This is a genomic window from Peribacillus sp. P4_D6 (assembly GCF_056401795.1).
Genome location: NZ_JBFUIQ010000003.1, coordinates 1 through 57,671, shown reverse-complemented (window position 1 = coordinate 57,671; position 57,671 = coordinate 1). Strand labels below are relative to the sequence as shown.

Sequence of the window (57,671 nt, the reverse complement as noted above, 5' to 3'; positions counted from 1 at the left end):
ATTCTTTGCAGTCTTTTCATATTTTCTGAGCCTCTAGTCGTGACAGTCGATAAATATCCAGCTTATCCAATTGTAGTTGAAGAATTGAGAAAAAAAAGATGCCATTAGGCATCCAAATAAGGCAAGTGAAATATCTCATGAAAAAGCAGGTTCGTTCAATGTAAGGATTCAAATCCTTTCGCACAGCTACATCCATTATTTCCGGATCCTAAGTATTTGTACCGGAACCTATATGATTATTTGAACAAAATTGGATATACCTTTCCTCTGGTTGCACCGACGCTGGTATTACCAGGGTACCACCAGCAAAAAGGAAAAACACGCTAAGACAATTTTAATGGAAATAAGCTTTTTCTCCTATGCTAAAGGGAAATCAGCTTTTTTTGAACTCTTGATTACCATAACTCATGACAGAAAGAGCAGCTGTACCTAAGGATATCAAGACAAGCACACCACCAACTGTAGGGTTGAACTCGACAGAGGTTTGCTCAATGACAATTCCACCAATAAATGAACCAAAAGCAATACCCACATGGACTGCCGAATTATTTAAGGTTTGCTGGATATCCGAGGTTTCCGGTGACAGCTCAATCAGATAGCTTTGCATCGCTGGTGTGATCGCCCAGCTTAGCATACTCCATACTACCATCAAGATTAGGAAAACCGGTAAAGAGAAAGTTGTATAAGGGATTGAAAACATAGAAACCGCAAAAAAGATAATGACAGAGGTTATAGTACGCTTTGAGCCGAAACGGTCAGCTAGAAAGCCTCCAATTCCCCCGCCAACTACAGCTGCAATTCCAAAAATTAAATAGACTATACTAACCCATGTTCCATCAAGGCCTAGTTTCATTTTTAAAAATGGAGTTAGGTATCCATATAGTGTTAAATGACCCGTCAACATGAAAAAGGAAGTTGCCTGGGCAAATAAAATTTTTCGATTTTTCAATGTACGTAATTGTCTTCCAATTGGAATAGAGGGCTTTGGTGCCATCCTTTCCAGAAAGAAAAACACCCCCGCCATCGAAACTAAGGTTAGGATGGAGATCATGATAAAGGGGGCCCGCCAGCCAAAAGCATTTCCAAGCATCAATCCAATTGGTACCCCCAGTACAAGGGAGGCACTGACTCCCATAAAAACAATTCCGATCGCCCTTGCACGGTATTGTTCAGTTACAATATTTGGAACCATCGTTAAACATAAAGCAATAAGCAATGAACCACTAGAAGCTGCAATGATACGGCCAACAAGTAAAATACTATAATTGTGACTTAAAATCGTAATGACATTTCCTAATAAAAAAATAAACAAAGTAATTAAAGTTAGCCGTTTGCGTTCCACTCTTTGTGTTACTGTTAACAATATGGGCGCTGCCAACGCGAATGCAAGGGAAAAAACAGTCATAAGGAAACCCGCTTGCCCAAGACTCACATCTAAATCATTCGCGACAATATCTAGTAAACCGCCAATGATTAATTCAACCATCCCGACAACAAACGAGACAATCGCCAATAAATACACGCGTTTATCCAAATTTAACTCCTCTCTAAAAAGCAAGATAAATACCCGATAAATTCACTTCCATACTACTTCTAATTTTTCTCTAAAGAGTTGGCTTTCTTTAACATATAAATTTTACGAGGTCTTCCCCGAGGTGATTGAAGTTCTTCTCCTTTATACTCCACTAAACCGATTTCACTCAAACCACTCATGATTCTCTGGGCATTTCGAACGGTCATGGATAAATGGGAAGCTAAATCCGAGGAAGTGAAGCCATCCCAGCCCATACGATCGATCAATGCTTCTATCTTTTTATACGTTTTCACACTAATGTTAGCCTGATTCAATTTATCCAGCAGTTCTTTATCATTGGAACGGAAGGTGTATGCCAATTGTTCTTCTTGACCTACGGATTCGATCATTACACCATCTTCCTGGATAACAACAATTCCAGAACTTTCTTTCTTTTTTGAATGACGGATCGCCTTGCGGGCATTGATTTCTGCCGATGCTGCCGTTTCACCAAAACCAATGCCGACTGCAACAGAAACATCCATCTCAAGGGCCAGTTGTTGAACAGTACTTCGCAAGCTGCCAATTTCCCGTTCAATGGCCTTTCGTGAACTAAATATTTGATAGCGTCCGTTTCCATTTTCGATGAGGGATCCATCTAATTTTTCGCAAAATGTAAGCAATGTTTGTTTAATCTTAAGCTCCAAATGCTGGAGATGGTAACGAATATTAACCTCGTCAACAAATTGATCAAACTGATCAATTTCAATGATTTCGACACCAATCTGGCTATCCTTGAAATAAGTACTTTTTGCCTTTTCAATTAAAATTTTGACCGCTTGCCGAATTTCCATTTTGGTCATATTAATTTTGTAGACAGGAACACTTTCCTTCTTCAAGGCCTCATAAACAGATTGTAAAACGGTAAGGACACCATGTACCTCCCCTTCCCTCCACAACTGAAGATGAAATTGGACAATTTCTTGATAATCATATTGTTCATCAAATGTTTTTACATAAATATGTTCAGTGGAAATCCCCAGCTCTTGCAGCGACTCATGAAGAAAAAAGTCTTCCAATCGAATCATATCGATGGACAACTTATCGAAAAAATGTTTTTGATCTGCAGACATTTGTAATAAACATCGATATAAACTAGATCCTACAGGGGGACAATATGTAAAATTAGCCTCTGAATCCAACATTCCTTTTGCTATTCTATAAGGTACCGGTCCAGAGAAAAACCAACCATTTACTGTACTTTGATGTTTTTTTATAATGTCCGTCACCTCACGTGCATCTTCATATGGAAAATCAATAAAATCTATTTCATGTTCAAATTCATTAGTGACATCCCGAATTTTCTTTAAAGATGAAAGTGGACCAACAACCCCAATTTTATACAAGTTTATTTCACCCCTACATCATACTATTCGTTTTATTATATCAAAATAACCAACCCTAACAGGGAATAAAAATGATATCCAAATATACAAGCATGGTAAAGAACCGTTTGACATGAATAAACGGTGCTGCTTAATATGGTTTACTTATCTATCGTAAGTTCAAGAATGGCAGGATTTAATCATTCAATGATTTCGCATTCCATTGTTTACTTTACAACAATTACCAGAAAATAATTTCCTTTTATTCAGAAAATTTTATTGAAATAGATTATTCTTAATTATATAATACATTTAACGAAAATAGCGTTAAGTATTCGTTAAATAAAATCAGTATACTTGGAAGAGATTAATGAAGTTCACAAAGGATGATAGACGCTAATTTGAGTTTAAGGCAGGTTTAGAGAAAAAGTTTATAAAGGGAATGCTACAAAACGCAAAACTACAAATGGAAGAAGGTTTAGGAGGAGAATGTAATGGAACAAAAAGTAATCAAAGATACAACTAATCTTCAAAATCAGAAAACGGGTGGTTTTTTCAATAGAGTAGAGCGAATAGGAAACAAAATCCCCCACCCCTTTATCTTATTTATTTATATGATTGCCTTTTTATTTGTTGTAACCGCTCTCTTATCCGTTTTCCATGTTTCGGCATCGGACCCTATTAGTGGAGAGAAAGTGGAAGTTCAAAACCTTTTAAGCCGTGAAGGCATCCAATGGATTTTGCCGAATATGATTAAAAACTTTTCAGGGTTTTTACCATTGGGATCTATTTTAGCCCTAATGCTGGGAGTGGGACTCGCTGAAAAGGTCGGATTGTTAGAAGTTTTGATTCGAAAAATGTCGTTAAAGGTCTCAGGGAAATACGCAAGTTATTTAGTTGTATTTGTTGCCTTCTTCAGTCATGTTTCTTCTGATGCTGCGCTTGTCATCATGCCTCCCCTTGGAGCTTTGATTTTCCTTGCTGTGGGACGGCACCCTGTTGCAGGCTTGCTCGCTGCCATTGCTGGGGTTGGTTCAGGTTTCACTGCCAACTTATTAATCGTCACAACAGATGTCTTGCTTTCAGGAATCAGTTCGGAAGTAGCGAAAGGCATGAATGCAAATTTGACCGTTAATGTTACGGATAACTGGTTCTTTATGGCGACTTCCGTTCTCGTACTCACGGTAGTTATATCCTTGATTACAGATAAATTTGTTGAGCCGCGTTTAGGAAAGTATGAAGGTGGCGGTAAACATAAAAAATTGGAGCAATTAACGAAGCAACAAAACAAAGCACTCCTGGCTACAGGTATTTCAGCATTGATTTTTATAGCTGTTATGGCCATTCTAGTCGTTCCAGAAGGAGCCCTATTGCGAAATCCAGAAACCGGAGCCATCCTCCCTTCTCCATTCATGTCCGGAATTGTCGCAATCATCTTACTCTTCTTTTTTACAGTTTCCATTACTTATGGAGTTAAGGTGGGAGCAATCAAGAAACAAAATGACATTCCGGAATTATTGGTAGACCCAATTAAAGGCATGGCCGGATTCATTATTATGGTTTTCCCGCTTTCCCAGTTTGTCGCTTGCTTTAACTGGAGTAATATGGGTAAGTTTTTGGCTTTATCCATCACAGATCTGTTGGAACAGCTAAACATAGAAGGTGCACCTGTCCTAATAGGGCTAATGTTCTTATCTGGACTTCTTTCCATGTTCATTGCCAGCGGATCGGCAATATGGTCTATATTGGCACCCGTTTTTGTCCCAATGTTCATGGTATTAGGCTATCATCCTGCCTTCGCCCAAATGTTGTTCAGGGTAGCAGATTCATCTGTACTGCCATTGGCACCTGTATCTCCATTTGTCCCACTATTCTTAAGTTTCTTACAAGAGTATCGAAAAGATGCAAAACTAGGAACTTATTATTCTCTTATTTTGCCTTATCCGATTATCATCTTCATCATTTGGACATTATTGGTTGTGGTTTGGTATTTCCTTGGCCTCCCAATTGGTCCCGGAGTATATCCGAAATTACCGTAATTTGAAAAGTCCCAAGCGCCCCGTATGTCCCTTAAGCGACTTGAGGGGCTGGGCCGCTTGATATAGACACTAAATCGTATGATACGAATTATCATCAAATAAAATTAGGAGTGAAACGAATTGGATATTATTTCTTTAAGACGTGATCTTCATCAACACCCGGAAGTTGGCTTTACGGAATTTCGTACTGCTTCAAAGGTAGTGGAAGCACTAACTTCCCTGAAGTATAACGTGATATTTGGAAAAGACGCTTTAGATGGTGATTCTCGCCGTGGAGTCCCCCCTATCGAAGTATTAGAGGAAACATTTAATAGAGCATTACAAGATGGTGCCAATCCAAAGATCCTCCAAGAAATGGAGGGTGGATATACTGCCGTCATTGGTGTATTAAAAGGAAAAATGGCTGGCCCAACCGTTGCTTTCCGCTTTGATATGGATGCATTGCCTGTTACGGAAAGTACTGATTCTGACCACTTCCCGCAAATAAACGGTTTTCGTTCAAAATATGAAGGCAATATGCATGCCTGTGCACACGATGGCCATACAGCCATTGGCTTAGGACTTGCTGAAAAATTAGCGGATGGCAATTTCGCAGGAACCGTAAAGCTAATTTTTCAACCAGCTGAAGAGGGCGTACGCGGTGCCTATTCAATTGTACAAAAAGGAATTTTGGATGATGTGGATCATATATATTGTCTGCACCTTGGCACAGATGTCCCTCTAGGAGAATTTCACGGTGGGTCTTCCGGATTTTTAGCAAGTACGAAAATGGCTGCACATTTTCATGGGGTATCTTCTCATGCAGGTGCTTCTCCTGAAAAAGGTAAAAATGCATTATTGGGAGCAGCCACCGCATTGTTAAATATTCATGCCATTCCTAGATTCAGTTCAGGCTCGACCCGTGTGAACGTAGGTGTTCTTAATGGAGGAACAGCCGCTAATATTATTCCAGCGCATGCAAAAATGATCATTGAAACCCGATCTGTAACCGAAGAAGCAAATGCTGAAATGGAGAAACGTGTTCGAAATATCGTGGCTCATAGTGCAGGTATGCATGAGCTTGAACATGAAATTGAAATTATAGGACAAGCAATTACGATTCGCTGTGATCAAGAACTTGTCGAACTGGCCATGGAAGAAGCCAGGAATGTAGATGGTTTTTCAACAATCGAAGCATGCAGGAAATCCGGTTCTGCTGGAAGCGAAGATGCAAGTTTCATGATTCGAAGAGTACAGGATAATGGCGGGAAAGGGACATATATGATTATTGGGACTGATATTCCTGCACCACATCACCACCCTAAATTTGATATTCAAGAAGAGGTTTTACCAAGGAGTGTAGAACTTTTGAATCTTATTGCTAGACGGCTTTTAAAATAATTTTTCAGTATATATATAGGAAGGAAAGAGTGAAAAATGACATATGTAAATAGACTATCGGAAATCATTGAACAAAAAAAAGAAAAATTCATTGAAGTCAGTGACTGTATATGGAATTTTGCAGAAACACGTTTTGAAGAATATCAATCTGCTGAATTGCTATGCAAAACATTAGAAAGCGAAGGATTTTCTGTTGAAAAAGGTGTCGGAAACATAGAAACGGCATTCATCGGCAGCTTTGGAACCGGTAAACCTATTGTGGCAATCATGGGAGAGTTCGATGCATTGTCAGGTATGAGTCAAAAAGCGGCTACGGCTAAACAGGAGCCACTAGTACAAGGTGAAAATGGCCATGGCTGCGGTCACAATTTACTTGGTACGGGATCTTTAGCTGCAGCTGTTGCAGTGAAGGATTATATGGAAGAGAATCATATAAATGGGACAGTTCGTTATTATGGATGTCCTGGAGAAGAAGGCGGATCAGGCAAAACATTCATGGTCAGAGAAGGTTTGTTCGATGACGTTGATTTTGCATTTTGTTGGCATCCACTGGATGTTAACGGCGTCATGTCGATGGATTCACTTTCCAATTTCCAAGTGTATTATAAGTTTAAAGGCAAAAGCTCCCATGCAGCAGCATCACCACATTTGGGACGGAGTGCTTTAGATGCCGTAGAACTTATGAATGTTGGCGTGAACTATTTAAGAGAGCATATTATCCAGGAAGCAAGAGTCCATTATGCAATAACGAATTCAGGTGGATTATCTCCTAATGTTGTCCAACAAGATGCTGAAGTTCTTTATTTATTACGAGCTCCAGAAGTTTCACAAGTTCAAGATATTTACTTAAGAGTTTGTAATATTGCTAAAGGTGCTGCCCTGATGACAGGAACTGAATTGGAAATCGTTTTTGACAAAGCCTGTTCCAATGTTATCCAAAACACTGTGTTAGATTCCGTCATGCATAAAAATTTTCAAGAATTAGGCATTCCACAACACGATGATGATGAAAAACAGCTTGCCAAAGAAATCCGCGCCACCTTAACCGAACAAGAAAGGAACAGTACAATCAATCCATTTAAAGATAATCAAGATGATGCACTGGCAAATTGGTTAGAACCCATTGATGGCCTCCAAGCGCCATTAACAGGTTCATCGGATGTGGGAGATGTTAGCTGGATTGTTCCTACTGCCCAATGCACAACGGCTTGTTTTGTTCTTGGGTCACCTTTGCATAGCTGGCAGTGGGTTACACTGGGATCAACAACCATTGCCCATAAAGGAATGCTTCATGCCGGCAAGGTTATTGCGGCAACTGCAGTAGAAGTACTTCAAAATCCGGAATTAATCGAAAAGGCAAAAACGGAACTAAAAGAACGATTACAAGGAAAAAGCTATATCTCCCCTATCCCGCAAAATGTAAAACCTTTAGTAAAAAGATGAAGACTAGATTACTGAGTTGCCGTAATCGTAAATTGTTCGCAGCCAAACTCGGTTTCTTCGATTTTGTCTAAAGTCTCAGGGATCTTCGATTGGAAGATCCCTTTTCCATTTGTGCTTATGAGCTCGTTGTTAAGATCAGGAAAGACCCAGTTTTGAAAATCTCTAAGATTCATAAAGATTAATGGTAAGAAGCTTATCCCTTCATATTCAACAAATATCCTTCAATATCGGGCTTACTTTTTAACATAACTATCACCTTTTCAGGGTCACTCTTTTGAAGATCTGCCAATTTGATTTTCATTTCTTTCTTGCGAGGAAAGTAAGTGGATATGATAAATTTGATAAACTCCCAGTCTAGTTTTTCATGGCAGCCTTTAGCCATATCGGTCCTTGTTTTACCTAGATTAGACAACCAGCGTTTTATCACACGGTAAAGGCAAACACGGAGAGGAAGTTCTAAATAAATAATCGTATCGGCTAGCTCCGAACGCAGGTTAAAAGAATGACTATAGTTGCCTTCCATGATCCACTTGTCATGACTCACTACTTCCTTTTGAGCAGAAATAAAATCCTCTAAAGGAGCCTCCACCCAGCCAGGCCTCCAGTAGAATGTATCCAAATGATATACCTCGATATTCAAATGATCTCCAAGCCTTCTTGCAAAAGTAGATTTCCCGACACCCGCGGACACTCCGATAACCATGATACGTTCCATCGATATACCATCCACTCTCCCCTTTTATGTTCATAAGAAAAGGCGACCCTTCTTGAAGAAGAATCGCATCAGTTTTAGAAAATGAAGTATGGTTGCTGCGGTGTCCTGTCAAAGAACAAGCCAGCCTTACATTTTATCCCTATTAAATCAGATGCCCTAAATGTTTCTTTACCTCGTAATCAACAAGTTTTTCATCTTTCTTAATTCGTGCCAGATAATCCGGGTTGGCTATAAGCGGACGGCCAATCGCCGCAACGTCAATGATTCCTTTTTCCAGTGCTGCTTCCGCTGTTTCAGGATCAAGCCCGCCCACACCGACTATGATTCCATCCCAGTGGCTGCGTACCAATTCATGCATGGTCAATCCTCTTGCAATCGGTTTGGTAAATTCCATCGTGGATGGGTGAATCATTTTGACTCCTGTTTCATTGAACGCTTCAATAAATGTTTGGATCGCTTTTTCAGGGTCTTCCCACATATAAGACGGCTGGTCAATTTTCAAAGCCGAGAAACGAATAAGGGTACGTTCCGCTCCTACCGCATCAATAACTGCTTTTAGCACTTCCTTCATAAATGTCAGACGCTGTTTTAAATCACCACCGTACCGATCGGTCCTTTTATTGGAGGTGTCAGAATTGAACTGGTCTATTAAGTAGCCATGTGCACCATGAATTTCAACGCCGTCAAAACCAGCAATCATTGCATTCTTTGCAGCTTGTTTATATTGGTTCACAACTTCTGCAATATCCGTCTCTGTCATTTCTTCAGGAGTATCAAAAGGTTTGCCGAATCGTGAAACCTTACCTTCTGCAGCGATAGGTGACGGAGCCTGCGGAGGAAGTCCTCCTGCAATTTCATGGTGGCTTGCACGGCCCACATGCCAGATTTGCGCAATAATCGTTCCGCCTTCAGCATGTACTGCTTCCGTTACTTTTTTCCATCCGTCGATTTGCTCTTGAGTATATATACCGGGAACTCCAGGATTGCCCTTTGCTCTTGGTGAAATCACTACACCTTCAGTAATGATAAGTCCGATTCCATCTTGAGCCCGTTTTCGGTAATATTCTACGGTCAGGTCATTCACAACACCAGTTTCGTTATCGGCAAACGACCGAGTCATAGGAGCCATTGCCGTTCTTGTTTTTAAGTTCCATGCACCTATTGTTACAGGTTCAAACATTTTGGTTTTTATTGTTTTCATTTGAGTTCCTCCTGTTAACCGCTTTACCTGAGCTGAATTTTAGTAACTTTCATTGTGTAAGATTATCCGATAAGTGGTTAGTTTTCAAATAATTCACTCTGATTTTTTCGTTTTTGATGAAATATGGTAATAAATACCAGTAAAAAAAACCAGACAGAGAAACTCCATTCCCTGCTGGCTAATTTATCTTATTGGTCTCGTGCTGTTCTGATAAAAAACGATACGATCAAACCAATGATTGCAAGGACAAGGCCGAAAATAAAGGCATCTTGAACGCCTGCAGTCAATGAACCGCTAATGGCAGACGGATCGAACGGATCTTCTGCATTTGCCATATAATTTTTTTGGGATGCTGACATGATCGTAATGGCAACGGTTGTACCGATGGCCCCCGATACTTGTTGCAATGTATTCATTAGAGCCGTTCCATCCGGATAAAGATTTTTTGGCAGTTGATTCAGGCCATTTGTCTGGGCCGGCATCATGACCATCGAAACACCAATCATAAGGAGGGAGTGCATGACGATTACCATTATGATCGTCGTTTCAGTCGTTACGTTCGTCAAAGACCATAACATGACAATCATGATAATGAAGCCTGGAACCACTAACCCTCTTGGACCGAACTTATCAAAAATGCGCCCCGTAACCGGAGACATGATACCATTAAGCACTCCCCCCGGCAATAGTACCAGCCCAGCAGAAAACGCAGCTAATGCAAGCCCGGTTTGCAGGTATAGCGGTAAGAGAATCATGGATGACATGATGATCATGAAGGTGATGAAGACGGTTATTAACCCTAACGTGAACATCGGGTATTTAAAAACGCGCAAGTCAATCATTGGTTTATCCATATTGAATTGCCTCACAGCAAACAGGAATAACGCTATAAGTCCAACAATGATCGAGGATAAAACGATCGCATTGCTCCATCCTTGCTCTCCAACAATACTAAAGCCATAAACAATTCCCCCAAAACCAATGGTCGATAAAATAATGGATGGTACATCGATTTTAGGTTTGGTGATTATTGAAACGTTTTGCATATACTTCAGACCGAATAGTAAAGCGATCACAAAGAACGGCAAAGACACCCAGAAAATGTAGTTCCATTTTAGATTTTCAATAATCAAGCCTGAAACTGTCGGTCCGATGGCCGGGGCAAACATAATCACCAGCCCCATCAATCCCATCGTCGCTCCCCTTTTATGAATAGGGAAAATCAATAAAATGGTATTGAACATGAGAGGCAATAAAAGACCCGTTCCGATTGCCTGGATGACACGAGCTAGCATCAAGATGCCGAACCCGGGTGCAATTGCTGCAATGAGCGTCCCAATGATGGAGAACACCATTGAGGCAATGAATAATTGACGAGTATTGAACCACTGAATCAAGAGTCCCGAAACGGGAACCAATATCCCCAATGTCAATAGGTAACCCGTTGTTAGCCATTGCACGGTTGAAGGACTGACATTGAATTCTTGAATTAGATCCCCCAGCGCCATGTTTAATGCCGTCTCGCTGAATAACCCGATGAACCCTGCTATTAAAAATGCAATTAATATAGGGGTCGTCCTAATCACAGGGTTTTGTTGCTGTGTTGCATCTGCTGACATAAAATAATTCCTCCAATTACTAACTGTTCGACCTAAGCTTAAGATAATTTTTCCGCATGACTTATTTATTTATCAGCAATAATGGTATCTGTTCCGCAATGGCTTGGAGAGGTTCCCCGTTTTTCGCCGTTAAGGATAAAAGGATACCCCCTTCAATCAAAGCATTGATTACGATACTCAATTCTTTTGCCCGTTTCTCACTGAAGTCCGCTTCGAGTAATTTCTTCACATAAATGGATTGCCAATCTTCCATCGCTTCTTGACAGGCCATTCTTATCTGCTCACTCGTCGTATATGTTTCCGCTGCAATCGTCCCGATTGGCAGTCCTAATAGATTTTCACTATGACCAAAAACCTCGGATAAATGAAAAATATGAGACTGAATGGCTTTAATAGGGTCTTCAATTTCATCAAACCCCCGTTTAATTTCATCTATCACGAATTCTTTTGTATGAATAATCGCCTCGATCGCCAATTCTTCTTTACCTTTCGGAAAATAATGATACAGCGAACCTTTTGGGATACCACTTTCCTCAATAATGTCCTTAAGCCCCACACCGTAATATCCACGTATACGAAAAAGTCTGGAAGCAGCTTCAATAAGAATGTCTTTCGAGTTTCGTTTCTCTGCCATAGCTGGATCACTCCTTGAAATTATATCAACCGGTCTATTAGAGACTATACTTGTATATCATTGTTTTGTCAAAGATGATACCTATGTATGCATGGAATATCGATTAAAACTCATTGGAAACAAAACAAAAAAGAACACCTCATAATGGTGTTCTCTGCAAGTTTAAAAAATCGACAAAATCAATACCTCTTTAAATAACCCAGAATTTTTTAAAACGCTTCCATTATTAATCAAACACATCGGCCTGCCTCAATATCTTCAAGGATTCTTGTCATGATTTTTGAAATCAAGAATAGCAATTACAAACATGCCAAAGCTTAGCATCAGGGAAATAACTTCGAAAGTACCCATTCATACATCGCCTCCTTATATCCAGCTTTTCCTGATCAGAGATTGTCCTATACAAGAAAAAGATGAAGCAGCGGCTTTTAAACAAAAATAAGCAAACCCAATCAGGGTCTGCCCTTGTACTCCATTCGAATTTCTTTTCAAAAGACCGATCGCTGTTAATAACCAAGTTTTTTTTCTACAACGTTCATTAGGGGTTTACCGTCTGAAAAAAGCTTTAAATTTCTAAGGAATAATTCCATCACACGATCTAGGTGCTTGGAAGAGTTGTAAGCATTATGTGGGGATACCATGACGTTTTCCAGCTGCCAAAAAGGGTGGTCCTTAGGTAAAGGTTCTACTTCAAACACATCCAGAGCCGCTCCTGCTATGTGCCCATTGCTCAAGGAATGAATTAAATCTTCATCGACAATCGTATTACCTCGGCCGACATTAATTACATAACTGCCTTTTTTCATTTTATTTAAGCGTTCTTTATTAAAAAAGTATGAAGTATCTTTTGTAAACGGAAGGGCCAAGACGACAAAGTCGGACATGGAAAGGACCTCATCCACTTTATCCATTCCCATTATCAAATCAGCAGGTTCATATTCGGTGTTCCTCTTGGTGGGATTCCGGCGGCACCCAATAACGGTCATACCCAGCGCTTTACATCTCTTGGCTATCTCATGGCCAATATCACCATACCCAATTATCCCCATTGTCGCATTTTCAAGATCTTTCACTGGAATTTCAACCCACGTTTTGTTTATTTGATTTCTGATCATTGTCGGTACGCCTCTTGCTAACGAAGATAGCATCGCAATTGTATGCTCGGCTATCGGGACAGATGTGCAGCCTTTGACATTGGTGATGATGACATCGCTGTTTTGTATATCTTCATTCAGCATGGCCTCCACTCCAGCACTGTCTGAATGGACCCATTTAATCTTTGGAGCTTTTTTTATAATGTTAAGATTATCATGAAGCCCCAGCGTATATAGGACATCAAACTTTGTTAAATCAACTGTTGGCTGTGGTTCGGGTTCGCCGAATTCCCATGGCTCGACAACAACTTCCGAACAAATCTCCTTAAACTGATTGATGTATTTTTCCGGTATATCGACCCTGATATAAAGTGAAGGTGCTGCTTTCTTAGAAGCGGACATTATAAAACCTCCTCAAGAACATACGATTCCTTTTTCCCTCTTTTACGGGAAGGCAATCCGTTGGGATTATACCATGCCATGCTTCATGGTCACTTCAAGAAATCTGGTTGCTCTTTTCTGATCCTTTCCCACAGAGGCTGGAAACTCAGCCATCCCTCATATTCCGTTCCCGTTTGTTCTGCAGTCAATTTGGCATACTCTTCTTCTATAAAAATCGGCTTACCTACAGATTCAGCCATTATCTGTGCTTGGCATGAACGTTCCATCGTTATGAACCACCAAGCAGCTGAATCTACAGATTGGCCGACCGTTAACAATCCAYGATTGCGGAGGATGACAGCTTTGTATTGACCTAAAGCCTTCGCAATGCGCCTACCTTCTTCGGATGCATAAACGACACCAGTAAAATCATCAAATAATGCATGATCATTGTAAAATTGGCAGGCATCTTGCGTAATCGGATCTAACAGTCTCCCTAAGGAAGACCATGTTTTTCCATAGACCGAATGAGCATGTGCCGCTGCAATCGCATCCGGCCGTGCTTTATGAATTTCAGAATGAATGGCAAAGGCAGCACCATTAATAGAATGTTCACCCTCTACAATATCACCTTTATGATTAACCAATATAAGATCCGAAACGGAAATTTGACTAAAATGCATCCCAAACGGATTGACCCAGAAATGGTCTGTATATTTAGGATCACGGACCGTAATATGGCCTGCTATCCCTTCATCGAAACCAAACTTTGAAAAAAGGCGGAATGAAGCTGCCAACCGTTCCTTCCTGTGAATGCGTTCTTCTTCCATTGTATTGAATGTTGCCGGTTGCAGGGAAATTGTCTTTGTCATATTTCGTTCCTCCTCGAATCTTTTTCCGTTTTTTTGCTGAAACATCAATTAGCCATGGTATCCATGTCAGCTTTGCCCTTTATATCTTGCTTTACTTCACTTTCATTTATATGATCATTATTGGAACTTAGGAGAGTGATCGTAGTAATGACGACAAAACTAGTAGCGAGCCCGTACAGAATTGGTTGAGTGGAGGAAGGTCCATTAATCACCAATCCGACAATGATAACGATCATGCTGGCGAGAATCGAGTAAAATGCCGCTGTAGCCGTGACCCTTTTCCAAAAGAAACCAAGGATGATCGGAAAGAACACAGCTCCGGATAAAATTGCGTAAGCTACATCCAATGCAACTAAAATATCTTGAATCCAAATCGAAACGATTATGGTCAATACACCAATCGTTAAAGTTGTAATTCGGGATGTTTTTAAAAATTGTCGTTCACTCATTTTTGGACCAATATATTTTTTAATGATGTCATTAACAACTAAAGTGGACGAAGCAAGCAAAGTTCCTGAAGCAGTGGACATTAGGGCTGATACCACACTCGCAATGACAACCCCTAACAGACCAGCAGGTAAAGTTACCATCGCTATACTGGTAAATGCATTTTGGGGATCGCCTAAATCAGGAAGGATAATAAAAGCGCACATTCCAATGATACTGATTGCAATCGCATAAAAAACACTATATAACCCCGCTCCAATCGTTCCCCCACGAGAAACAGCTTTCGTTCGTGCAGTGAATAGACGCTGCCAAATATCTTGGCCAACAACTACCCCGAGGGTAAATAATAGGAAATATTGAAAAATCGTCTCTCCGCCAATGTTCCCTAACTCGAAATGTGATGCTGGGAGATTTTCTTTTAGCGAGCCCCACCCTCCTGCCTTAGAGATGCTCATCGGAAGCATGATAAAGAAAATACCGATCGTCATGATGACGAATTGCACGACATCAGTCATGGTGACTGACCACATACCTCCTAATATTGTATAAAATAAAACGATCCCGCCCCCGACTATCATGGAAACCGTTAAATTCCAGCCAGCCAAAACATGTAATATTGTCCCCATCCCGATCACTTGCGTTACAGTCAGCATGAATGTATAGATAACAGAGACAAGGGCACTGATCAATCTTGTTTGAGAGTTGTAGCGTTTCTCAAGCATTTCACTGATCGTCAATACTTTTAAATTAAATATCTTATTTGTTAAAAACAGCCCAATAGCGATAATGCCGAGCCCGATCATCACCACTAGCCAAATACCGGATATCCCAAACTGATAACCTAACTTTGCTGTTCCTAGAGTGGAAGCCCCCCCTAATATCACAGCAGCTAAACAGGATAAATACATAAAATGACCAAGATTGCGTCCTGCCACAATGAAATCATCTGCTGTTTTTGCCCGTTTGGATCCGATAACTCCCACAATGATTAAAACAGAAAAATATAGAATCATGATCGATATATCCAAAATATGCATGTACACATCTCCTTTTGGGCTTGTATTGTTCTTATCGCTTTTAAAGAGGGAAGAAAGGACTTACCGCTTCCTTCCTTCTCTAACAGTTAAATGAGGAAACTAATTATTAAGCTGCGTTTCCAAATCTCCTACTCTCTCTTTCTTCTCCATTTTCCCTTTTTTTGCGAGTGCGATGAGTGTGATGAATTCATAGACAATATTAGCGGCTGCGGCAGCCGTGATTTGTCCGTGATCGTATGATGGTAAAACCTCGACAAGATCGAATCCAACAAAATCTATATTCGTCAATCCCCTCACCAAGGCTAAAGCATCATCAATGCTGGCACCGGAAACTTCTGGAGTCCCTGTACCCGGAGCATAAACCGGATCTAAAAAATCAATGTCGAAAGATAAAAACACCGGACCATTCGCAACTCGCTCATGAATGACCCTTAACATCTTCTCGACCCCGATACGCTTATAATCGTTTGTCGTGTAAACTCCCAAACCTAAATCCCGGGCATCCTGAAGATCTTCGGGTCCATACAGTCCGCCCCTCATACCAATTTGAAGAGATCGCGATACATCGATGAGCCCCTCTTCTATTGCGCGGCGAAAAACGGTTCCGTGATTATACTTTTGATCAAAGTAACTATCCCAAGTGTCAGAGTGGGCATCGAACTGAAGCAGTGCAACGGGTCCATGTTTTTTTACGATTGCACGTAACTCCCCGAGTGTAATGGAATGATCGCCTCCCAATGAAATGGGAATGATCCCTTTTTCAATGACGGGAGTAAGCTCTTCTTCGATTTTTTTATATGTTTCCGAAATATACCCCGGGATGATCGGAACATCGCCATAATCAATTCCTGATATATAGTCAAAAATATTAATATCTTGTTCGGGATTATAAGGACGTAAAAGGATTGAAAAATCGCGAATGGCTTCTGGTCCGAATCTCGCACCCGTCCTAAACGATTGCCCAGAATCAAATGGAATTCCCGTAATGACAAAATCCATATTTTCATCTATCTGTTCAACAAATGGGAGCCGCATAAACGTACGCACTCCACAAAAACGGGGTGATTTGAATGAGTCTTTCGGTTGATACTTCGTCATGTAACATCCTCCTAAATTCTAATTCTACTATTATTTTTTTCACTCCATTGCATTTGCAGATGTCATACAAACTTCCATCTTTTCTAATAGAATGGATATTCATAACACCCTTGTTTGGAAATTCTCTTCTTACCTTTTACATAAGCAAGATTCAGGCCAACTATTTCGCTGCGGTATATAAGGCTTTTCATTATTTTGTTTCATCAAATGATTAAAAACTTAATCATTTTCTTGTTTCTTGATTTAAATTTTGATTATTTAGACTTTTTGATTTATATTTTAATTAAGCAGCATCCCAAAACCCAAAGGAGCGTAACGTATGTACGATGATATGCTGGAGGAAGAACTAAATAAAATTATTGAAACATCGAATAATAACATTCTCATTACCGATCAAGATGGAATCATTTTATATTCCAACCCAAAGCTTTGGGAGATTTATGGTATGAAAAGTGACTCTTATATCGGTACCTCCGTCTATCAATTAGAAAGCGAGGGCCTTCTTGCACCTTCCATCAATGCGATTGTTTTAAAGGAAAAGAAAGCGAAACGCATAATGCAAGAAACAAAAACGGGTCATGTTGTCATGTCGACTGGCTATCCCATTTTTAATAAGGAAGGACACCTCGTTAGGGTAATCAGCTATGGTCAGGATCAAACCGAGATCCTGCAATTGCAGGATCAATTTGAACAATTACAACGAAAAGTTAAAGGCTATCAAACGGAAGTCGAGGATTTAAGAGAAAAAGAACTGGATAACCATTATCTGATTGCCAGAAGTAATGAAACGAAGCATATTTTAAAAACGATCCATAATGTTTCAAAAACCGATGCCACGATTCTCTTATTAGGACCTTCCGGCGTAGGGAAAAGCACTTTTGCCCGTGCTGTTCATGACCAAAGCAACCGAAAGAAAGAACCCTTTATCGAAGTGAATTGCAGCACGATACCTGAAAGTTTGTTTGAATCAGAAATATTCGGCTATGAGCCGGGATCATTTACAGGGGCAAATAAGCAAGGGAGGCAAGGCCTGATAGAGCAGGCTGACAGCGGTACTCTTTTCTTGGATGAAATTGGGGAACTCCCACTTGCCATGCAAGCTAAATTACTGAAAGTACTACAGGAGAAAAAGATAAAGCGCATCGGTGGAAAAAAAGAAAACCATATTAACTTCCGCCTAGTTGCAGCAACTAATCAAGATTTGAAGGAGATGGTAAGTCAAGGTAAGTTTAGATTGGACTTATTTTATCGTTTGAATGTGATTCCCATCCAAATTCCGGCATTACATGAACGTAAAGAAGATATCCCTCTCTTAATTCAGCATTACTTAGAAAAAACCAATGATAAATACCAGAAATACAAAAAAATCCATCCATCGACATATGAAGTTTTGACCCATTATCATTGGCCCGGAAATATACGGGAATTAGAAAACTTAATTGAACGGTTAATCCTGACCATCGAAGAACCAATTATATTTCCCGAACACCTTCCGCAATCCATCACAGGGCAAATTGAACAGCCTGAAGACTCCAACTTCCTTGCAATCGAACAGGATTGTGAAGAGAATTTCGATTTAAAAAAGACACTGGAAAAGGTTGAAAGGCAACTGATTGCAAAAGCATGGAAAAAATGTAAAACCACATACGAAATGGCAGAACATTTAGGCATCARCCAGCCAACAGTCATCTATAAATTAAAGAAATACAAACAGTATTTGTAAATTCATCTGGACTGAAATCCCCCGTAATCCATGAATGGTCCTTAGCCTTTAGCCATAGATGCTGTTCAAGCTAAGGGCGCTTTTTAATATTTGCCGGCAATTCGAAGTGAAACGTATGAAGATTAAAAGATTATTCCAATATAAAGGCCATCAAAAAAATCCACATTCAAGTTGAATGGGATTCATATTATATCCCCTGCTGATAAATGTATAATTTCATCATTGAAAAACCCTCTTAGTATGTTTGGCAAACTCCCCTAATGTGGTTTTTTCACATCTTTGGTCGAAATGTAAATAGGCTCCCATAAAAGGAAGCCATTCATTTACTTACCTAACAATCTTACCAAACATTTTTATGAATTCAAGCTTTTTTCCAATTTGGAACCGCAAGATTCGCGGATGATCAACTCATCTTCCAGAACGAATTTTTTCTTTTCAATGGTTCCACCTTTCATTAAGGTCAGCAATAAGTTCGTTGCCTTTTTCCCTATTTCGTACTTAGGCTGGTCAATGGTCGTCATATGCGGATTAAAAATCGATGCTATTTTCAAATTATCAAAACCTACGACAGCAATATCCTCGGGAACGCTCAACCCATGATCCTGGATTGCCTTTACAGCTCCCAGCGCCATTTCATCATTAAAAACGAACACTGCTTCAGGCTTGTTTTCAAGCGATAATAATTTCACCATCTGGTCATAACCTGAGTCAATGCCATAATCCCCTTCCTGGATGTATTCCGGGTTTACTTTCAAGTGATGCTTCTTCATCGCCTGCTGGAACCCCCCTAGGCGATCCCGGCTAAGAATGATGTTCATAGGCGCTGTTATATGGGCAATCCGTCTATAACCAAGCTTGATTAAATGCTCCGTTACTTTTCTGGCACTGCTTACATTGTCGATCGAAACAGTTGGAATGTCCAGTCCGTCCACGTATTCACATGCCAATACAATCGGAAATTGATTTGATAGTTTTTCCAGGCTTTCCCTATTCATTCTAGCAGTAAGGAGTAACGCTCCATCTGCCTGCTTTTTGTAAAGCAAATCGATATATTCCTTTTCCCGTTCAATATCGTTCTCCGTATCTCCCAATATAACCTGATAGCCATTTTCTACAGCTGTATGCTCAATGCCCCGAAGCACTTCGGAAAAAAAGGGCCTTGTGATATCCGGAACGACGACCAGAATGATCTTTGTCTCTTTAGTCCTGAACTGACTGGCAATCATGTGAGGCTTGTAATTCATCTCTTCAATCACCTGCAGCACCTTTTGTTTAGTTTCCTCGCTGACTAAATCCGGCTGTCTGAGCACTCTTGAAACGGTTGCAGGAGATACGTTGGCCATTTTCGCCACATCGCTCATTTTCATACTATTATCTCCACCTGCCTATTTCTTTTGTCATTTTCATTAAGTCCATTATAAAGTAATTTAGACTTCATGTTAAAACATCGAATTCTCTAGGCAATGTTTCTTTCAAAACATTCATGGATTTTTTCACGCCCGTTAGTGGTTCCATTGTCAAATCTTCCATTTCGAGAACGATGGGCCCTTCATAACCAATCATTTTAACAATAGTAAAAAACTCCTTCCACCAGCCACTGTCGTGCCCATACCCGAGTGCAACATAATTCCATGATCTACCTGCATATTGGTTCATTGGTTTCACATCAATCAACCCCTGGACGTCATATATCCCTCTTTCCAAGCGGACATCCTTTGCATGAATATGATAAACTGCGCTTCCTAAAGCCCTTAAAGCCGAAATGGGGTCGCCGCCCATCCAAAATAAATGACTCGGATCAAAATTCATGCCGATCGTATCACCGACTTCATGCCTCAATTTAAAGAGTGTTTCAGGATTGTAAACTAAATTGCAGCCTAGATTTTCGATGGCAACCTTTCTAACCCCGTTTTGTTTTGCCGTTGTCACAGCTTTTTCCCAATAAGGGAATGCCACTTCATTCCACTGCCAATCAAGCATCTCAAAGTGTGAGGGCAAAATGGGATGTGTCAGCCAATTTGGCGTCCTGTCACTTGGTCCGCCGCCAGGACACCCCGACATCATGACAACCGTTTCAACACCTAAAAGCCCAGCTAGCTGAAAGGTCTTATTAACAACGGCTTTATGCATGGCTCCTTCATCTGATGGATCAAGCTGATTGCCAGAACAATTCAACGCTGCAATGCTAATCCCCCTTACATTCAATTCATTTAAAAATTGCTTTCGTTTTGCCGCATTGCCAAGAAGTCCATCGAGATCGAGATGTGGAGCCTTCGACCAATTCCCGCATCCTAGCTCCAGTGTCTCTATTCCCTGATCCACACACGTATCCAGCATCTCTTCAAATGGCATGTAACCTAAAATATCAGTAACTAAACCAACCTTCATAAGTGCTCCTCCTCTATTAAACTAGCATCGCGTTCACATCGCTTAGTTCAATTTCAAATTATGTTTTGTTGCTTTCCTTTCAAGGTGACTCCATACAATCATAAAGAATAAAGCGGTTATACCTAATGACCCCGCGAAATAAAATCCTGAAGAAATACCTAAATGAGAGATCAATATTCCTGCAATGAAAGGTCCAGCGAACATACCAATCGCGTAGATTGCTTGATACGCCCCCATGGCCGTTGCCCTTTTTTCAAGGGAAATCGCCTCTACCGCCATTCCTAAAAACAAGGGAAAAAGAGTACCTAATGAGAATCCATTCAATCCTTGAATCAGAAAAAGCAGCCCTTTTGTTTCTGCTAATGGCGTACATGCTATAAAAATGGCCGTTAGAGCAAAAGCTAGTTTCAGTAACTTCCATTGTCCGAATAATGGTACGAATAATTTCCCGCTAAGCATGGTGGCAATAGCATGAGGAATCATGAATGAAAAGATGACCATGCTGATCTCATCAGTCTGGAGACCAAGCTTTAAAGCAAATGTCGGGGTGAACCCGAACATTGTCGAGAAGATGATGCCATGTGCGAGAATGGATAGAAATGATACTTTTAAAAGCCCTGGTTCAAGCATGACTGATAACAGTTCTTTCAATTGAATGGGCTCTTTCTGAAAATCCTCGTTTGATTCGTAAATAAAAAGCGAAAGGACGACACCAACGAAACCGATGATCCCGCCTCCCCAAAAAGGTGCGTGCCATCCCCATTGATCGACAATGTACCCGCTGACCACCATTCCAAGCAGCTGTGCCAGAACCACAGCTAACGAGATACTTCCCATCGCTCGGTGAAGATCACGTTCTGAAAAATAGCTGGAAAATAAAATGGTGAAGGCTACCCAGGTGGCGGCGGCAATTCCAGCTAACGAGCGGGCCAAAAGGATCCAGCCTAAACTATCGGCCCATGCAAATGTCACGCAGCTCAATGTACTTACGACCATTCCAAATATAATAAAAGGTTTTCTTACTTTTATTAGGTCGGATAGGATTCCGAACGGAAGCCTGAAGAGAAATTGCATTAGCCCATAACTGCCTAATACCATGCCGATAAATGTATAATCCCCTCCAATCGTCTCAAGGTAAGGAGACAAAATGGGAATATAAATGAAATTTGAAAACCAAAAAATAAATGAGAGCACTAAAAATAAAAATCTATTACGTGCGTTATGTAACAAAGTCATTGCAACACTTCCCCTAACCAGCGAACTATCTTTCAGCAATGGCATCTCATGAAAAAAAGTGAATGTACAAAAAGGTGCCCGCAGCGTAATCGGGAACACCTTTTCATTCTTAAGCCTTTCCACTTGTATTGAACTCTGCCATTTTTCTCTTCACGACGGAGGTGATAGCTTCTTTCGCTGGTGTGATAATGGCGCGCGGCTCATATACTTTTCCTTCAACTGCCAATACTTCCCGAATGGTTTTTGCCCACACTTGTATGCTTTCGGTATTAACATTTATTTTGGCGTGTCCAAGTTCAATTGCTTTTTTAATTTGGTGCAACGGAATACCTGAGCCTCCATGTAAGACAAGAGGTACATTAGTCATGTTCGAAATTAATTCCATTTCCTCAAAACCGAGTTTAGGTTCTCCTTGATACGGGCCATGAACGGAACCCAAAGCAGCAGCTAGTGCATCAATTTCTGTTTCTTTTACAATCCGCGTGCATTCATGGGGATCTGCATATTGAATACCGCCAACGAGTCCATCTTCCGTCCCACCGACTGTCCCCACTTCCGCCTCAACGGAAACGCCGTTCTTTTGGGCATAGTCGACAACCATTTTGGTGATTTCAATATTTACATCTATTGGATGATGGGAGCCATCGATCATGACCGATGTAAAACCCGCATCGATCGCTTTTCTGCATCGTTCCACATCCATTCCATGATCAAGATGAAGGGCAACCGGAACCGTAATGTCCATTTCTTCCATAAGGCTTTTTACAATGGCCGCAATCGTTTTAAATCCGCCAAGATAATCAACAAGCCTGTCCGATGCCGCAAGTATGATCGGCGCTCGTTCCTCATTGGCAGCTTGTAAAAACGACTGGGCGAATGCCAAACCATTAATATTATATTGACCCACAGCATACCTTTCTGCTTTTGCTTTTAAAAGCATCTCTCTCATTGATACTAAAGGCATTATTCCTTCACCACCTTATTCCCGAGATTACATGATCCACTTTATGAGTTCTGCAGTGCAAAATGTTTCGAAATAACTTGAATTGTCGTTTCTTTTGCTGTCTTAATGGCTTCTTCAGCATCGAGTTCATAATATTCCGGACGGAACAATTCCACAGAGGCGACGTCGGAATAACCAATTCCCTTCAAGATGGTTAATATGCTGTCTAAATCTATGGCACCATGTCCAGGCCATACCCGGTCTTCATCCGTCAAAAAGCCGATTGGAAAATCCTCTGTATCATCAATGTGTAAAATGAAGATTTTCGCCCCATCCGCTTTCTTCAAGTCTTCCAAACTTGAACCCATGGCATGGAAGTGAAAACAGTCCAGCACCAACCCAACATTATCACGGTTGACTGTTTCAACGATATCGTATGCCTGACCGAATGTATTCACAGTACATTGCGGATGCCCGACAAATTCCACTGCAATTTTGACGCCAAACGGTTCAGCGATCTCGGAAAGCTCAGCCAATACTTCCACACAGCTGTTTTTAATATCTTCTTTCAATATTTTCGCTTCCGTTACAAGCGGAACCGCCACCACATATTTCACACCCAATTTCTCCGCCATGTTCATCATATTCTTAAATTCGGCTATTATCGCCTTACGGCCGTCTTCATCGCGATTATTAAAGAATACGAGCGCGTTGAAGGCCAGTGGCTTAATATGATTTGCATTAAAAAATTCGGCCAGTTCTTCAATTGTGTGTGTTTCCAAATACTCAGGCAATTTATCCATGGTACGGATTTCGATATAATCGTAACCATGTTTTTCACAGTGTTTAAGATCTTTGACCAAGTTGGAATTTTCAAGTGTTGTCGCTTGATTGAAACAAAGTTTCATTTTGTCAGCCTCCAATTCTTTCTGCTAAACCCAATCCGTCTCTCATTTTTTCAAGCATAAGCTTACTTGACCAGTCTGCTTTGTCGATCCAAGCAAATACTGCATTTGTCGCGATGCCGTCAAAATTCATTTCTTTCAGTTTTTTGAAGATCGTATCAAAGTCAACTTCGGCTTCGCCGATGTTCAAATGCTGGTGGACGGTTGCCTCGACACCTGGAGGATTGACGATATAACGGAGTCCGTTGGATGCTTTATGATTGAATGTATCAGCAAACAAGACATGTTGCAGGCGATCCCCGGCAGAATCGAACATAGGTGCGATATCGCCTTTGCCATCATCATAAAAAAATGTATGGGCGGTTGAATAAACAAGGTTGATCCACGGACGGTCAAGGGCACGGATCATATCCATCGCCCCCTCATGCGTTTCGATGAAATCGAATGGGTGTGCCTGCAAATTCAGTTTAACGCTTTCCCTTTCAAATACCGGAAGGAGTTCATCCATCGATTTAATGAATTTCTCTTCACAGATAACTTCATTGAATTTAGATCCGTTAAATTCACTATTCATCAAGTCAACATCCAATTCCACTGCCACTTCAATGGCGCGTTTCCAATTACGGACTGCGGCCTGGCGCCGTTCCTCATCAGGACCGGCCCAGTAGTAAAGCGGAAGCAAGGAGGATATCTTCACACCTGCGTCGCTGCACCAGCGTTTCAAATTTTTAATCTGTTCCTTATCCACTTTAGGATATTTATAGAATGGACAAAAATCTTCCCTCGGTGACAGTTCGATATATTCATAGCCTAGTTCAGCTGTTTTATCGACCATTTCTTTTAATGATAAATTGGCATACATCGTAGGATCCAAAGCTAGTTTCATTGGTCTTTCCCCCTATAWTTTTTTTTTTCGTTTCAATGCATAATTACGTTCACTGTACAGTGATTTTTCCGGTATAAAAAACGGGCTTCTCTTCAAGGTCAACGGATTCTTTCTGTCCGGACTCCTGTGCTTTTACACAAGCATCAGCTGTTACAGCAGCAATGTATCCATCCCATGAAGTCGGACCATTCGGCTGACCTGTCTTTATAATGGAATCTATGAAATCCTGTATTTCTATGTCATATGCATCCATAAAACGATCTTTCCAATCTACCAAGATATCCGTGCTCCGTTTAGCGCCTTTCCTTGTCACGATGCTCGCTGGTTCAGGAAGATATGCAACACCTTCCTCACCAATGACTTCACATTGGATATCATAGCCATATTTACAATTCACGAATACTTCAGCTTGAATGACAATCCCGCTCTTCGTTTCCATTATGATGAGTTGGGGATCTTTTAAGTTAGCATGCGCGCGGCTTGCTTTTTTCGGGTAAATGACTTGAACTGATTTGTAATCATCACTGATTAACCAATGCAATACATCAATCTCATGAATCAATGTATCAACGACCGCCATTTCCGTCGTATATTTTTCATCCACTTCTGGGTTGCGGTGTACACAGCGGACCATGAGCGGCTCGCCAATTTCATTTCTATCAATGGCTTCTTTCAGTTGTACGTAACCGCTATCATAACGTCGCATAAAGCCAACTTGCACCAAACGCTTCCCGTGTTTCATTTCCGCCTCGGCAATTCTCCTGCAGCCTTCTGCCGTTGTTGCCAGTGGCTTTTCACAGAATACATATTTGCCAGCTTCAATCGCATTCAATACGTTTTGCTCATGTGCAGGGCCCCAACTTGTAACAAGCACAGCATCGACATTTTCCGAGTTTACCAGTGATTGGTCATCCGGATATACAAGTGCCTCAAGTCCATATTGTTTCACGACCTGCTTTGCCGCCTCTTCATTCACATCGGTTACAGCCACAATTTTCCCTCCGGATAATTTGTCTGTAATTCTTTTAATATGCTCCCGGCCGATGGCACCCGTTCCTATTACACCAAAATTTAATGTCATGATCATATTCCTCCTTTTATGCATATCTGGTTCATTTCTCTATAACTGTTAAATTATTTTTGTCATTTCCTTTGCAGGTTCTTTTCCATGATTGCGGAAGTTCTGTTCAAGCTGTTCAAGTGTAAGTCCTCTCGTTTCAGGTAAACATTTTTTCACAAAGGTGATAGCCATGATGCCAAAAGCGAAAAAGATATAAAATGTGGTAGACAATCCGACTTTATCTAGTAAAACCGGGAATGTTAAGCCGATTAGAAAGTTCACGACCCAAAGGAAAAATACGGTGACACCCATACCGAGCCCACGAACTTGAAGCGGGAAGATCTCTGAAAGCATCAACCAGGTAACCGGTGAAATGGCCCCCTGCTGAAAGGCAAGGAAAGTGACAGTCAAGGTCAAAATGATATAGGGAAGTGCAGCCGTCCCTTCAAGAAGGGACGATAAGACGCCAATCAATAGCAATGTGGTCGTAGTACCTATCAAACCGGTTAAGAGCATTGGACGGCGCCCGATTTTACCAAGCAGCCAAATACCTAAAAATGTTGCCAAAACGGAAATGATACCGTTTGCAATATTCCCGATCAAAGCAGCTTTTGTCTCAAACCCTGCATCTTTTAAAATTTGGGTACCATAGTACATGATGGAATTAACGCCCGTTATTTGCTGAACGATGGCAATTCCGATTCCAAGAAAGACGATTCTCCGTATCCATGGGACGGTCAAATCCTTATATGTCGCTTTTTTAACATGGTTTTCCTCATCGAATGTCGCTTTGATTCCCTGAAATTCCGATTCTGCCTCATCCATTATACGTATTCTTTTCAAAACCTTCAGGGCCTCTTCATTTTTGTTCTTGGACACAAGCCACCTTGGACTTTCAGGCAACCTGATCATGCCAAAGAAAAGAAGTATGGCTGGAAGTGATGCAATGGCCAGCATGTAACGCCAAACATGTGAACTGTCACCCATCGTTGTCCCAAGAATGGCATTGAAGATGAATGCAAGCAGCTGTCCGCTAACAATCATTAATTCATTTTGGGTGACGATCCGGCCGCGTCGTTCAGCTGGAGACATTTCCGCCAAATAAGTAGGAACGGTTACTGACGCACCGCCTACCGCAATGCCGAGTAGAAAACGGCAGGCAATCATGACCGTAACACTCGGTGCAAACGTGCATCCAAGGGTGGAAAAGAAAAAAAGTACCGAAAGAAAAAGAATGTTTTTTCGGCGGCCCGCATAATCCGAAAGTCTGCCTCCCAGAAAAGCTCCAAGTGCCGCGCCTAAAAGAAGTGAACTGGCAACAAGTCCTTGCGTAAGTGAATTGAGGTTAAGTTGATCCGCTTCGGACATGAACGGCAAGGCACCGTTAATGACACCTGTATCATATCCGAACAAAAGACCGCCTAACGTCGAGATAATAATAATCTTGCGTAAGAATGCCATTTGATTTCCATCATTATTCAAATTAATCACTTCTTTCCCGTTTTTAATCTTGAACTAGGAGCAGCCTTTTTTTTATATATTTGCGAGCGATTAATGCGTATTCCAATGGATGGGCAACCGACGGATCTTGTTCCGCCTCTACTACAATCCAGCCTTTATAATGATTTTCCAGTAATGTATGGTAAGCTTCCACAAAGTCAATGCAGCCGTCACCAGGCACCGTGAACATGCCGGCTAAAAAAGATTCTTGAAATGATTTTCCAACTTTTCGGCACTGCTCCATCACGCTATGCCTTACATCCTTGAAATGAACGTGCCCAATGCGGTCGATATGCTTTTGCAGAAGGGACATGCAATCGCCATCCGATACATAAATATGTCCAGTATCATATAACAGTTGCACTTTCTTTTCGGTATTTTCCATAAGGCGGTCAATTTCACTCAGTGTCTGGACGCCCGTCCCCATGTGGTGGTGATACACCAGTTTTAAGTTGTAAAGTCCTGCAATTTCCCCTAACCGATTCAGGCCCGTACACAATATTCCCCATTCTTCATCAGTAAAGCGGGGCTTTTTCTTAAATACATCGTACCTTTCGCCTTGGATACTGTAGGTCTGTTCGGATACTACCGCTACATCTCCATCGACAGCCTGTAAATATTTGCAGTGTTCATGGAAATCCTGTTCTGCTTTGTCGATGCCATCACGGATGATGAAACTGCTGAACCACTGACCGGCTATTTTTAAGTTCCGAAGCTTCAGCTCTTTGTTCAGGACCTTCGGTTCCGGGAAGAAACCTCCTACTTCGGTCCCCTGAAATCCCGCCACGACAATATCGCTTAAAAGGTGGGATAAGGTGTTTTCAGCTCCGATTTCCGGTATGTCATCATTACGCCAGCCAATTGGGGCAATCCCCCACGAAATCTCCTGCATTTTCCGACTTCCCCCTTTTAATATTGTTTGGCCATTTTTAATTTTTCTTGTCTCGCTTCATATGCCCTTTGTATACTTTTCCGTTCAGAGACCTCTGCCACGCCAACATTCCACCAGGAGTCATAACCATCCGTCATCGTTTTCGGCAGAACCTTCATTTCTATTAATGTAGATGCCGACTGTTTCTTTGCATCCTCCAATGCAGCTTTCAGCTCATCGACAGTATTGGCCCGATAAGTTTTGGCTCCATACCCTTCGGCTACTTTTGCGTAATCAATATTCATGATTTGATTATCATGTGTTCTGAACTCACAGCAATATGTTCCGCTGCCATTCTCCATTTGCAGATTGTTGATGCAGCCAAATCCAGAATTATCAAACAATAAAATGTTGATTTTATGATTATATTGAATGGCTGTAATCAATTCCGAATGGAGCATCAGAAAACTGCCGTCCCCTACCATTGCATAGACTTCCCGGTCTGGATGGGCAAGCTTAGCTCCTAAAGTTCCTGCAATTTCGTACCCCATGCAGGAGAATCCATATTCAAGATGGTACGTGTTTGGCACGCTTGAATGCCAGAGGCGCTGCAAGTCACCCGGAAGTGATCCGGCTGAACCGACCACCACACTTTCCTGATCGACCGTATCGTTTATTGCGATCATCGCAGTGGATTGTGCCAATTCAGTTTTTAATGCATCCGAGTATTCATTCAAGACTTGCTGTGAAAACTGGCTTTTGATTTCAGGCATGAAATTTTCACGGCTGAAAGTGACTTGACTTAAACGGGTTCGTTCGGAAAGCCACTCCTCCTTCCAATCTCCAAGCATCTCCCCATATTCGGTTTCATAGCCTACTAGTAACGCTTCAAGGTTCTCAAGCGCTACTTTTGCATCAGCGACGACCTGAAATCCATCTAATTTATAGGTTTGAAGGCGGCTGACGTTAATGTTCAAAAACTTTGTCCTTTCAAAATCAAATGCAGTTTTGGAAGACGTCGTAAAGTCCGTATAGCGGGTCCCGACACCAATTACGAGATCTGCCTGGCGGGCAGCCTTATTGGCAGCCATCGTACCGAGAATGCCGACACCGCCCAAATTCTTAGGAAAAGATGATTCCACCGTCGATTTACCTGCCTGTGTTTCCACAAGTGGAATGTTATGCTTTTCTGCCAGCTTCATCAAAATATCCCGAGCCCCGGAATATCTTGCTCCGCCACCGACGATGATGATCGGCTTCTTACTTGCTCTAATTCTCTCGGTAGCTCCTTGCAGTTCACGTTCTACCGGAACTTTCCGATCTAAATAATGGACGCGTTTTTCAAAAAAATGTTCATCGAAATCGAATGCTTCCCCTTCTACGTCCTGTGAGATGCATATCGTCGCTGGCCCGGCTTTCCCGGGATCGGTCATCACCTCGAAGGCCCGGATCAGACTGGACATGAGCTGCTCAGGGCGAGTGACGCGATCCCAATATCTTGATACTGCCAGAAAAGCGTCATTAGTTGTGATCGCCGTACTATGCTCATGCTCAAGTTGCTGAAGAACCGGATCCGGCTGACGTGTCGCAAATGTATCAGCAGGAAGTAAGAGGACAGGAATATTGTTGGCGAGTGCCGTCCCCGCTGCCGCTATCAAGTTTGCCGAGCCTGGCCCGGCAGATGTAGTGACGGCATAAATTTTCCTTCTTAGCATTTCCCGGCTGTAGGCGATTGCAGCGTGTGCCATCCCTTGCTCATTCTTTCCTTGAATCACTTTCAAGTGGCCAGCGTCCTGTTCGAGTGCCTGACCAATTCCAACGACATTCCCATGGCCGAATACATTAAATATCCCTTCTACAAACGGAGACTCTTCACCATCAACATGAATGTACTGCTGATTTAAAAACTTGATCAAAGCCTGGGCTGTAGTCAACCTCACTGTTCCCATCTTCTGTTCACCCCTCTATGTAGATAAATTCCTTACACGCGTTCGGCAATTAAATCCTCTATTTCTTCTGCAACAGGCATCGCCTCAGATGAACTGTGCTTGCTTACAACTATGGAAGCGGAAGCACTGCCAAACTTCAAAGCGCTTTCAATCCCTTTGCCGCGCACTAACGCATATAAGAAAGCGGAAGCATATGAATCCCCTGCGCCGAATGTTTTCAATACTTTCGTCTTATAGGACTTCGCTTTAAATACTTCTCCTGATTTGGCATAGGCATATGAACCCTCGACGCCGTGTTTGATGACGACCAGGTCTGCGGAATGTTCAAACAAGTAACGGACGGTCCTTTCATTCGTACCTTTTTCGGTATTTTCCATTACATCATATTCATCACGTGTGCCAATCAAAATGTCTGATTGCTCTGCGACTAACGAATAGTAAACGGAGGTTTCTTCAATGGAATTCCATGTATAGGGACGGTAATCCAATTCAAATATGACTTTTACATCATTTCTTTTCGCAAGGCTGACTGCTTTTAAAACCGCCTCACGTGATGGACTTTTTGCTAAAGCCGTTCCTGAAACCAATAGAATCTTTGATTTTTTGATATATTCTTCATGCACTTCCGAAGGTGCTAAATGAAGGTCGGCTACATCATCCCGATACATCAGGATACTGCATTCTTCAGGACTTTTAATTTCCGTGAAGGCCAGTCCCGTTTTATGCCCTTCTTGATCGATTACCATATTCGATGTATCAACACCTGCCCTACGCATATAACTCTCGATGAAACGGCCGTGCTGATCATCCGCAAGCTTACCGATGAATCCGACTTTCAAGCCTAATTTTGCACTTCCGATGACAACATTGGCAGGTGAACCGCCCACGTATTTTGTGAATGTCATGGTCTCTTCCATCGGACGGTTATATTCATTGGCATTCAAGTCGATGCAGGCACGGCCAATGGCAATCAAGTCAAATTCCTTATCGATATTAAATGTATAGTTCATCCGGTTAACAGCTCCTTTTCCTTTAACGATTCAGGATCCACTCGTGATCGGGATCATTGAAAAATTTCCATGTCCTTGTCGGACCGGCCATAACATTCAAATAATAGGATTCATAACCGTCAGGTACGCCTACCGGATGATAACCGGCCGGTACAAGTACGACATCGCCGTTTTCAACCGACATGGTCTCATCAATCGAACGGTCATCTGTATATACTCGCTGAAAAACGAATCCTTGAGGCGGGTTCATTTCATGATAATAGGACTCTTCCAATAACGACTCATTTGGTAAGTTATCCTGATCATGTTTATGCGGAGGATAGCTCGACCAGTTTCCGCTTTCTGTATATACTTCAACCACCAGAAGGCTATTCGCATACTGAGCTGAATCCGGTAATATATTATGCACCATCCGCTTATTGCTCAAAATGCCCCTATGTTCCACGTCAACATCCCCCGCTTTAATCCATTTAGTCGGAAGTTGCTTATCAGAAGGCGAATAACACAGCGCCACTCTGGCCTTGGTTATCGCTTCCAATTTAAAGCCTCTATCATTTGACACGTAAATGCTATCAGTCGGCACTTTATCAAATACACTATCGCGTGTGCCTAAATCCTGGTATACATTTTCGCCAACAGCCACATTGATTTTTCCCGTAAGAGCGACAATGCAGCATTCCGTTTTATTCAACAATTCCGTATACTCAGCACAAGGAGCCAGCTCCACTATTTTGAATTCAACAAATTCTAAAGGGGAATTTCCTTTCGTTACTGCTTGAACGACTGTAACACCTTCAGCGACCTCTTTTTTTACCGGTTTTTGAAGCAGTTTACTCATATGTACCTCCTAGTTTTCAAAAAATCCGGCCCGTATCCAAACGGGCCATCTTGTAAGGCTTTTTCGTTTCACTTATTTCACGTAGCGTGCAGTCACCATTTTTTTACGTGTATAGAACTCCACACCGTCGGTTCCATTTGCATGAAGATCACCATAGAATGAATCTTTATATCCAGAGAATGGGAAGAATGCCATGGGTGCTGGAACACCCACGTTAATGCCCAACATCCCGGCATGTATCGTTTCACGGAACTGGCGTACATCAGCAGCACTGTCCGTATAAAGGCAAGCCCCGTTAGCCAGTGCTGAAGCATTGGCTATCTCAACGGCTTCCGTTAAATCTTTGGCACGGACAACGGAGAGCACTGGTGCAAAAATTTCATCTTGCCAGATTTTCATTTCCTGTGTCACATGATCAAAAATCGTAGCCCCTAGGTAATATCCATTACCGCTTGCTGCCTTATCTTTACGTCCATCACGTACTAGGGTCGCGCCCTGAGCTATACCTGATTCGATGTAATCGATGGTCCTCTTCTTAGCTCCTTCCCGGATCACAGGTCCTAGAAAAACGCCGTCATCCAGACCATTCCCGATCGTAATGGCATCAGCTGCCTGTTTCAATTTTCCAACTAGCTCGTCCGCTACACTTTCTTCTACGACAACAACCGCAGCGGCCATGCAACGCTCACCGGCAGAGCCAAAAGCCGCACTTGTTATTTCCTTGGCTGTCATATCAAGATTTGCATCTTTCAAGACAATCGAGTGATTCTTCGCTCCCGCAAGAGCCTGGACGCGCTTCAAGTTAGCCGTGCCTGTTTTATACACATATTCTGCAACTGGCTGTGAACCGACGAAGGAGATGGCTTTCACATCTTCATGCTCCAGAAGCCCATTAACCACATCATGTGCTCCATTGACGATGTTCAGTACTCCTTTAGGAAGACCTGCCTCCTCAAACAGTTCAACAATGCGTGCTGCAAGCAATGGTGTACGTTCAGATGGCTTTAACACGAATGTATTGCCACATGCGATCGCAAGCGGGAACATCCAGCAAGGGACCATCATTGGAAAGTTAAATGGGGTGATGCCGCCGATTACACCGATTGGGTAACGGTACATACCCGATTCAATGTTTGTCGCGATATCCGGAAGCTGCTTGCCCATCATCAGCGTAGGTGCCCCCGCCGCAAACTCGACACACTCGATGCCCCGCAGTACTTCACCCATTGATTCCGATAGGCTTTTACCATTTTCGATAGTGACCAGCTTAGCAAGTTCTTCCCAATTTTCCACAAGGAGCTGCTGATATTTGAACAATATTCGAGCCCGTTTCGGGACAGCGACCTGCGACCACTTTTTAAAAGCCTCATCCGCCACTTGAACGGCACGATTCACATCTTCCCTAGTTGAAAGTGGCACCTCGGCAATTGCCTCACCAGTTGCAGGGTTGAATACAATTTCCGTTTCCTTTGAAGTGGACTCAATCCACTTACCATTTATATAGTTTTTTAATTTTTTCACCTCATGTGTTACTGAAGACATGTTTTTTCCTCCTTAAAATAAAGTATTTTGTTAGATTATCAAGCCAGTATAACCATCGCCGTCAATGAAATCGATTTCATTTGACTATGGAAGAAATCCTTCCATGTTTTTTTAGGATTAATCAATAAATTTTCTAGCCAATCCTAATATTCAAGAATATATTCTGCGAATGAAATCGATTTCATTTCTTATCAGGGGTCTACCTTAAGAAAAAGTAAGGACCAAACCACTCCCCCTTAATTTATAGCCTGTACATAACCTTGATTCGGGATGAAATCGATTTCATTTACTTTATAAGGAAATACTACAATGAAAAATTTTCCCTGTAAACACTTTTTTTGTATTTTTTGAAATATTCTCTCTTCTACACATTTCAAAACATTGATAAATATGGAAATGTGCTGAATTATTTAATAAAAAAAACATCTTCAGCGGTTTTAAAAACTGACCAATACTTTATTTTATCGGTAGTGGTATTTTGATATATTAATATTCCTAAACTCAATTGACTTTATCATAGGAATTCCAGCTAACAATAATATCCCTAGTTTTTCATATAAGTAATCTTTTCAGACTATTCCTGCTCCCCTTTTCTTTACATTTCCATGAATGTCTCCATCCTAATGAAAATAAATGATATTTTACTATATCAACAGACTTGGAATTACATAACCTATCCCGAGATTTAATCAACAAAAAGAGGCACCCATAATGGGAGCCTGAATTTTAGTGAAGGTAAGCTATTATATGTGAACGGTAACCATTCCGTATCCTTATGCTAACAAGATGACTGAGAAATGGGATATTCCACCCAGTTACTTATTTGTACGGAATTTAAAACAGGCTAGCTTAAGGTCAGTTATTTCACTGCCTTTTTAATAGCCTTCACTTCATATAATGAACCTTCCGAACTGACGATATATTCAGGCTTTGGTTTCCCTAGGTTTGCTTTATGGCCTGCGATATGGGCTTCACTCTTTTCCCACTGCTTCCAATGCGCCTCCGACTCCCAATTGATCATAATGATGACCTCTTCATCCCCGCGTCGCACTTTTTTCATCATTACACTTAAATCGATGAACCCTTCCTGCTTTTCTATGATCCCTTCCCCGCTGAACCGTTTTACTACTTGTTCTGCATTACCTTCCTTTACCACCATTTTTCTCATTTGAACGAACAATATGAACAACTCCAATCGATATACTTGTATTTGATCATTTTATTCGATAACGATTCTCATTGTCAATTAATGAGACTTTTACTTAAGTGCACTACTTAAAAATTCTGATTCCCAAAAACAAAATAAAAAATGGATCAGGAAGTCTTGCATATCTTCCTGATCCATTTTTTATTGTCACTCACCTTTTATCTTTAAGACTTTTGGGAACATAGTCATTCAGTTTGTTAAATAAAGAAGTAATGTAGGAGCTGAGTTCGAATCGATCCTCCTGAACAAATTCAACTAAAGACACTCCATTCTTTTTCATAACTTTTCCCCCTTTAAGTTTTTATCCCGGTGCATGAACTTTTCAGCAACTAATACCTGTGAATCCCGCCATTAGCGCACTTACACTCTTCTCTCCATCGTTTCTTTATTTGATTATACAAGAAAGCGCTTACAATGTAAAATATTATAATTCTATAGATTGCTATTTACTTAGTATGTTCCAGGTAAATGAAGTTTTTTCATCGGCATATTTATGGTTATCAGCTTTGCTGGCTATTCAGTGTACATTCCATATCCTAACTACTTGTCTTGTTCACAGAGAATAAAATTTCAGGAAATGCCCTTCAATATTTCAGTTAAACGTAGGAACTCTTCCTTATCACGATTTCTTAATGAGTCATCGATTTCTTTTTCGATTTGTGCTTTCCGGTAATCACTAAGGGCCTTTTTTAAAACCATTTCAGCCATCTCTTCAGGTTCAAGCGATGTTCCTGGCAATTGCTTCTCCATACGAAACCAACTCCTTAACCTTTTTTCTATTATACTAAATAACTTGGAGATTATTATTATTTATTAAAATCTTATCCTTTCCTCTTTTTCATTTTTCATTTCCTTATCCACATGATTTCCACTTTGCCACTCTTCTATACACAAAATTTCTAAATATTCGGTTTTCTAATCAGTAACATATTTTCTTTTTATCCACTTAGTCATTTTACCCGGGAAGATCGGATCATTTATTTCCATTACTTTAGAATTAATTATATGCCATTACAGGTGAAGGGAGCTAAGTTATTTGCTTCATTTTTTCAGAAAAGTCAGAAATATATTGACCAGTATGGACAGCCCCTCTAAAATAATCTGAATAATCAAGTTTTTTTACTTATATTCATTTACCATCATTTTTGTTCATTTCGGCTTTATTTATCGTTGAAAACAATTTTGATGAAAAACTTTGCATTAAAGGAGCATTTATCATGAAAAAAAGTCGAGTTCTTTTCGCTAGTTTAGCGGGTTCCGTTATTGAGTGGTACGATTTCTATTTATACGGAACAGCAACGGGCCTGGTTTTTACGACGCTATTCTTTCCCAATCATGATCCAGCGATTTCACTTCTTCTCGCCTTTGTCACATTCGGGGCTGGTTATGCAGCCCGTCCAATCGGCAGCATCCTGTTCGGGCATATGGGTGATCGCATCGGACGGAAGGCAGCACTCATGTTCACCCTTATTGGTATGGGAGGGAGTTCAATGCTAATCGGTGTTCTGCCCACTTATGCCCAGGTTGGGTTGGCCGCCCCCGCCATCTTGGTGGTGCTGAGGTTGATTCAAGGAATTTCCTTGGGAGGTGAATGGGGCGGAGCCATCCTATTGGCAACGGAATCTGCTCCTAAAGGTGTCCGTGGGTTATATGGATCCATTCCCCAACTAGGGGTCCCCATCGGCTTGGTTGCCGGCTCGTTCAGCCTAACCCTCATCAGCTCCTTGACAACCGATGCCCAATTTTTATCTTGGGGTTGGCGGATTCCATTCCTTTTAAGCGGTGTACTGATCGGGTTGGCAATTTGGGGAAGGAGTGGCATTGAAGAAACGCCGGAATTTAAAGCGCAGAAAGATAGCGGCGATCTTGCGAAAGTTCCCATTATTGAAACATTGAAACACGATTGGAGAAGTGTGCTGCAAGTGATCGGACTAAAAATTGGGGACGGCTTCTTCAATGTATTCATCATGTCCTATGTTCTCGTCTTTACTACGCTATATTTTGGTTATTCCCAAGATTCAGCTCTTACCGGTTTAACGATTGGCTGCGCTACAATGCTGATTACCATTCCTGTCATTGGTTACATTTCAGATTTCATTGATCGAAAAATCATCTATTTTGGGGGCCTGACTCTCCTTTTCGTCTTGGCCATCCCATATTTCACAATGATTGGGCGTGGGGTTGGCTGGTTCTACATGATGCAGGCAGTTGTACTCGGTGTCATCTGGGGAGCCATTTTTTCCACACAAGGGACATTATTCTCGGAGCTCTTTCCAGCCAAGGTCCGTTATACTGGATTATCCGTCGGTTATCAGGTCGCGGCAGCCATTGCGGGTTTCGGTCCGCTCATCTGGACCGCCATGGCAGAATCATATGGCCCATCCCCTTTGGTATTTGGCGGATTCATGATGGCAGGTCTCGCGATTTCCCTGGCGCTTTGTATATTATCCCCGCATTTCAGCAGAAGAAAAGAAAAGGATCAAACACTCAAACCACATAAGCTGGATTTGAACTGATTCTAAAATCTCTTGCATGAGTAATAACAGAGGCTGCACGTCCTATCACTCGGACAAGCGGCCTCTGTTTTTTTACAATGCATATACCACCCTATACTTGTTTACTTCCTACAATCTCCAAAAGATCAGTGAGCGTCCGGATTTCATAGGTGGGCTTGATTCCCAGATCATTATCCTTTTGATGGGGATTGTACCAGCATGTATCCATTCCATAATTCAAGCCGCCCTGTATATCTGAAGTCAAGGAGTCACCCACTATCAACGCTTTCGATTTATCTGTGATCTTTAACTTGGAAAATGCATAATCAAAAATCCCTCTATCAGGCTTCTGAAACCCAGCCTCTTGGGAAACTATCAAGGTCTCAAAGGTGTTGCAAAGGGCTGACCCGCCGATCCTTGCTGTCTGCACTGCCGTGAAGCCATTTGTTATAATAGCAAGCCGGCATCCTCCAAGCTTCTCGCAAACCTCTATAGCCCCGGGCAGAAGATGTATTTCCTTTCCCAAATGTCCTAGGTACGCACGGCTGAACGCATCCGCATCCATATCAAGCCCATGCTTCAGGAACAACCGCTTGAACCTTTCCACTCCCAGAATGGTTAAATCTATATGCCCCTGTTCCAAATCCCTCCATAATACCTTACTGATTTCTTGGTAGCATCCCGCATAATCCTCCGCCCCTGTTGGCAAACCAAACTCTAAAAAGGCTTCATGCAGCGCATTCTTTTCCGATATTCCAAAGTCTAGCAAAGTATCATCAACATCAAATAATATAATTTCGTATTTCATCGCTGCCTCCATAATCATTTTAGTCCAACTTAACACATTTCCTTTAATTACGTATTAATTATGCAAATTCATGGTAAATACATACTGCAAGCTTGGAAAAATTGCGGGAACGTAAAGAAGATATCATTCCCCTTACGTACAATTTTTTAAATAAGTTCAATGAAAGGTAAAATAAAGTCATTTCGGAAGAATGCTTGAACCTATTAATTCATTATTCATGGCCCGGCAATGTACGCCAGCTCGAAAACTTGATTGAACGGTTGGTCATAATAAGTGACTCCGTTATCCTGATATCCGACTTGCCTGAAATGATAACCGAGAACGTTGAACAGGTCACACAGATTGATCTCCCCACTTCACTCGATAAAGCAMTTGATGAAACGAAACGGATATTGATCAGGAAATCTTACCAAACATATAAATCATCAAGGAAAGTCGCGAAGGACCTCTCTATCAGCCAAACGAAAGCCTCAGCGTTGATCCGGGAGTACTGTGGGGACTTAATGAATAAATAGGTACCATGGAAATGACAATGCTTGTTTAACTTTAAACAAGTCCATTTTCCCCCACCCGACATGCTGGTTATTCGTTGCTAGTGATCATGGTGAATGGTAAACACTTATATTCCAATTCAAATGAGCTCCCATTGTTAATCGCGGCGACTTCTTCTTGTTTAAATCACTTAGCTATTAAATTCAGGTATGAACAAAAAAATAAGAGACTTCCCCTTTGCGGGAAAGTCTCTTATTTTTAAGAAGATCCTACTATTTTTTCGCCTCTCGGCTTTGTACTATTTGCATCTGGTTCTCTTGTGATGCCAATTTGATTGAATTTATCATTAATGGACAGTTTGTATGTCAATGATCCTGTGCCGGCTTCATCAGGCTTGAAAGTTCCTGCATTTGTCCGTTTTCCATCTTTCAGTAACCACACCTGATACACCTCGGACTTCTGAAGGCTAGGCAAATTCTGAATCTGAACGATTAACCTTCTTTCTTCACCTTGCTGCAAAATGTATGCAGCACCGTCCGTATTCATATTTACAGCGGTTTTATCGGCAGGCTGCAAAGATAGCGACGTTTTAACCTCCATTGGCAGATTGATAGCTGCAAGTTCTTTTTTCAGTTGAATATTGGAATATAACAGCACAAACGCCAAAACCAGTGCAGCCAGCAAGAGACCTGAAGTGACTGGTGTAAACTGCTTAAAGAAAAAAACACTCCAATTCTTTTCCCTTCTCACCGGAACTTCATCGTCAGTCTCAAAGACAAAATCCATAACCTCTGATTTCAGGGAAGATGAAGGTTCCATTTCTTCAAAATCCCATTTCAATGAATTCCAGGCTTCTGTCATTTGTTCATACTCCCTAGTGCATTCAGAGCAGTGCATTAAGTGTTCCGTGAATGCCTTTTTTTCTTTTTCTCCCAGTTCACCCGATAAAAATGAAAGCAGGTTAGCGCACTCTGTATTCATTTACAAACCACCTACTTCCAAATGCTTTTTCAACAATTTAAGCGACTGGTGAAGTCTGCTCTTGATGGTACCAACCGGTTCATTTTCAATTTTGGCAATTTCCGTTAACGAGTACCCTTTCCAATACAGTAAATCAATCAGCCTTTTTTGCGGCTTGCTTAACTTATTTTTTGCCTTGGCAATTTCACTGTGCAATAGCCCATTTTCTATATCATTATTAGGATCTTCTATGTCTATTGGATGACTCATGTCCATGTGTTTGTTATTCCGGATATGAACGCTGTCTTTACGGACATAATCCACACACACATTTCGTGTAACGGTCAAAAGCCAGCTGACAAAGTGCCCCTTTTCGGGATTGTAACTGCTTTTTGTGGTCCAGAGCTTTAAAAAGACCAACTGCACAATCTCCTTTGTTTTTTCAGCATTTCCATTTGTGAACTTAAAAATATAACCATAGATTAATTTAATATAGCGGTCATAAAGTTCTTCCAGAGCAGGACGATGCTTTTTCATGACTAATGCCATCAATTCCTTATCAAGTTTTTCTTTCAATCGCACCTGCAACTCCTCACAAGTAAATTTGGAAAAAATGTGTAACAGGAACGACCATCACTGATCGTCCCTTTTTTCTTATTTTGGAAAAATAGTCTTATTATTCACAATATACCAAACATTTTTTACACCTTCACCATTGACATCTCCCGCTGCCTTATCATTCGCAAAATAGTAGAGTGGAAATCCTTTGTACGTCACCTGCTCTTCCCCTGTATCTTCCCTTTGAATGGTTCCAAAGTCATTTTCCTCAAATCCTTTAGGGACAGCAAAATCGCTTTCCATGAACGGCGGCCATTTTTTCAGACAATCACCCATGCAATTGCTTTTTCCTGATTTATCATTCTTGAAATAGTAAAGTGCCATTCCCTTGGAATCAGCCAGGTATTCGCCTAATGGTTCACTTTCCAATAATTTTAGGGTTACCGCTTTTTCATCGGCAGTACCACTAACAGCTTGATCCTTTTCGGGTGAATCCTTCGCTTCATTTCCACATGCCGCCAATACTAAGACCATCATAAAAACTGAAAATACCATCCACTTTTTCATATACTCTCACTCCTCATAAATTTTACTTCCATCCCCATTTTTGAAACACTTGATGGGATTCTTCCGTTTTAAGATAAGCAATGAATTGTTTTGCCCTTCTCTTGTTTCCACTCTTACTTGTTATGCTTACCGGGGTCCCTCTATAGAGCTTGTCTTCCTCAGGGAGTTGAACCAGGTCCGTCACATCCGCCAGACGGTAATGCCAGGATTCATATGTAATCCAGGCGTCCAATTTAGAATTCGCCTTCCATAAATTAATAGCTTCTGCACTGGACTTCACTGAAATGTCAATATTCCTGCTAATTCCAGGAATCAATCCTTTTCTTCCAGCTAAATCTTCCCATAGCCCCAGTTGCCCGGCTCCATTAACATCCACAATCTTTACGCCCTTCTTCGTTAAATCCTCCAATGACTGGATATCCTTTGGGTTTCCTTTTCTAACCAGAATTCCAGCTGACCGTGCATACAATTCTGTACGGTTTTTTCCATCAAGGACCTCCGGATGATCATGCATGAATTCTGTTAGCATATACTCGGACCCCCCGTATATGATATCCGCATCCTGTTTGGCTTGATCAATCCATTTTTCTTCGGGTCCCGCTGTTACTTCAACTTTTATCCCCGTTTCTTTGGTGAATCGTTCCGCCACTTCCTTGATAGGTCCAAGAGKGCCACCTGGACCGTAAACTTTTACGACATCGTTGACAGCTTGCCCCCGATTCGAACCCATTTCCGGTGAAAATCCTAACAGTACTAGCATCAATGATATCCACCCTACAAAAATGACCTTTTTCAAGTCTTTCTTCTCCCCCTTCTAAAAAGCCTTTGTACTATAGATAACGGGACAAACTTCCAAACGGTTTGAAAAAAATCATTAATTATTTTTTAACTTGCTGCAAAGTACATCTGATGATTTCCAGTTTTCTCAACCCGCAGCAAAAAAACCATTCGGAAACGGAATGGTTGCAGACTGTAGACAAACTCCATAATAATTGAGTCTTTCTACATTTTATAAGTTTTTAAATTTGGCCGTTGATTGGAACGTAGGGCCCTCGGCGCCATTGCGTCTGCGGGTTCTCCCATGGAAGCGCTTTTCTAAGCAGGGGTCTCATACCTTTCAATCAACTTTGTTTTAACATTAAGATAGAGCTCCTTTTAAATTAAATATCAAAAAATCGGCAGAAAAGCTTAGCTTGATTTGCTTCCCTTTCTCTGTCTATTTCTTTTACGGATCATAGCAATCACCAACAATAACAGAGGAATAATCGTTTGCATCAAAACTCCATGAAAAGGGAAGGCGACGATATCATATCGACTGACATCCATGGAGCTGGGATACGACCAAAAGCTGAATTCTACAATCAAAATCCCTATCGGCCATACAACAGGACGATAGTCGGAGAGATTCAGCCACTGCGAGGTACCCAAAGCAGCCGCATAATAAAACACGGAAATTTTCACAAACGCTCCTACTATCCATACGGCCATGATGGCGGACTCCAGATGTTCAAAAAAGTCGGCCAAACTGATGTACCGAGATACATTCATCACGGGATAATTCTTTGTTGATGTTGTTGACCCGAGTATAAAAAGAACCATAAGATTCACCACAATTAACGTAATCATCACGGCAAAAACAGACATCATCCCGGATTTCATCCCTTTTTTCATATCGGTTAAAAAAGGGAGGAGAAAAATCATCAGAAAAAACTCGCTGAACCATCCACCCGGTACAATCGAGCCCTTGATTGGAGGCATAATTCCATTCCCCAATATCGGGAATATATTCTTAAATTCAAGATCAGGGCCCAGGAGGGCGATTAAAATTAGGATTGGAAAGATAAAAACGGGAACCAACAATTGGGCAGCTCTCCCCATCACCTCTATCCCTCCGCGTACGATAAAGGCACAAAGGAGTACCATCAATGCCATGATCACGCTAATCGGGGTTTTGACCAGAAAAGAGTCGACAATGAATTCCCCGTAACTTCTTAGGATCTGCCCTGTGATCGGGATATAAAAAAACAAGAATAAAAAACCGAGAATTTTCCCCGGAATCCGGCCAATTATCTGTTCACTGAATTGGATAACCGTTTGTTTCGGATAAAGTTTGTGAAGTTTATAAGTGATATACACCGTCGCATACCCGATGAGGGACGCCAAAATGGGGGAAAGCCATAAATCAGTTTTAGCATATTTCGCTGTGATGCTTGGAACACCGAGAACAGCCGTTGCCACAATCGTTGGATACAACATGAATGCCATTTGTAAAGATGAAATTTTTCCTTTCTCCATCATCTTCCTCCTTTCCTTGATAGTATGAAAATTTGAAATCACAAAGCCCACTGATCGTTTTACTTTTTCATAAACTCTTCAATCGGCTTAAAAAAGAGTTTCAATCCATTCGGCTGGTTTCGGTTCCTTTACGATTTCTTTTCCTTACAACAGCAATCAACAACAATAACAGAGGAATAATCGTTTGCATCAACATTCCTTGTAACGGAAAGACGTTGATATCATTACGACTGACATCCACAGAGCTAGGCAGCGACCACAAACTGAATATGACAATCAAAATCCCTATCGGCCATACAACAGGTCGGTAGTCGGAGAGATTCAGCCACTGCGCTGTACCTAAAGCAGATACATAATAAAAAACGGAAATTTTCACAAACGCCCCCACTATCCATACCGCCATGGCGACGGATTCTACATGTTCAAAAAAGTCGGCAAAACTGATGTATCGAGATGCATTCATCAAGGGGTAAAGCTTTGTGGATGTTGTTGACCCAAGTACAAAAAGAACCGTAAGATTCACCACAATTAACGTCATCATCACGGCAAACACAGTCATCATACCGGACTTCATCCCTTTTTTCATATCTACCAAAAAAGGAAGAAGAAAAATCATCAGGAAAAACTCGCTGAACCAGCCACCCGGTACAATCGAACCCTTGATAGGGGGCATTATACCATCCGCCAATACCGGGAATATATTCTTGAATTCAAGATCAGGAATCAGTAAAATGATTAAGATAAAGATTGGAAAAATGAAAACAGGTACAAACAATTGGGCAGCCCGCCCCAACACTTCTATCCCCCCTCGTACGATGAACGCACATAGAAGCACCATCGATGCCATGATCACACTAATCGGGGTACGTACCAGAAAAGAGCCCACAACAAATTCTGCGTAGCCTCTAACGATTAGCCCCGTGTTCTGGATATAAAAAAACAAGAGTAAAAAACCGAAAATTTTCCCCGGAATCCGACCAATGATCTTTTCAGTGAATTGGATCACCGTCTGTTTTGGATAAAGTTGGTGCAGTTTATAAGCGATATACACCGTCAGATATCCTATGAGCGCAGCAAAAATGGGGGACAACCATAAATCAGTTTTGGCATATTTGGCTGTGATGCTGGGAACCCCGAGAATAGCCGTTGCCACAATCGCCGGATACAACATGAATGCCATCTGCAGAGATGAAATTTTCCCTTTCTCCATCTGCTTCCTCCTTTCTTAATAGAATGAAATTAATCCCGCAACACCCACTAATTGACTCACTTTTCCATAAACTCTCCAAATGGCCTAAAAAGAGTTTCCACCCATTGAGTTGGCCCTGACATCTGTGGGAGATTGAACATGGATAGAACCAAGCCAGTGAGGAGCAGTGTAAGAAATGCCACTTTATCTTTTTTAGGATTTTGTTTCATTTTCGGCCATTCATACAAAATGATTAAAGCTACGATCACGGTTGTACAAATAAAAGCCCCCCATCTCACTTGTCCTTCACCTCATTTTCAGACAACCCCGCCGGTTTGTTTATATAGCCCTGTCTTCGAATATGGGCCGCAACATCGACTTCCACTTCTATTTCCGCGAATATCTCATCCCAGTGGTTATCTACCTTATTAAACTGTTTAGGATATTTCCGATAGAAATCTTTACCCAATCCTAAAATGTCCGATTTCTTATGCTGAATATGCAGAAAAGCCATCCTAATGCGATTTTCTATATCTGTTTGATATGCTCGTTCTGCTGCTTTTAGAGACTTAGGATTTGAAAGGTTTAAATTCGTTCCATTTTGTATAACAGCTCCATCCGTATTTATTTTCACCAACAATTTCCATTTATCATTGGTAATTTGCGGGATAATCTTGACTTTGGCTGACACTGGACTTAAAGATATCTTCCCTTTCACCCCTTTGGGTTGGAAGGTCACGGTGTATGATTCCACTTCATCCCTTAACCACAATAGCCCTCTAGTTTCCTTTTCAGTCATCGTTCCAGTCATTTTATCTTTTTTGAACACGGCCGTTCCGAAAATGTAAGGAATTCCCTGTAATTTCGTTTGCCCTTTCGCTGGTGGTAAAATTTTAACGATTGGAAGTGCGGCAGCTCGAGGCGTGCCGGTTAACATTTCATCCAAATCCTGTAGTGTGACCAGCATCCCAATATGTAAATCAGATAGTTCTCTAAGTACTTCCCCTGAATAGTTTTCCAGGGGTGGCAAAGATTCAAGAATAGGCTTTGCTTCCCCTTTGCTGACATACACATTTGCTTTCTCTCTTGGCTGAGGATGGCGCAGCAAAAAATCCAGCTGCTCTTGGATTCCTTCCTTCGCTAACTTTTCACCGAATACAAAAACTTTACAATGTCCCCAAAATACTTTTCGCGGAAGCTTGCTTTGAAGCTTAGACAATGCATCTGAAATATTGGAGCCTTTTTCATTTCTCACCATTGTCGTAACCCCACCTCCCCCTTGACTGCTCCCTCCTTGACCGCCTCCACTGCTTATTGAACTTGGAATAAAGACTTGGACGGATAGTTCGATTTGATTATTACCCTTCTTATCGATGGCGGCTGCTGTGACAATCGCCAAATCAGTGATTTCTATTCGATCCCAACAACCGCTTAGAAAAGGGGTCGTTCCACAAATAACGAGCAAAAGAAGGACGTTTTTCATGAAATGACGCCTCTTTCCTTTCTCCAATATGCTTTTTCGCCTCCAGCCATTATTCACTCCGTTTCACTCCCCCTTTTTGGATTTGGACTCTGTTCCGGGGCTTGACGGTATACATTAGAATCCCCTGTGAGACGCGGGCGTGTATCCATCCTCCACCAAGGAGCTCTCCACAGCACATCTTTCAGCTCTTGACCTTTTAACGGCGCCAGTGGCGCTAAGTATGGAACTCCAAAGGACCGTAAGCTGCATAAGTGAATGACTATGGCGATGATTCCCATCATGATGCCAAGCAGTCCTAAGGTACCGGCAAGCAGCATCATTGGGAAACGCAGCATCCGGAAAGCAATTCCGGCAATATAGCGAGGCATCATAAAAGAAGCGATTCCCGTAATTGCAACCACAATGACCATTGGGGCTGAAACCAATCCCGCTTGTACGGAAGCTTGACCAATAACTAGCGCTCCAACAATGCTGACAGCGGAACCTACCTGCTTCGGCAATCGAACCCCTGCCTCTCTTAGTGCTTCAAACGTAATTTCCATAGCCAATGCCTCTACAATTGCAGGAAAAGGGACCGATTCCCGGGATGCCGCTACGCTTAACAGGAGTGCGGTTGGGACCGCCTCATGATGGAATGTCAAAATAGCAACATAAAGTGATGGAAGCAAAAGGGATAATCCCATAAAAAAATATCGTAACCAACGGATAAAAGTGCCTGCCCAAAAACGTTGAGCATAATCCTCTTGTGATTGAATCAAAGAAAAGAAGGTTATTGGTGCAATTAATGTAAAAGGGGTTCCTTCAACAAGAATGACAGCTCGTCCCTCCAGCAAACTGGCACAGGCTACATCAGGCCGTTCTGTCGACATGATCTGAGGGAAAGGTGAAAACGGATTGTCCTCGATCATTTCCTCGATGTACTCGCTTTCTAAAATTCCGTCTATTTTAATTCGTTCCAACCGAGCTGTAATCTCTTCAATCAGTGTTTTATCCGCAAGGCCATCAATATAAGCAATCGAAACATTCGTCCTGGTAAGAGTTCCGATCTTCATCGATTGTATTTTAAGGGCAGGACTTTTAATAATACGTCGCAATTGGGACGTATTTACCTCTAGAGATTCAATAAACCCCTCTCGTGATCCCCTAACCCCTCCCTCTGCCACAGGTTCTTCAATGGCCCGCTTTTCCCATTTGGACAATCCTAAAGAAAATCCATCACTTTCCCCTTCATATAGAAGGATTGGGTTTCCAGAGGAAATCGATTCAATGCAATCCGCCACCATATTCACTTTTACCACTTTAGGAACGGGCATTTTATGTTCAATAAACTCATTTAATGGTTGTGGTTCTTTTGATGACTCCTGCATGAGTGGAGATAGCACATATTGCTCTATCGCCTCGATGTCTGAGAGTCCCGCAATGTAAATGAGCATCGCCCGCGTCTTTCCGAAAAGTAAGAACGAGCGGAACATGACATCCGAGCAATTATCATAAACAGAACGAAGTGTTTCTACATTTTGATTGAAATTCACAACAAGTGAATCTGAAGGCTTTGAATCCAGGTAATCATTTTGCATCAGGGATTTTTTTTCTTTCTTTTTTCTTAACAATTTGCCCACATTACGAATCAAGCTGAATCCCCCCATTTTTTTGCAGGTCGCTCTAACTCCATTTTTCTATGTTTCTTCATTAAGGGTATTTTATACAGAAAATCCTGTTTCCGACATGAACTAATTTTCATGGAAAAGCCATGTCATAAGTTAATTTTGAATAAACCGTAAACTCTTGTGATATCCTGTTTGTAATTAATAACTAAGGGGTATATCAAAAACCGAGGCTATTGTCGAAAATACTGTCTCTGGCGAAGTATTGTTTTTTGAATAAGCTACACAGGACCATAAAGTAGGGGTTACTTTTTTAAAGAAAGGATATTGTTTTAAATACCTTTTTTATATTGCATGGGCAATCAGACTAAAACATTAGAAGATAAGGGAGATTCTATGTCATTCTTAATCACATTGCTCGGATTATTGGTGTCCACAATAATCGCTACAATATTAAATGCTATATGGCCTCGTATCCCACTTCCGATATATCAAATATCCATGGGAGCAGTGTTCTCATTATTACCATTTCAATTATCATTTGATTTTCATTCAGAATTATTTATGATCTGTGTCATTGCTCCGCTGCTTTTTACAGAAGGAAAAAATACGTCTCGTAAAGAAATGCTAGAATTGCGTAAGCCTATTCTGTTATTAGCCTTTGGGTTAGTATTTGTGACGGTTTTTGCAGGAGGCTTTTTCATCCACTGGTTAATACCTGATATGCCGATGGCTGTGGCTTTTGCTTTAGCCGCAACAATTACTCCTACGGATGCGGTAGCGGTACAATCGATTACAAAAGGATTGAAATTGCCTGGAAACATGATGCCCATCCTTGAGGGTGAATCACTTTTCAATGATGCTGCTGGAATCGTCGCTTTTAAAGTTGCCCTGGCAGCTGCCTTAACTGGAGTGTTTTCTATAAAAGATGCCTCGCTTAATTTTATATTTGTAGCTTTAGGCGGCATCTTTATAGGGATCCTATTGGGCTATTTAATCGTTAAATTACGATTATTTTTACGAGTTCATGGACTTGAAGAAATCCCAATGTCTATTGTCATTGAACTAATTACGCCTTTTGCCATCTATATGGCAGCTGAAGAATTCCATGTTTCCGGAATCTTGGCAGTGGTTGCTGCAGGTGTCATTCATGGCATCGAGCGGGATCGCCTTCAGAGTTCCACGACTAAATTGCAAATTGTATCAACTAATACATGGTCTGTATTAGGTTATGTCTTGAATGGACTTGTATTTGCTTTGTTAGGATTTATGTTGCCGAGTGTTTATCAGGAAATTGAGTCCAACTTAAATAGGGGCATTCTTTTTGGGATAAGTGTCTTGATCGTTCTTTTATTATTGGTGATACGTTTTATATGGGTATACATCCTGCATGATACTTTTACGAAAAACAGAGTGAATCCATTAGAGCAATTCATTATGTCCAGGGTTCATCCAGAAGATAGCAATGACACCGATGAGGAGAATGTTTCAAGATCCCGATTTGCATTTTTGACATCCGTTTGCGGCATTCATGGAACCATTACATTAGCTACAGCTTTATCCATACCATATTTCATGCGGGATGACACTTTATTCCCGATGCGTAATACAGTCTTGTTTATCGCAGCTTGCGTTATATTGTTAAGCGTCACCTTGGCTACGGTTCTCTTGCCATTACTGGTAAAGACACCGATTGAATTCAAAGATGAGCGGCTAACCTCTGAGGAGGCTTATAAAATTGTTTTAAATAAAACGATCAATCAACTGAGCAAAGAAGCAACCATCGAGAATCAGAAAGCGGTCCATCAAGTAATGGAAGATTTAAATGAACAACTGATAGATTTGGAACGGGGAATAACGAATCGACCGGATGATCGGACAATACGCGAATTAGTGGAGCTAGGAGCCAATAAGGAATTGGAAGTCGTTTCTGGATTAGTCGAAAAAGGGACTATATCTGAAACAGCCTTTGAACTATATAAAGTGTATCTTTCAAGAACCTCGAATTATATGCAAAAATCCTCCATGAAAAGGGCTTGGATCAATTTGCAGGCTATTCTTTTCAAGAAAAAGATCAATGTCAAATGGGATAAGAAATGGGAAGCGAAATTAGAGGACTCCATCGTTAAAAATGCGGACCTGATCAGGGAGTTTCGTAAAGCACAAAAAGAAGCTTCAAAGGAAGCCATTTTATTGATCAAACAACAAACTGCACCTGAAAACCGCCATGAAGTCATGCTTGTCATCCAAAGATATAATCGTTATTTGAATCCGTTCGGAACATTAAGTGAAAAAGAAGCAAAACGCTTTGAAGAGATGGTAAGTCAATTTCAGTTGAATGCGATGCAAATCGAACGTGATATCATTGCGCAAATGGTTGAAGATGAGCAAATATCCATACAAACAGCAACTGAGATTAGACAAAACTTAATCTACGATGAAATGATAATGATACAAAATTGATAAAATATTAAGAGACTCCGATACAACAGGAAGTGGTGTCTCTTTATTTACATTCCAAGGCAAGGATGAATACCTCAGGAAAAATAAAATGAAATGACTGTAGATCGAGCAGGTATAAGGGCTTTCATCGAAATTCCAGAGGATTCATGGCATCTGTTCCCATTATTCTTTATGGCCCTCACAATGGAGTTAAATCACCGTTTTGCAGCTTTTACAATTGAACCTAAATCAGTTCATAAAAGTATCATGAAGCTGGCAGGTCAATACAACGAACTCTTCTTTGAATTCAAGATGCATCGTAATGACAATGAAAAAAAGCATGTTCGTTTCTGTGTTTCACGAGTATTCGCTCCAAACTCACGAGTAAAAACATCAAATTCACGAGTATTCGCTCCAAACTCACGAGTATTCGCTCCAAACTCACGAGTATTCGCTCCAAACTCACGAGTAAAAACATCAAATTCACGAGTAAAAGCATCAAACTAACGAGTATTCGCTCCAAACTCGCCTGTAAAAGCACCAAACTAAAGAGTATTCGCTCCAAACTCTCCAGTAGAAGCCCGATGCCCCCTTCCAATTTACTCGGTTGATCAATCCTCTGTGCCGATCCTTCTCAATCCCTTCTTTTATCAATTCCTTCATTCATTATTTTCACTTGGAAGCGAAAGTAGAGATAGAAAGCGGTCCAGATGAACAAACAGATGATTTCTTCTGCCCGGAAAACATGCTGCATTTCTCCTTTTCTGCCGACAAAATACGGTCTTTTTCTCTCCTTCAAGCATACCATCAATTCCTGCACTTCCTCATTCCATTCATGATTGCGGATAAGCACCTCTATCGCCTTGATCTCCTCATCTATCTCTACGTTTATTTTCATCCATGCAACCTCCCTTTGCTTATAATGTAAGTATATTAATATCTTAATATTTGGCTTGTAATTTCCAGCTACATGCCCCTTTATTACGATAACATGCTTGAAATGGATACTCAGATACACTAAATAACCGTCCAAATAATTGGACGGCCCTTTGATAGTACATCTAATTCCGGAATCGATGCGTTTACATTAATAAAGATCACTCTTTACTTGTAAAAGTACTTGGCATCACCACAGCGATTACCTCTCCACGGGCGCAAAGTTTATCGAGTGCAAATACCTCTGTTTCGATTCTCCATTTCTTAGGGTGAATTTCATGAATCGTCCCAATGGCCATTAATGGCACATCATTTGGGGTTGGCTTTACGAACTCCACATTCAGTGACGCAGTCACGAACCTGGGTGGTTCCACTCCATCTCCAACTTCATGACCGTTTTTACGGTGTAAAGCCAATGCAGCGGAACCTGTTCCGTGACAATCAATTAAAGAGGCAATCAAGCCGCCATAAACAAATCCTGGAATTGCAATATGCTCTGGACGTGGTATATAGATAGTCCTTGTTTGCTCGTCTTGCCAACCTGTTCGAAAATGATGACCATCTTTGTTCAAGCGACCGCAACCATAACACCATGCAAATGCATCTGGATAATCATCTTGAATCGCTTTTAGCACATTCTCCTCCATCATCTCTCCCCCTTTTTCAGAATATTATAACACCATTAATGATTAAGGGGTCTATTAGGATACATGCTGAAAGGGTAGTTTTTTTAAATTCCATGATTCTTTATTGAGCTTACTACCAAGTTTTAATTTTCATAGAATAATAACCTGATGCAGCTTTAATCGAAAACACACATAAAAAGTTTGCAAGAATCCCTGCTCCTTTTACTCGATATAATTGACAAAGGCCCCTGTAAGCCAGAAGCATTCAGGAGCTTTTCTTTGACTGATATAGAGTTAAGAAGTGTCTACCATTCTATTGCAGGCTTACCTTCTTATTAAAAGTTAAGCCTTTTTCTTAAATCCCAATACTTGAATGTCATTTTACCCATTTTCGACTTCGAAAGTGAATCATATTTACGTCCAAGTGCTTGATTTTGTTTTTCTAGCTTAGTAATTTGTTTAAGTTGAACTTTGTTCAGTTTTTTTAATTGCTTTACTTCTTTAGCTAATTCTTTATTTTTCCCTTTCATATCATATTTTTCTTTATCAACAACTGCCCGTTCTTTGATTGAAATCTCCACATCTTTTGGTTTTAGCTTTGGATTGCCAAAGGTTTCAAATCCTATCGTTTTTAGATAAGGGACGTTATTTTGAAAATTTCGTTCAAAGTTTCCATACCTTTTATGGATGTGGAGAAATGTATAACATCCAGCTTTTTCTGCTGAAATGATTTGACCATACCCAGACAGTTTAAACAGTTTTTCGACTCGTTTTATTTCTTCAGGTATGTTTTTGACAATATAAGTGAAAACTTCGTCAACATTAAACTCCGCAGGCAATATTTTCACTTTTTTTAATGATGTATGCCTAATCAGTTCATCAAAGTCATCTTCATCAATATAAAACATATTCGCACTTTCATTCACATAATCGGTAATGCGCTTGCTCCATAATGGTCCTTGCAGTTTTTTTATTGCTTCCGAAAATAAAAACTGCCTGCTAACTTGATACATTCGTTGGGCCGCAAACTCATATATATCCTTATTACATAATGCTAATTTGACAGCGTCACGGAAATCCTTCTCTGTAACAGCATATAACGGGTAATCTTCTCCAAAAAGCTTCATATGCATTTTGGTTGGATTCATTATTACAGCCTTCCTTAAAATCCCATACTCCAATAGCTTTGTAGACAGTTCCAGACTGCTGTCCATTTCCTCACTTCTCCAGGTTATCCCAATATCACTATTCACGATTAATTGTTGGGCATTCTCCCTCGTCAAAGCACCGTACCATGTAAGCCCATCCGTATTTTTAAGGAGGTATGCCGCCTCTTCCTTAAACTGAGAATCATCTTTAACCCATTTGAATTTATCCCCCGCCACATCAAGTGATAGATTCGGGATCTCACGTTTTAATTCTTTAAAAGCAGTAATAATGGGAATGGTCTTCCAATCTGGGTCGAATTTCCCTGTATATACAAGCTTGTTTTTTAACCGGGTCTGCCCTTCCGCTGATTCAACGTTTGGTATCATCGGGGTAAGCAGGGAAACTTTGTTTTTTTCTTTATTCAAATTAAGAATTTCGATGACAAATTCGCACATCTCTTCTGTTTGACATAAGAAATACGCACACTGATCATATATATTTTTGATGCTCTCGAATTTCTCTTCATTAACATCCTGACCTATGTGAGTCAATCCTGTAGCATAAACTAATGTATTCTTTATGATATGCTTATGCTTTGCGATTTTTTCAACAGTCTCAATGCTTCTGACAAATAGCCAATCATATTCCTTTTGACTCCAATAATGAGAAATGAGCATTTCAGCTATATCGAAATCAATGACACCTTTTTTTACCCATTCATCACCTGCGGCATTAAAAAAAGGGTCTACAAAAGGATTGAGAATGGTTATATTATCAAATTTCTCAAGTGGCTGAATTAAGATATCACGTTTGACCGGACTAGCTAAAAGTAAGTCAACTTCGATGTTGGAATCTAACGCAATGGTCGATGCTAAGGAAGATAAAAATACTGCAGATCCATCCATTGAATTCATGTCAATAAAGCCAAATAGAAGTACCTTCATTTTTCTGTTTTCAACTAGTTCATGTGAATTCAAAGTTTTCACTCCAATGACTGAAATCTGATATGAATTTTTATTTCTTTATTTGTTCTTTAATAGATGATTTAAGCGCAAGATATTTTAATGTGAATTTCCCTGCATACGTAACGTTGAATTTATGTTCTAACAACTTAAGTCTTCGTATTTCTTTGTTAAGCTTAATATTTTCCATTTGGGCCATCTTACTTTTTTCTAATTCTTCTCGCAGCCTATTATTTTCTTTTGTAACTTTCTCAATGGTTTTTTGTTTTTCCATGCCGTTGCTCTCTATGAGCTCCAATGTCATGGACATCATGTCTTTCATTTGTAATTCGAGTTCCTCATACATCGTTTTCCAATATTCGTTTCGCTCGTCCATATTGAAAAAACTCCCCTCCATTAACCTTGGATGATCTCCAATTCTCTTTTTATAACAACATCTACAGCGCATTTTTCCCGAATCGACTGAGAAGCTTGTTTTGACACTCTTAAAAATACGTCCGAGTTGTAATATAAGCGCTCTATTGCATCGGCAATATCGGTAGGAGACTCAGGTTTTGTTAGAAGGCCAGAAACGTCATGTTTAACGAATTCCGGGATTGCCGTAATATCTGTTGAAATCGGCACTAGTCCACTCGACATTGCCTCACACATGGAAACCCCTTGAGAATCCAAACGGGTCGGGCAAAGGAAAATTCCATACTCCTTATGTAATGCGGCGATTGTCTCCTGAGATAGGAAACCTTTATGAATCGTTACATTCTCAAAATCCCGGATTGGCTCAACGGTTTGATCGAACAATTTTCCATCGCCATAAAATGCAAATTCCAACTTATCGAAGTATGGTCGCTTCGATAGTTCCAGCACTGCTTTCACCGATAGGTCATTGGCGTATTTTCGTGAAGCGTATGGCCTGATTGAAAGGACTTTTGTCCGCATTTCAGCTGGCTTTTCAATAAAGGTAAACAGATTGTCATCTATGACATTAGGTATGATTACTGAATTTTTCGATTCTGCTCTTGCATCACATTCCGCTATATGCTCTTTGAACCATTTGGATATATGAACAAAGGTTGTATCCAATTCATTCGTTTGATAAAACCAATTCATAAAGGAAAGCTGTGACACATAATAGTCATCCGACATTTCAAGTATCTTCCTCAAGCTTTCAGGGCTTTCAAGAAAATTAAACCATCTTCTATGCCATGCCTCCGTTTCAAATCCATGTATCCAGGTGATAATCGGTAAATCCGTGTTCGTTTCTTTTATCGCTTGTACCATTTTTGGATTAACAAAATGAATGAGCGCTTTTTTATGTATTTTATGATTTAAGAAAATGCGCAAATGCTGTTCAGTTCCTCGATAAACAGGCACATCTTCATACGTATACTTTTCCGCTTTTTTATAGGCAGGATGCAAAACAAAGACATCCACCTTCAAACCCTCATCCAGATAAGCCTTGACTCTTCGGTGGATAAACCCATTCCGATATAGCTGATCTTCATGTGGATAAGCATTCGTAATGATCACATATCTATCTTTTTCACTAAATGTAAGCTCATATAGATTTATAGATTCCTCCATTTTTGTTCACTCCTACTATTCAGTCATCTTCAATCAGCTACTTATCTGTAAATGAAGGATTTTTAAAAGACCCTTTTCCAACCACTTTTAAAACCGTCAACCGATTATAACAAACATGTATTACTGAATATTGACATCAATGTGAGAATTCTGTAAATAAAAGTAAAGTTTTCATGAACTTTTATATGTTTTTGTAAGGCTGTTTTCACATACTTTGTTGCTATTTACCAGGTAGTGGGTTGTGGTTGATTTCCCCTCMAGATGCTCGCTTTCCGCGGGGCGGGCGGTGAGCCTCCTCGGCGGAAACGCCTGTGGGGTCTCACCTCTCCCGCTGCTCCCGCAGGAGTCTCGCACTTCCGCTCCAATCAACCTTAATTAGTTTCGTTTAAAAACAACAATCTTTACGAAAAGAGCCTTTCTAAAGTTTCAGTATGTATAAACAAGCAAAATAAAGAAGGACGATCCGGTTACCGGAAGCGCCATCTTATATATTTCCCCAAAGCTTAGACTTGATTATTTTTATATCCATAATGGGGTTATTGGTTTAGTTACCAGTCAGTTAACTTTTTTCTACCTTCCAGAATTATTCAAGCATGTTTTTGTAAGAATAGAATAGAATCGAAAAAAGACCAATTTGCTGAAGAGAGTGATATAGATGGAAGCAATTACCTTTAAAGCATGTGCAATCACTAATGAAATCGATTTGAACAAAATCGCCATTCATTGCGGCATCCCCAAAAAATTCAMCTGGGAAGAGCCTTTAATTCTTAAAGGCGATATTCTACGTTCCATCCTTTATAAAAATGTGGACGAATCACAGCAGGTGCTGGTTTTTTCCTTTGGCAGCATCGTCTTCATCAATTACTCACATGAGGATGAGATCAAGGCATTTTCCTCTTTTATCCAATCATTCGAGCCGGACATTGATCTCGTCAATGTAGATAGATATACGGATGATTACAGCCTCCACTTCAGTGAAACTGAAAACATCAATTTGACAGACGAATATGTAGTTGTTCCTAAATATGAATTTTTCTACCCTGAATTAATATCCACCATTCTCGCAAAATCGGTGGCTCTTGAAAAGACTGAGGAACAACTAGGAAAAATCCACGACAAGCTTGAAGCCATGATTGACCGACTGGAAAAAGGCAAGCTCAGAATCGGCAATAAGGAACTAGCGAGGACGACGGCAAAAATCGTACGTCACGAGTACAATACCCTGGCATATATCATGATTCTGGATAAACCTGATATTACATGGACAAGCAGCATTGCCGGCGAATTTTATGATAGAATGCTTGAATTTTTTGAATTGAATGATCGGTATAAAATCCTGAAAAGTAAAACCGAAATTTTATATAACATCATGGATGGGTTTTCTAACATCAGCCATTCGATCAGGGGACTATTCGTTGAATGGATCATTGTAATTCTCATTGTCTTTGAGATTCTTCTGACGATTTTAGAAATTATAGGATGGATTCCATGAATTCTTAATCATATCGTTTGGAATATCTTCAAAAAAATAAGCATCGTTTTGATGCTTATTTTGCGTTTAACCACTTCATCATATTTAAGCTGACTGTATACTGTCGTTTAATTACATGCTTTTCCTATTGGGACAAAGCATTCCAGAAGTTAGCTAAATTCCCCTTAATCCAAAGTAAAGTGGTAAATGAATTCCTCCCCTTCTTCCCCTTTAAATCTGTATCCTTTGTCAATGAATCCAACTTTCTTATACAAATTTATCGCTGGCACATTCGAATGATGCACCGTTAGAATAATCTCATCTTTATCTGGATGACTTAGTTTGATCATATCAGGCAGCACTTTTAACGTCTTAAAAGCTAGCCCTTTTTTTTGATGACGCAAATCCAAGGAGAATGATTTAAGTAGAATCGCATTTTCATTACTTGTATATTGATTTCCCGCTTTATCCKTATATAAGGCAAAACAACCAATCAAATCCTCATCTAAATAAATGACCATGGGGAGGTTATATTTATCCTTCCTGAAGTCTTCGATAACTTTTAAAGKTAAAGAAGTATAGATTGCTTGTTCTATAGGTAAACAATAATTACTCAGCGCCTCAAGGTCACTTTCCATAAAAGGTCTAATAATTAATCCAGCCATCATACTTGCACCCCATTTTCACATTTCTGATAAAGCCATATTAACAGAAACTAATGTTTTACACTCCAAGTAAAGTAATTTTCAAGAAAATTCATTCACACAAAAAAGGAATGGATTTGTTTACCATTCCTTCAGACTGTGGACAAACTCAATGAAAATCAAGTTTGCCTGCATTTTTCATTTGAATAGTTCAGTTGATTGGAACGGAAGGTACGAGACTCCTGCGGGAAAGCGWGKCCAGGGAGACCCCRCAGGCGAGCGCCGAGGAGGCTCCCGGACCGCCCGCGGAAAGCGAGTGCCTGGAGTGGAAATCATTACACATCCCCCCTTTCGGAAACCCGCTCCCTTTCCTCCGACTTTCTGCCAAGCCTCCTAGGCAGAAGCGCCTGTGGGGTCTCGGCTAGCCAGTKATTGGGCAGGTGTGTCGCAAATTTCTTCAATCCTATGAGGCTTACAGGAAAAAAACACCAAT

General features: G+C 40.8%; 51 protein-coding genes and 1 pseudogene (1 of these 52 running past the window's edge). 10 read left to right on the top strand and 42 right to left on the bottom strand.

Going from position 1 to position 57,671, the window contains the following annotated elements:
* Positions 1–161, top strand: a pseudogene (locus tag AC1DVB_RS02660) (DDE-type integrase/transposase/recombinase) (its annotated part extends 255 nt beyond the left edge of the window); the annotation flags it as partial.
* Positions 162–373: 212 nt separating this feature from the next.
* Here AC1DVB_RS02660 and AC1DVB_RS02655 read toward each other — a convergent pair.
* Both AC1DVB_RS02655 and AC1DVB_RS02650 read right to left on the bottom strand, forming a co-directional pair.
* Positions 374–1,534, bottom strand: a complete 1,161-nt coding sequence (locus tag AC1DVB_RS02655; RefSeq protein ID WP_230134401.1) for an MFS transporter — start codon at positions 1,532–1,534, stop codon at positions 374–376.
* A gap of 59 nt (positions 1,535–1,593) precedes the next feature.
* Positions 1,594–2,919, bottom strand: coding sequence for a helix-turn-helix domain-containing protein (locus tag AC1DVB_RS02650; RefSeq protein WP_239860373.1), 1,326 nt, complete (start codon positions 2,917–2,919; stop codon positions 1,594–1,596).
* A 473-nt stretch (positions 2,920–3,392) separates the two neighbouring features.
* Between AC1DVB_RS02650 and AC1DVB_RS02645 the strand changes: the two genes are divergently transcribed.
* From AC1DVB_RS02645 to AC1DVB_RS02635, 3 genes are all read left to right on the top strand, one after another.
* Positions 3,393–4,937: an AbgT family transporter gene (locus AC1DVB_RS02645; protein WP_098864956.1), complete on the top strand. Its 1,545-nt coding sequence runs from the start codon at positions 3,393–3,395 to the stop codon at positions 4,935–4,937.
* 120 nt (positions 4,938–5,057) lie between these two features.
* A complete protein-coding gene (locus tag AC1DVB_RS02640; protein WP_057275598.1) occupies positions 5,058–6,317 on the top strand; it encodes an amidohydrolase in 1,260 nt (419 codons plus the stop codon).
* A gap of 36 nt (positions 6,318–6,353) precedes the next feature.
* Positions 6,354–7,760, top strand: a complete 1,407-nt coding sequence (locus tag AC1DVB_RS02635) for a M20 family metallopeptidase (protein WP_477588080.1) — start codon at positions 6,354–6,356, stop codon at positions 7,758–7,760.
* Positions 7,761–7,953: 193 nt separating this feature from the next.
* Here AC1DVB_RS02635 and AC1DVB_RS02630 read toward each other — a convergent pair whose 3' ends face one another.
* From AC1DVB_RS02630 to speB, 9 genes are all read right to left on the bottom strand, one after another.
* Positions 7,954–8,475, bottom strand: coding sequence for a P-loop NTPase family protein (locus AC1DVB_RS02630; protein ID WP_063577272.1), 522 nt, complete (start codon positions 8,473–8,475; stop codon positions 7,954–7,956).
* 142 nt (positions 8,476–8,617) lie between these two features.
* Positions 8,618–9,676 (bottom strand): alkene reductase, encoded by a 1,059-nt coding sequence (locus AC1DVB_RS02625; protein ID WP_057275595.1) that lies wholly within the window; start codon positions 9,674–9,676, stop codon positions 8,618–8,620.
* 188 nt (positions 9,677–9,864) lie between these two features.
* Positions 9,865–11,295, bottom strand: coding sequence for an MDR family MFS transporter (locus AC1DVB_RS02620; protein WP_328118267.1), 1,431 nt, complete (start codon positions 11,293–11,295; stop codon positions 9,865–9,867).
* A gap of 61 nt (positions 11,296–11,356) precedes the next feature.
* Positions 11,357–11,929, bottom strand: coding sequence for a TetR/AcrR family transcriptional regulator (locus AC1DVB_RS02615; RefSeq protein WP_106026772.1), 573 nt, complete (start codon positions 11,927–11,929; stop codon positions 11,357–11,359).
* Positions 11,930–12,187: 258 nt separating this feature from the next.
* Positions 12,188–12,280 (bottom strand): putative holin-like toxin, encoded by a 93-nt coding sequence (locus tag AC1DVB_RS02610; RefSeq protein ID WP_220126990.1) that lies wholly within the window; start codon positions 12,278–12,280, stop codon positions 12,188–12,190.
* Positions 12,281–12,435: 155 nt separating this feature from the next.
* Complete coding sequence (locus tag AC1DVB_RS02605) at positions 12,436–13,425, bottom strand: D-2-hydroxyacid dehydrogenase (RefSeq protein WP_430755602.1); 990 nt, start codon at positions 13,423–13,425, stop codon at positions 12,436–12,438.
* A gap of 89 nt (positions 13,426–13,514) precedes the next feature.
* Positions 13,515–14,321: a class II aldolase/adducin family protein gene (locus AC1DVB_RS02600; protein ID WP_477588117.1), complete on the bottom strand. Its 807-nt coding sequence runs from the start codon at positions 14,319–14,321 to the stop codon at positions 13,515–13,517.
* Complete coding sequence (locus AC1DVB_RS02595; protein ID WP_145504866.1) at positions 14,321–15,760, bottom strand: sodium:solute symporter family protein; 1,440 nt, start codon at positions 15,758–15,760, stop codon at positions 14,321–14,323. Before AC1DVB_RS02595 ends, AC1DVB_RS02600 begins: the two co-directional genes overlap by 1 nt.
* A gap of 99 nt (positions 15,761–15,859) precedes the next feature.
* Entirely contained in the window at positions 15,860–16,858 is a 999-nt protein-coding gene (speB, locus tag AC1DVB_RS02590; protein ID WP_048689085.1) for an agmatinase, read from the bottom strand.
* Positions 16,859–17,177: 319 nt separating this feature from the next.
* Between speB and AC1DVB_RS02585 the strand changes: the two genes are divergently transcribed.
* Positions 17,178–18,581: a sigma-54 interaction domain-containing protein gene (locus AC1DVB_RS02585; RefSeq protein WP_477588075.1), complete on the top strand. Its 1,404-nt coding sequence runs from the start codon at positions 17,178–17,180 to the stop codon at positions 18,579–18,581.
* A gap of 353 nt (positions 18,582–18,934) precedes the next feature.
* Here AC1DVB_RS02585 and AC1DVB_RS02580 read toward each other — a convergent pair whose 3' ends face one another.
* From AC1DVB_RS02580 to AC1DVB_RS02510, 15 genes are all read right to left on the bottom strand, one after another.
* Positions 18,935–19,948 (bottom strand): LacI family DNA-binding transcriptional regulator, encoded by a 1,014-nt coding sequence (locus AC1DVB_RS02580; RefSeq protein ID WP_264640353.1) that lies wholly within the window; start codon positions 19,946–19,948, stop codon positions 18,935–18,937.
* A 67-nt stretch (positions 19,949–20,015) separates the two neighbouring features.
* Positions 20,016–20,969 carry a sugar phosphate isomerase/epimerase family protein gene (locus tag AC1DVB_RS02575; protein ID WP_454862174.1) on the bottom strand — a complete coding sequence of 318 codons (954 nt, stop codon included), beginning with the start codon at positions 20,967–20,969 and terminating at the stop codon, positions 20,016–20,018.
* Between the two features lie 42 nt (positions 20,970–21,011).
* Complete coding sequence (locus AC1DVB_RS02570; RefSeq protein WP_454862173.1) at positions 21,012–22,205, bottom strand: MFS transporter; 1,194 nt, start codon at positions 22,203–22,205, stop codon at positions 21,012–21,014.
* A gap of 109 nt (positions 22,206–22,314) precedes the next feature.
* Complete coding sequence (fba, locus tag AC1DVB_RS02565) at positions 22,315–23,169, bottom strand: class II fructose-1,6-bisphosphate aldolase (RefSeq protein ID WP_057275586.1); 855 nt, start codon at positions 23,167–23,169, stop codon at positions 22,315–22,317.
* A gap of 41 nt (positions 23,170–23,210) precedes the next feature.
* Entirely contained in the window at positions 23,211–24,056 is an 846-nt protein-coding gene (gene iolI, locus AC1DVB_RS02560; RefSeq protein ID WP_477588072.1) for a 2-keto-myo-inositol isomerase, read from the bottom strand.
* Positions 24,057–24,060: 4 nt separating this feature from the next.
* Positions 24,061–24,939 carry a sugar phosphate isomerase/epimerase family protein gene (locus AC1DVB_RS02555; protein WP_057275584.1) on the bottom strand — a complete coding sequence of 293 codons (879 nt, stop codon included), beginning with the start codon at positions 24,937–24,939 and terminating at the stop codon, positions 24,061–24,063.
* A 49-nt stretch (positions 24,940–24,988) separates the two neighbouring features.
* The gene (gene iolG / locus AC1DVB_RS02550) at positions 24,989–26,020 is read right to left on the bottom strand and encodes a bifunctional inositol 2-dehydrogenase/D-chiro-inositol 1-dehydrogenase (protein ID WP_057275583.1); all 1,032 of its coding nucleotides are present in this window, start codon (positions 26,018–26,020) and stop codon (positions 24,989–24,991) included.
* A 48-nt stretch (positions 26,021–26,068) separates the two neighbouring features.
* Positions 26,069–27,481, bottom strand: a complete 1,413-nt coding sequence (locus AC1DVB_RS02545; protein WP_057275582.1) for a sugar porter family MFS transporter — start codon at positions 27,479–27,481, stop codon at positions 26,069–26,071.
* Positions 27,482–27,503: 22 nt separating this feature from the next.
* Positions 27,504–28,391: a myo-inosose-2 dehydratase gene (gene iolE / locus AC1DVB_RS02540; protein WP_057275581.1), complete on the bottom strand. Its 888-nt coding sequence runs from the start codon at positions 28,389–28,391 to the stop codon at positions 27,504–27,506.
* Between the two features lie 17 nt (positions 28,392–28,408).
* A complete protein-coding gene (gene iolD, locus AC1DVB_RS02535; protein ID WP_477588069.1) occupies positions 28,409–30,319 on the bottom strand; it encodes a 3D-(3,5/4)-trihydroxycyclohexane-1,2-dione acylhydrolase (decyclizing) in 1,911 nt (636 codons plus the stop codon).
* A gap of 32 nt (positions 30,320–30,351) precedes the next feature.
* The gene (iolC, locus tag AC1DVB_RS02530; protein ID WP_477588067.1) at positions 30,352–31,329 is read right to left on the bottom strand and encodes a 5-dehydro-2-deoxygluconokinase; all 978 of its coding nucleotides are present in this window, start codon (positions 31,327–31,329) and stop codon (positions 30,352–30,354) included.
* A 22-nt stretch (positions 31,330–31,351) separates the two neighbouring features.
* Positions 31,352–32,167: a 5-deoxy-glucuronate isomerase gene (iolB, locus tag AC1DVB_RS02525; RefSeq protein WP_095678281.1), complete on the bottom strand. Its 816-nt coding sequence runs from the start codon at positions 32,165–32,167 to the stop codon at positions 31,352–31,354.
* A gap of 72 nt (positions 32,168–32,239) precedes the next feature.
* On the bottom strand, positions 32,240–33,709 hold the full coding sequence (locus AC1DVB_RS02520) for a CoA-acylating methylmalonate-semialdehyde dehydrogenase (protein ID WP_057275577.1): 1,470 nt from the start codon (positions 33,707–33,709) through the stop codon (positions 32,240–32,242).
* 859 nt (positions 33,710–34,568) lie between these two features.
* The gene (locus AC1DVB_RS02515) at positions 34,569–34,889 is read right to left on the bottom strand and encodes an antibiotic biosynthesis monooxygenase family protein (protein ID WP_057275576.1); all 321 of its coding nucleotides are present in this window, start codon (positions 34,887–34,889) and stop codon (positions 34,569–34,571) included.
* 597 nt (positions 34,890–35,486) lie between these two features.
* Positions 35,487–35,666, bottom strand: a complete 180-nt coding sequence (locus tag AC1DVB_RS02510) for an IDEAL domain-containing protein (protein ID WP_034315231.1) — start codon at positions 35,664–35,666, stop codon at positions 35,487–35,489.
* A gap of 467 nt (positions 35,667–36,133) precedes the next feature.
* Between AC1DVB_RS02510 and AC1DVB_RS02505 the strand changes: the two genes are divergently transcribed.
* Positions 36,134–37,432 carry an MFS transporter gene (locus tag AC1DVB_RS02505; protein ID WP_477588064.1) on the top strand — a complete coding sequence of 433 codons (1,299 nt, stop codon included), beginning with the start codon at positions 36,134–36,136 and terminating at the stop codon, positions 37,430–37,432.
* 91 nt (positions 37,433–37,523) lie between these two features.
* Here the strand turns inward: AC1DVB_RS02505 and AC1DVB_RS02500 are convergent, their stop codons facing one another.
* Positions 37,524–38,219: a YjjG family noncanonical pyrimidine nucleotidase gene (locus AC1DVB_RS02500; protein WP_057275575.1), complete on the bottom strand. Its 696-nt coding sequence runs from the start codon at positions 38,217–38,219 to the stop codon at positions 37,524–37,526.
* A 179-nt stretch (positions 38,220–38,398) separates the two neighbouring features.
* Between AC1DVB_RS02500 and AC1DVB_RS02495 the strand changes: the two genes are divergently transcribed.
* Positions 38,399–38,734: an AAA-type ATPase lid domain-containing protein gene (locus tag AC1DVB_RS02495; protein ID WP_477588115.1), complete on the top strand. Its 336-nt coding sequence runs from the start codon at positions 38,399–38,401 to the stop codon at positions 38,732–38,734.
* Between the two features lie 235 nt (positions 38,735–38,969).
* On the opposite strand, the gene AC1DVB_RS02490 is transcribed toward AC1DVB_RS02495, so the two are convergent.
* The 9 genes from AC1DVB_RS02490 to AC1DVB_RS02450 all read right to left on the bottom strand — a co-directional run bounded on the left by AC1DVB_RS02490 (position 38,970) and on the right by AC1DVB_RS02450 (position 47,340).
* Entirely contained in the window at positions 38,970–39,692 is a 723-nt protein-coding gene (locus tag AC1DVB_RS02490; protein ID WP_427525884.1) for an anti-sigma factor domain-containing protein, read from the bottom strand.
* Positions 39,693–40,247, bottom strand: coding sequence for an RNA polymerase sigma factor (locus AC1DVB_RS02485; protein WP_063577292.1), 555 nt, complete (start codon positions 40,245–40,247; stop codon positions 39,693–39,695).
* A gap of 78 nt (positions 40,248–40,325) precedes the next feature.
* Positions 40,326–40,796, bottom strand: coding sequence for a COG4315 family predicted lipoprotein (locus tag AC1DVB_RS02480; RefSeq protein ID WP_403187095.1), 471 nt, complete (start codon positions 40,794–40,796; stop codon positions 40,326–40,328).
* Between the two features lie 22 nt (positions 40,797–40,818).
* Entirely contained in the window at positions 40,819–41,556 is a 738-nt protein-coding gene (locus AC1DVB_RS02475; RefSeq protein ID WP_477588113.1) for an extracellular solute-binding protein, read from the bottom strand.
* Between the two features lie 428 nt (positions 41,557–41,984).
* Positions 41,985–43,091: a GerAB/ArcD/ProY family transporter gene (locus AC1DVB_RS02470; protein ID WP_477588062.1), complete on the bottom strand. Its 1,107-nt coding sequence runs from the start codon at positions 43,089–43,091 to the stop codon at positions 41,985–41,987.
* Between the two features lie 100 nt (positions 43,092–43,191).
* Positions 43,192–44,301 (bottom strand): GerAB/ArcD/ProY family transporter, encoded by a 1,110-nt coding sequence (locus AC1DVB_RS02465; RefSeq protein ID WP_430755612.1) that lies wholly within the window; start codon positions 44,299–44,301, stop codon positions 43,192–43,194.
* Between the two features lie 56 nt (positions 44,302–44,357).
* Entirely contained in the window at positions 44,358–44,579 is a 222-nt protein-coding gene (locus AC1DVB_RS02460; protein WP_057275568.1) for a hypothetical protein, read from the bottom strand.
* On the bottom strand, positions 44,576–45,763 hold the full coding sequence (locus AC1DVB_RS02455) for a Ger(x)C family spore germination protein (protein ID WP_477588061.1): 1,188 nt from the start codon (positions 45,761–45,763) through the stop codon (positions 44,576–44,578). Before AC1DVB_RS02455 ends, AC1DVB_RS02460 begins: the two co-directional genes overlap by 4 nt.
* Before the next feature lie 53 nt (positions 45,764–45,816).
* Positions 45,817–47,340, bottom strand: coding sequence for a spore germination protein (locus AC1DVB_RS02450; protein WP_477588111.1), 1,524 nt, complete (start codon positions 47,338–47,340; stop codon positions 45,817–45,819).
* Positions 47,341–47,763: 423 nt separating this feature from the next.
* Between AC1DVB_RS02450 and AC1DVB_RS02445 the strand changes: the two genes are divergently transcribed.
* The gene (locus AC1DVB_RS02445) at positions 47,764–49,830 is read left to right on the top strand and encodes a Na+/H+ antiporter (protein WP_454862163.1); all 2,067 of its coding nucleotides are present in this window, start codon (positions 47,764–47,766) and stop codon (positions 49,828–49,830) included.
* Between the two features lie 93 nt (positions 49,831–49,923).
* The gene (locus AC1DVB_RS02440; RefSeq protein WP_477588059.1) at positions 49,924–50,316 is read left to right on the top strand and encodes a hypothetical protein; all 393 of its coding nucleotides are present in this window, start codon (positions 49,924–49,926) and stop codon (positions 50,314–50,316) included.
* Between the two features lie 127 nt (positions 50,317–50,443).
* Here the strand turns inward: AC1DVB_RS02440 and AC1DVB_RS02435 are convergent, their stop codons facing one another.
* From AC1DVB_RS02435 to AC1DVB_RS02415, 5 genes are all read right to left on the bottom strand, one after another.
* Positions 50,444–50,707: a hypothetical protein gene (locus tag AC1DVB_RS02435; RefSeq protein ID WP_057275566.1), complete on the bottom strand. Its 264-nt coding sequence runs from the start codon at positions 50,705–50,707 to the stop codon at positions 50,444–50,446.
* Positions 50,708–50,906: 199 nt separating this feature from the next.
* Positions 50,907–51,392, bottom strand: coding sequence for a PaaI family thioesterase (locus AC1DVB_RS02430; RefSeq protein ID WP_057275565.1), 486 nt, complete (start codon positions 51,390–51,392; stop codon positions 50,907–50,909).
* 314 nt (positions 51,393–51,706) lie between these two features.
* A complete protein-coding gene (locus AC1DVB_RS02425) occupies positions 51,707–53,497 on the bottom strand; it encodes a glycosyltransferase (protein WP_328097762.1) in 1,791 nt (596 codons plus the stop codon).
* A gap of 37 nt (positions 53,498–53,534) precedes the next feature.
* Positions 53,535–53,858 (bottom strand): hypothetical protein, encoded by a 324-nt coding sequence (locus tag AC1DVB_RS02420; protein ID WP_134402175.1) that lies wholly within the window; start codon positions 53,856–53,858, stop codon positions 53,535–53,537.
* 20 nt (positions 53,859–53,878) lie between these two features.
* Positions 53,879–55,063 (bottom strand): glycosyltransferase family 4 protein, encoded by a 1,185-nt coding sequence (locus tag AC1DVB_RS02415; protein ID WP_328097761.1) that lies wholly within the window; start codon positions 55,061–55,063, stop codon positions 53,879–53,881.
* 655 nt (positions 55,064–55,718) lie between these two features.
* Here AC1DVB_RS02415 and AC1DVB_RS02410 point away from each other — a divergent pair.
* Positions 55,719–56,555, top strand: coding sequence for an RMD1 family protein (locus AC1DVB_RS02410; RefSeq protein WP_477588055.1), 837 nt, complete (start codon positions 55,719–55,721; stop codon positions 56,553–56,555).
* A gap of 164 nt (positions 56,556–56,719) precedes the next feature.
* Here the strand turns inward: AC1DVB_RS02410 and AC1DVB_RS02405 are convergent, their stop codons facing one another.
* Positions 56,720–57,202, bottom strand: coding sequence for a GNAT family N-acetyltransferase (locus AC1DVB_RS02405; protein ID WP_477588053.1), 483 nt, complete (start codon positions 57,200–57,202; stop codon positions 56,720–56,722).
* Positions 57,203–57,671 lie beyond the last annotated feature (469 nt).

Excerpts from the sequence above, each read along its gene's own strand:
- AC1DVB_RS02595 (WP_145504866.1), bottom strand. The coding sequence starts at position 15,760 with ATGCATATTTTGGATATATCGATCATGATTCTATATTTTTCTGTTTTA.
- AC1DVB_RS02490 (WP_427525884.1), bottom strand. The coding sequence starts at position 39,692 with ATGAATACAGAGTGCGCTAACCTGCTTTCATTTTTATCGGGTGAACTG.
- AC1DVB_RS02420 (WP_134402175.1), bottom strand. The coding sequence starts at position 53,858 with ATGGACGAGCGAAACGAATATTGGAAAACGATGTATGAGGAACTCGAA.
- AC1DVB_RS02505 (WP_477588064.1), top strand. The coding sequence starts at position 36,134 with ATGAAAAAAAGTCGAGTTCTTTTCGCTAGTTTAGCGGGTTCCGTTATT.
- AC1DVB_RS02480 (WP_403187095.1), bottom strand. The coding sequence starts at position 40,796 with ATGAAAAAGTGGATGGTATTTTCAGTTTTTATGATGGTCTTAGTATTG.
- AC1DVB_RS02435 (WP_057275566.1), bottom strand. The coding sequence starts at position 50,707 with ATGAAAATAAACGTAGAGATAGATGAGGAGATCAAGGCGATAGAGGTG.
- AC1DVB_RS02520 (WP_057275577.1), bottom strand. The coding sequence starts at position 33,709 with ATGTCTTCAGTAACACATGAGGTGAAAAAATTAAAAAACTATATAAAT.
- AC1DVB_RS02430 (WP_057275565.1), bottom strand. The coding sequence starts at position 51,392 with ATGGAGGAGAATGTGCTAAAAGCGATTCAAGATGATTATCCAGATGCA.
- iolI (WP_477588072.1), bottom strand. The coding sequence starts at position 24,056 with ATGAAACTTTGTTTCAATCAAGCGACAACACTTGAAAATTCCAACTTG.
- speB (WP_048689085.1), bottom strand. The coding sequence starts at position 16,858 with ATGACGAAGTATCAACCGAAAGACTCATTCAAATCACCCCGTTTTTGT.
- AC1DVB_RS02450 (WP_477588111.1), bottom strand. The coding sequence starts at position 47,340 with ATGCAAAATGATTACCTGGATTCAAAGCCTTCAGATTCACTTGTTGTG.
- AC1DVB_RS02440 (WP_477588059.1), top strand. The coding sequence starts at position 49,924 with ATGACTGTAGATCGAGCAGGTATAAGGGCTTTCATCGAAATTCCAGAG.
- iolC (WP_477588067.1), bottom strand. The coding sequence starts at position 31,329 with ATGAACTATACATTTAATATCGATAAGGAATTTGACTTGATTGCCATT.
- AC1DVB_RS02445 (WP_454862163.1), top strand. The coding sequence starts at position 47,764 with ATGTCATTCTTAATCACATTGCTCGGATTATTGGTGTCCACAATAATC.
- AC1DVB_RS02610 (WP_220126990.1), bottom strand. The coding sequence starts at position 12,280 with ATGGGTACTTTCGAAGTTATTTCCCTGATGCTAAGCTTTGGCATGTTT.
- AC1DVB_RS02605 (WP_430755602.1), bottom strand. The coding sequence starts at position 13,425 with ATGTCCGCTTCTAAGAAAGCAGCACCTTCACTTTATATCAGGGTCGAT.
- AC1DVB_RS02500 (WP_057275575.1), bottom strand. The coding sequence starts at position 38,219 with ATGAAATACGAAATTATATTATTTGATGTTGATGATACTTTGCTAGAC.
- AC1DVB_RS02575 (WP_454862174.1), bottom strand. The coding sequence starts at position 20,969 with ATGAAGGTTGGTTTAGTTACTGATATTTTAGGTTACATGCCATTTGAA.
- AC1DVB_RS02555 (WP_057275584.1), bottom strand. The coding sequence starts at position 24,939 with ATGAAACTAGCTTTGGATCCTACGATGTATGCCAATTTATCATTAAAA.
- AC1DVB_RS02580 (WP_264640353.1), bottom strand. The coding sequence starts at position 19,948 with ATGAAAATGAGCGATGTGGCGAAAATGGCCAACGTATCTCCTGCAACC.
- AC1DVB_RS02630 (WP_063577272.1), bottom strand. The coding sequence starts at position 8,475 with ATGGAACGTATCATGGTTATCGGAGTGTCCGCGGGTGTCGGGAAATCT.
- AC1DVB_RS02455 (WP_477588061.1), bottom strand. The coding sequence starts at position 45,763 with ATGAAAAACGTCCTTCTTTTGCTCGTTATTTGTGGAACGACCCCTTTT.
- AC1DVB_RS02570 (WP_454862173.1), bottom strand. The coding sequence starts at position 22,205 with ATGACTTTGTTACATAACGCACGTAATAGATTTTTATTTTTAGTGCTC.
- AC1DVB_RS02510 (WP_034315231.1), bottom strand. The coding sequence starts at position 35,666 with ATGGAGAAGCAATTGCCAGGAACATCGCTTGAACCTGAAGAGATGGCT.
- AC1DVB_RS02625 (WP_057275595.1), bottom strand. The coding sequence starts at position 9,676 with ATGAAAACAATAAAAACCAAAATGTTTGAACCTGTAACAATAGGTGCA.
- fba (WP_057275586.1), bottom strand. The coding sequence starts at position 23,169 with ATGCCTTTAGTATCAATGAGAGAGATGCTTTTAAAAGCAAAAGCAGAA.
- AC1DVB_RS02635 (WP_477588080.1), top strand. The coding sequence starts at position 6,354 with ATGACATATGTAAATAGACTATCGGAAATCATTGAACAAAAAAAAGAA.
- AC1DVB_RS02465 (WP_430755612.1), bottom strand. The coding sequence starts at position 44,301 with ATGGAGAAAGGGAAAATTTCATCTCTGCAGATGGCATTCATGTTGTAT.
- iolE (WP_057275581.1), bottom strand. The coding sequence starts at position 28,391 with ATGCAGGAGATTTCGTGGGGGATTGCCCCAATTGGCTGGCGTAATGAT.
- iolB (WP_095678281.1), bottom strand. The coding sequence starts at position 32,167 with ATGAGTAAACTGCTTCAAAAACCGGTAAAAAAAGAGGTCGCTGAAGGT.
- AC1DVB_RS02615 (WP_106026772.1), bottom strand. The coding sequence starts at position 11,929 with ATGGCAGAGAAACGAAACTCGAAAGACATTCTTATTGAAGCTGCTTCC.
- AC1DVB_RS02470 (WP_477588062.1), bottom strand. The coding sequence starts at position 43,091 with ATGGAGAAAGGAAAAATTTCATCTTTACAAATGGCATTCATGTTGTAT.
- AC1DVB_RS02415 (WP_328097761.1), bottom strand. The coding sequence starts at position 55,063 with ATGGAGGAATCTATAAATCTATATGAGCTTACATTTAGTGAAAAAGAT.
- AC1DVB_RS02620 (WP_328118267.1), bottom strand. The coding sequence starts at position 11,295 with ATGTCAGCAGATGCAACACAGCAACAAAACCCTGTGATTAGGACGACC.
- iolD (WP_477588069.1), bottom strand. The coding sequence starts at position 30,319 with ATGGGAACAGTGAGGTTGACTACAGCCCAGGCTTTGATCAAGTTTTTA.
- AC1DVB_RS02645 (WP_098864956.1), top strand. The coding sequence starts at position 3,393 with ATGGAACAAAAAGTAATCAAAGATACAACTAATCTTCAAAATCAGAAA.
- iolG (WP_057275583.1), bottom strand. The coding sequence starts at position 26,020 with ATGACATTAAATTTTGGTGTAATAGGAACGGGTGCCATCGGCCGGGAG.